At 70.4% G+C, this 53,640-nt stretch carries 46 protein-coding genes; 18 read left to right on the top strand and 28 right to left on the bottom strand.

Going from position 1 to position 53,640, the window contains the following annotated elements; genetic code table 11:
• The 10 genes from FHP29_RS01360 to FHP29_RS01405 all read right to left on the bottom strand — a co-directional run.
• The coding region (locus FHP29_RS01360; protein WP_205013778.1) for an electron transfer flavoprotein subunit beta/FixA family protein at positions 1-569 on the bottom strand (569 nt) is incomplete at its 3' end.
• Complete coding sequence (locus FHP29_RS01365) at positions 566-3,076, bottom strand: GcvT family protein (protein WP_139621084.1); 2,511 nt, start codon at positions 3,074-3,076, stop codon at positions 566-568. The genes FHP29_RS01365 and FHP29_RS01360, both read right to left, overlap by 4 nt.
• A 133-nt stretch (positions 3,077-3,209) precedes the next feature.
• Positions 3,210-4,196, bottom strand: a complete 987-nt coding sequence (locus FHP29_RS01370; RefSeq protein ID WP_139621085.1) for an ABC transporter substrate-binding protein — start codon at positions 4,194-4,196, stop codon at positions 3,210-3,212.
• 47 nt (positions 4,197-4,243) lie between these two features.
• Positions 4,244-6,241 carry an ABC transporter permease gene (locus tag FHP29_RS01375; protein WP_240044233.1) on the bottom strand — a complete coding sequence of 666 codons (1,998 nt, stop codon included), beginning with the start codon at positions 6,239-6,241 and terminating at the stop codon, positions 4,244-4,246.
• Positions 6,238-7,317, bottom strand: a complete 1,080-nt coding sequence (locus tag FHP29_RS01380) for a quaternary amine ABC transporter ATP-binding protein (protein WP_139621086.1) — start codon at positions 7,315-7,317, stop codon at positions 6,238-6,240. Before FHP29_RS01380 ends, FHP29_RS01375 begins: the two co-directional genes overlap by 4 nt.
• Positions 7,314-9,038, bottom strand: coding sequence for a choline dehydrogenase (betA, locus tag FHP29_RS01385; protein ID WP_139621087.1), 1,725 nt, complete (start codon positions 9,036-9,038; stop codon positions 7,314-7,316). The genes FHP29_RS01380 and betA overlap by 4 nt, the downstream gene beginning before the upstream one ends.
• Positions 9,039-9,061: 23 nt before the next feature.
• Positions 9,062-10,540: an aldehyde dehydrogenase family protein gene (locus tag FHP29_RS01390; protein WP_139621088.1), complete on the bottom strand. Its 1,479-nt coding sequence runs from the start codon at positions 10,538-10,540 to the stop codon at positions 9,062-9,064.
• 116 nt (positions 10,541-10,656) lie between these two features.
• A complete protein-coding gene (locus FHP29_RS01395; RefSeq protein WP_139621089.1) occupies positions 10,657-11,427 on the bottom strand; it encodes an IclR family transcriptional regulator in 771 nt (256 codons plus the stop codon).
• Positions 11,428-11,487: 60 nt separating this feature from the next.
• Positions 11,488-12,450 carry a formyltetrahydrofolate deformylase gene (gene purU, locus FHP29_RS01400; protein WP_476703655.1) on the bottom strand — a complete coding sequence of 321 codons (963 nt, stop codon included), beginning with the start codon at positions 12,448-12,450 and terminating at the stop codon, positions 11,488-11,490.
• Positions 12,410-13,849 (bottom strand): trimethylamine methyltransferase family protein, encoded by a 1,440-nt coding sequence (locus tag FHP29_RS01405; RefSeq protein WP_139621090.1) that lies wholly within the window; start codon positions 13,847-13,849, stop codon positions 12,410-12,412. The genes purU and FHP29_RS01405 overlap by 41 nt, the downstream gene beginning before the upstream one ends.
• 156 nt (positions 13,850-14,005) lie before the next feature.
• Between FHP29_RS01405 and FHP29_RS01410 the strand changes: the two genes are divergently transcribed.
• Genes FHP29_RS01410 through FHP29_RS01435 form a run of 6 tightly spaced genes read left to right on the top strand, consistent with a single transcriptional unit; the run spans position 14,006 to position 19,323 of the window.
• A complete protein-coding gene (locus FHP29_RS01410) occupies positions 14,006-14,776 on the top strand; it encodes an IclR family transcriptional regulator (RefSeq protein WP_139621091.1) in 771 nt (256 codons plus the stop codon).
• Positions 14,773-15,438, top strand: coding sequence for a corrinoid protein (locus FHP29_RS01415; protein WP_139621092.1), 666 nt, complete (start codon positions 14,773-14,775; stop codon positions 15,436-15,438). Before FHP29_RS01410 ends, FHP29_RS01415 begins: the two co-directional genes overlap by 4 nt.
• Entirely contained in the window at positions 15,438-16,319 is an 882-nt protein-coding gene (locus FHP29_RS01420) for a dihydropteroate synthase (RefSeq protein WP_139621093.1), read from the top strand. Before FHP29_RS01415 ends, FHP29_RS01420 begins: the two co-directional genes overlap by 1 nt.
• Positions 16,316-18,325, top strand: a complete 2,010-nt coding sequence (locus tag FHP29_RS01425; RefSeq protein ID WP_205013779.1) for an ASKHA domain-containing protein — start codon at positions 16,316-16,318, stop codon at positions 18,323-18,325. Before FHP29_RS01420 ends, FHP29_RS01425 begins: the two co-directional genes overlap by 4 nt.
• Complete coding sequence (locus FHP29_RS01430) at positions 18,264-18,938, top strand: DUF1638 domain-containing protein (RefSeq protein ID WP_139621094.1); 675 nt, start codon at positions 18,264-18,266, stop codon at positions 18,936-18,938. Before FHP29_RS01425 ends, FHP29_RS01430 begins: the two co-directional genes overlap by 62 nt.
• Complete coding sequence (locus tag FHP29_RS01435) at positions 18,925-19,323, top strand: GFA family protein (protein WP_139621095.1); 399 nt, start codon at positions 18,925-18,927, stop codon at positions 19,321-19,323. Before FHP29_RS01430 ends, FHP29_RS01435 begins: the two co-directional genes overlap by 14 nt.
• 152 nt (positions 19,324-19,475) lie before the next feature.
• Here the strand turns inward: FHP29_RS01435 and FHP29_RS01440 are convergent, their stop codons facing one another.
• The 4 genes from FHP29_RS01440 to FHP29_RS01455 form a co-directional block, all read right to left on the bottom strand.
• On the bottom strand, positions 19,476-20,321 hold the full coding sequence (locus FHP29_RS01440) for a methylenetetrahydrofolate reductase (RefSeq protein ID WP_139621096.1): 846 nt from the start codon (positions 20,319-20,321) through the stop codon (positions 19,476-19,478).
• Positions 20,322-20,443: 122 nt separating this feature from the next.
• Positions 20,444-20,839: a hypothetical protein gene (locus FHP29_RS01445; RefSeq protein ID WP_139621097.1), complete on the bottom strand. Its 396-nt coding sequence runs from the start codon at positions 20,837-20,839 to the stop codon at positions 20,444-20,446.
• A 187-nt stretch (positions 20,840-21,026) separates the two neighbouring features.
• The gene (locus tag FHP29_RS01450; RefSeq protein ID WP_139621098.1) at positions 21,027-21,692 is read right to left on the bottom strand and encodes a GntR family transcriptional regulator; all 666 of its coding nucleotides are present in this window, start codon (positions 21,690-21,692) and stop codon (positions 21,027-21,029) included.
• Between the two features lie 44 nt (positions 21,693-21,736).
• On the bottom strand, positions 21,737-22,684 hold the full coding sequence (locus FHP29_RS01455) for a carbamate kinase (RefSeq protein ID WP_139621099.1): 948 nt from the start codon (positions 22,682-22,684) through the stop codon (positions 21,737-21,739).
• Between the two features lie 111 nt (positions 22,685-22,795).
• On the opposite strand from FHP29_RS01455, the gene FHP29_RS01460 reads away from it, so the two are divergent.
• From FHP29_RS01460 to FHP29_RS01480, 5 genes are read left to right on the top strand one after another with little or no spacing between them, the layout of a single operon-like run.
• Positions 22,796-23,728 (top strand): oxamate carbamoyltransferase subunit AllH family protein, encoded by a 933-nt coding sequence (locus tag FHP29_RS01460; RefSeq protein ID WP_139621100.1) that lies wholly within the window; start codon positions 22,796-22,798, stop codon positions 23,726-23,728.
• Positions 23,725-24,324 (top strand): ankyrin repeat domain-containing protein, encoded by a 600-nt coding sequence (locus FHP29_RS01465; RefSeq protein WP_139621101.1) that lies wholly within the window; start codon positions 23,725-23,727, stop codon positions 24,322-24,324. The genes FHP29_RS01460 and FHP29_RS01465 overlap by 4 nt, the downstream gene beginning before the upstream one ends.
• 12 nt (positions 24,325-24,336) lie before the next feature.
• Positions 24,337-25,887: an acyl-CoA synthetase FdrA gene (gene fdrA / locus FHP29_RS01470; protein WP_139621102.1), complete on the top strand. Its 1,551-nt coding sequence runs from the start codon at positions 24,337-24,339 to the stop codon at positions 25,885-25,887.
• Complete coding sequence (locus tag FHP29_RS01475; protein WP_139621103.1) at positions 25,884-27,308, top strand: YlbE family protein; 1,425 nt, start codon at positions 25,884-25,886, stop codon at positions 27,306-27,308. Before fdrA ends, FHP29_RS01475 begins: the two co-directional genes overlap by 4 nt.
• Positions 27,305-28,936, top strand: a complete 1,632-nt coding sequence (locus FHP29_RS01480; RefSeq protein WP_205013781.1) for a hypothetical protein — start codon at positions 27,305-27,307, stop codon at positions 28,934-28,936. Before FHP29_RS01475 ends, FHP29_RS01480 begins: the two co-directional genes overlap by 4 nt.
• A 67-nt stretch (positions 28,937-29,003) precedes the next feature.
• Here FHP29_RS01480 and FHP29_RS01485 read toward each other — a convergent pair whose 3' ends face one another.
• From FHP29_RS01485 to FHP29_RS01510, 6 genes are read right to left on the bottom strand one after another with little or no spacing between them, the layout of a single operon-like run.
• Positions 29,004-30,788 carry a DUF429 domain-containing protein gene (locus FHP29_RS01485; protein WP_139621104.1) on the bottom strand — a complete coding sequence of 595 codons (1,785 nt, stop codon included), beginning with the start codon at positions 30,786-30,788 and terminating at the stop codon, positions 29,004-29,006.
• Between the two features lie 10 nt (positions 30,789-30,798).
• A complete protein-coding gene (locus FHP29_RS01490; protein WP_139621105.1) occupies positions 30,799-31,140 on the bottom strand; it encodes a DUF1801 domain-containing protein in 342 nt (113 codons plus the stop codon).
• Entirely contained in the window at positions 31,130-32,065 is a 936-nt protein-coding gene (locus tag FHP29_RS01495; protein WP_139621106.1) for a LysR family transcriptional regulator, read from the bottom strand. Before FHP29_RS01495 ends, FHP29_RS01490 begins: the two co-directional genes overlap by 11 nt.
• 33 nt (positions 32,066-32,098) lie before the next feature.
• Positions 32,099-33,238, bottom strand: a complete 1,140-nt coding sequence (locus FHP29_RS01500) for a M20 family metallopeptidase (RefSeq protein ID WP_139621107.1) — start codon at positions 33,236-33,238, stop codon at positions 32,099-32,101.
• Position 33,239: 1 nt separating this feature from the next.
• Positions 33,240-33,908, bottom strand: a complete 669-nt coding sequence (locus FHP29_RS01505) for a DUF1028 domain-containing protein (RefSeq protein ID WP_139621108.1) — start codon at positions 33,906-33,908, stop codon at positions 33,240-33,242.
• Positions 33,905-34,351 (bottom strand): RidA family protein, encoded by a 447-nt coding sequence (locus FHP29_RS01510; protein WP_139621109.1) that lies wholly within the window; start codon positions 34,349-34,351, stop codon positions 33,905-33,907. The genes FHP29_RS01505 and FHP29_RS01510 overlap by 4 nt, the downstream gene beginning before the upstream one ends.
• Positions 34,352-34,520: 169 nt before the next feature.
• On the opposite strand from FHP29_RS01510, the gene FHP29_RS01515 reads away from it, so the two are divergent.
• Both FHP29_RS01515 and FHP29_RS01520 read left to right on the top strand, forming a co-directional pair.
• Positions 34,521-35,798 (top strand): flavin-containing monooxygenase, encoded by a 1,278-nt coding sequence (locus FHP29_RS01515; RefSeq protein ID WP_139621110.1) that lies wholly within the window; start codon positions 34,521-34,523, stop codon positions 35,796-35,798.
• Positions 35,795-36,916: a class II histone deacetylase gene (locus FHP29_RS01520; protein WP_139621111.1), complete on the top strand. Its 1,122-nt coding sequence runs from the start codon at positions 35,795-35,797 to the stop codon at positions 36,914-36,916. The genes FHP29_RS01515 and FHP29_RS01520 overlap by 4 nt, the downstream gene beginning before the upstream one ends.
• Here the strand turns inward: FHP29_RS01520 and FHP29_RS01525 are convergent.
• From FHP29_RS01525 to FHP29_RS01545, 5 genes are all read right to left on the bottom strand, one after another.
• Positions 36,903-38,432 carry a GMC family oxidoreductase gene (locus FHP29_RS01525; RefSeq protein ID WP_139621112.1) on the bottom strand — a complete coding sequence of 510 codons (1,530 nt, stop codon included), beginning with the start codon at positions 38,430-38,432 and terminating at the stop codon, positions 36,903-36,905. The two genes, FHP29_RS01520 and FHP29_RS01525, sit on opposite strands and share 14 nt — an antisense overlap.
• Positions 38,429-39,847 (bottom strand): purine-cytosine permease family protein, encoded by a 1,419-nt coding sequence (locus FHP29_RS01530; RefSeq protein WP_205013787.1) that lies wholly within the window; start codon positions 39,845-39,847, stop codon positions 38,429-38,431. The genes FHP29_RS01525 and FHP29_RS01530 overlap by 4 nt, the downstream gene beginning before the upstream one ends.
• 226 nt (positions 39,848-40,073) lie before the next feature.
• Positions 40,074-42,146 (bottom strand): oxidoreductase, encoded by a 2,073-nt coding sequence (locus FHP29_RS01535; RefSeq protein WP_139621113.1) that lies wholly within the window; start codon positions 42,144-42,146, stop codon positions 40,074-40,076.
• Positions 42,143-43,666, bottom strand: coding sequence for an APC family permease (locus tag FHP29_RS01540; RefSeq protein ID WP_139621114.1), 1,524 nt, complete (start codon positions 43,664-43,666; stop codon positions 42,143-42,145). The genes FHP29_RS01535 and FHP29_RS01540 overlap by 4 nt, the downstream gene beginning before the upstream one ends.
• Before the next feature lie 35 nt (positions 43,667-43,701).
• Complete coding sequence (locus FHP29_RS01545) at positions 43,702-45,186, bottom strand: aldehyde dehydrogenase (protein ID WP_240044234.1); 1,485 nt, start codon at positions 45,184-45,186, stop codon at positions 43,702-43,704.
• Positions 45,187-45,263: 77 nt separating this feature from the next.
• On the opposite strand from FHP29_RS01545, the gene FHP29_RS01550 reads away from it, so the two are divergent.
• Entirely contained in the window at positions 45,264-45,920 is a 657-nt protein-coding gene (locus FHP29_RS01550; protein ID WP_139621116.1) for a TetR/AcrR family transcriptional regulator, read from the top strand.
• A gap of 7 nt (positions 45,921-45,927) precedes the next feature.
• Here FHP29_RS01550 and FHP29_RS01555 read toward each other — a convergent pair whose 3' ends face one another.
• Positions 45,928-47,673 (bottom strand): BCCT family transporter, encoded by a 1,746-nt coding sequence (locus FHP29_RS01555; RefSeq protein WP_139621117.1) that lies wholly within the window; start codon positions 47,671-47,673, stop codon positions 45,928-45,930.
• A 100-nt stretch (positions 47,674-47,773) separates the two neighbouring features.
• Positions 47,774-48,238 carry an Lrp/AsnC family transcriptional regulator gene (locus tag FHP29_RS01560; protein WP_240044235.1) on the bottom strand — a complete coding sequence of 155 codons (465 nt, stop codon included), beginning with the start codon at positions 48,236-48,238 and terminating at the stop codon, positions 47,774-47,776.
• Between the two features lie 118 nt (positions 48,239-48,356).
• On the opposite strand from FHP29_RS01560, the gene FHP29_RS01565 reads away from it, so the two are divergent.
• From FHP29_RS01565 to FHP29_RS01580, 4 genes are read left to right on the top strand one after another with little or no spacing between them, the layout of a single operon-like run.
• On the top strand, positions 48,357-49,523 hold the full coding sequence (locus FHP29_RS01565; protein ID WP_139621118.1) for a polyamine ABC transporter substrate-binding protein: 1,167 nt from the start codon (positions 48,357-48,359) through the stop codon (positions 49,521-49,523).
• Positions 49,507-50,643: an ABC transporter ATP-binding protein gene (locus tag FHP29_RS01570; protein WP_139621119.1), complete on the top strand. Its 1,137-nt coding sequence runs from the start codon at positions 49,507-49,509 to the stop codon at positions 50,641-50,643. The genes FHP29_RS01565 and FHP29_RS01570 overlap by 17 nt, the downstream gene beginning before the upstream one ends.
• A complete protein-coding gene (locus FHP29_RS01575) occupies positions 50,643-51,491 on the top strand; it encodes an ABC transporter permease (RefSeq protein ID WP_139621120.1) in 849 nt (282 codons plus the stop codon). Before FHP29_RS01570 ends, FHP29_RS01575 begins: the two co-directional genes overlap by 1 nt.
• A complete protein-coding gene (locus FHP29_RS01580; protein ID WP_139621121.1) occupies positions 51,488-52,303 on the top strand; it encodes an ABC transporter permease in 816 nt (271 codons plus the stop codon). Before FHP29_RS01575 ends, FHP29_RS01580 begins: the two co-directional genes overlap by 4 nt.
• A 229-nt stretch (positions 52,304-52,532) precedes the next feature.
• On the opposite strand, the gene FHP29_RS01585 is transcribed toward FHP29_RS01580, so the two are convergent.
• On the bottom strand, positions 52,533-53,640 hold a 1,108-nt coding region (locus tag FHP29_RS01585), incomplete at its 5' end, for an aspartate aminotransferase family protein (RefSeq protein WP_240044236.1).

The following is a 53,640-nucleotide window of genomic DNA, read 5'->3' on the forward strand; positions in this document are numbered from 1 at the left end:
GGCTCGACGCCGCCCTCGAGCACCGTGACGACCGCGGGCAGGGGCACGCGGTAGGTCTCGCGACCCTCGGGTCCCTTCACGCTGGCCACGACCTCGCCGTCCTCGATGCTGATCGTGGCGGCGCCGTTGACGACGGGCCGCCCCAGCTCGTAGGCGAGCCGGATGCCGACCTGGAAGTCGCCGGTGTCGGCGGCGTCGTTGCCGAGCAGGATCAGGTCGTGCGGGCGGCCCGCGGCCTCGTGGTCGCGCACGACGGCTGCGATCTCCCGGGCGACGTCGGCCGGACCGAAGCCGCCGGGGTCGGTCTCGACGTGGGTGGCCGCCGTGCACCCGACGGCGAGCGCCGAGCGCAGCTGGTCGACCGCCTCCGCGTCGCCGAGCGTGAACACCGACGCGCTGCCGCCCGTGGCGGCGGCGGTCTGCACCGCCAGCTCGATCGCGCACTCCTCGTGGTTGCTCAGCGTGAAGCCGGCGTAGCGCCCGTCGACCGACTGCCCGTCCTCGGTCAGCACGACCTCGCCGGTGGAGTCGACGACCCGCTTCACACAGACCAGGACGTCGAGGCTCATCGCAGACGCCCGTTCTCGGGGTCGAGCAGCGGGGTGGCGTCGATCGAGGCGACCGTCACCGGGTAGAGCTCCTCCATGTAGGACACCGCGAGCTCGTTGCCGAGCACCGCCTGGTCGGGCGGAAGGTAGGCCATCAGGATGTGCTTGCCGAGGGAGGGCGCCGAGCCCGCGCTGGTGACATACGGGTGGTGGCCGTGGCCGTCGGTCAGGGTGCCGCCGTCGCGGGTCAGGATCGGCTCGCCGCCGAGCATGTAGCGCTTGATCCCCGACGCCGAGGTGTGGTCGTCGACGGTCATCGTGCACAGCACCGCCGCCGGAGCCTGCTCGCGCTGGGCGAGATAGGCCTCCTTGCCGACGAAGTCGGCGGCCTTCACCTTGGGCCGCTGCATCCCGGCCTCGACGATGGTGCGCTCCGAGTCGAGCTCGTAGCCGTAGGCGCGGTAGCCCTTCTCGAGCCGGCCGGTGGTGCCGTAGACACCGATGCCGACGGGTACGGCGCCGTGCGGCTCCCCCGCCTGCAGCAACGCGTCCCACAGCTGGGCCGCGTCGTCCATGGCGACGTAGAGCTCCCAGCCGAGCTCGCCGACGTAGGAGATCCGCGAGGCGAGCACGGAGACGCCGCCGACGGTGATCTCGCGGCAGGTCAGGAAGCCGAAGCCGCCGTCGGACACGTCGTCACCGGTCAGCGAAGAGAGGATGTCGCGCGCCCGCGGACCCCACAGGCCGATGGTGGAGACCTGGTCGGTGACGTCGGTGAGCGTCGTCGCGCCGTCCTCGGGCAGCTGGTCGCCGAAGGTCTTGCGGTCGGCCATGCCGTGCGCGCCACCGGTGACGACCCGGAAGTGGTCCTCGCCCAGGCGCATGACCGTGAGGTCGGAGAGGAAGCCGCCGTTGGCGTTGAGGACCGGGGTGTAGATGACCTTGCCGACCGCGACGTCGCACTGGGCCACGCAGGTGCGCTGCACGGTGTCGAGGGCGCCCGGTCCGGTGATGTCGAAGATCGCGAACGCGGAGAGGTCGATGACGCCGGCGGCCTCGCGCATCCGCAGGTGCTCGGCGTTGATGATCGGGCTCCACCAGCGGGCGTCCCACTCGTGCTCGCGCGGCATCACGGCGTCGCCGTACACCTCCAGCAGCGGGGCGTTGGACTCGTACCAGTGCGGCCGCTCCCAGCCGGCGGTCTCGAAGAAGAAGGCGCCGAGCTTCTTCTGCGACTCGTGCATCGGGGCGAGGCGCTGGTCGCGGTCGGACTCGTACTGCTCGGCCGGGTGGACGATGCCGTAGGTCTTGATGAACGACTCGGTGGTGCGCAGCCGGGTGTGCTCGCGGCGCATCTGGTGGGGGTGGAAGCGGGCGATGTCGCTGTGGTGGATGTCGATCTCGGAGTAGCCCTGGGTCATCCACTCGGCGACCGCGCGACCGACGCCCGGTCCCTCCTTGATCCACACCGCGGAGGCGGTCCACAGGCCCTTGACGTGGCTCTCGCCCAGGATGGGCGCGCCGTCGCAGGTCAGCGACAGCAGGCCGTTGATGGCGTAGCGCATCTCCGCGCCCTCGGCGCCGAGCAGCTCCGGCATCAGCTCGTAGGCCTGCTCGAGCTGCGGGTCGAAGTCCTCGGAGGTGAAGGGCAGCTCGGTCGGCGACAGCTTGGACTGCTCGATCGAGGGGATGTCCTCCGGCTCGTGCAGGATCGCGCGGTGGGCGTAGGAGCCGACCTCCATGTCGGCGCCGTGCTGGCGCTCGTAGCAGAAGGTGTCCATGTCGCGGACGATCGGGAAGGAGATCTCGCCCTCGCGCTCGGCCAGCTGCGGGCAGGGGCCGACGCTGATCATCTGGTGCACGGCGGGGGTCAGCGGGATGCTCACACCGGCCATGTCGCCGAGCTTGGGGCTCCACACGCCGGCCGCGATCACGACGTACTCCGTCTCGATGTCGCCGCCGTCGGTGCGCACCCGGCGGATCCGCCCGTCCTCGACATCCATGCCGATCACCTCGACCGTCGGGACGACGGTCAGCTCACCGGTCGCGAGCGCCTTCTCGCGCATGATCGTGCCGGCCCGCAGCGAGTCGACGACGCCGACGCTGGGCGTCCAGAACGCGCCGATGAACTGGTCGGTCTCGATGAAGGGCACCTTCTCCTTCACGAACTCCGGCGAGACCAGCTCGGCCTCGATCCCCCACGCCTTGGCGCTCGACATGCGCCGGCGCAGCTCCTCCATCCGCTCCTCGGTGCGCGCGATCTCGAAGCCGCCGGACTGCGTGAAGACGCCCATCTCCTGGTACTGCCGCACCGAGTCGAGCGTCAGATCGGTGATCTCGCGGGAGTGGTCGACGGGGAAGATGAAGTTCGACGCGTGGCCGGTCGAGCCGCCCGGATTGGGCAGCGCACCCTTGTCGATCTGCACGATGTCGCGCCAGCCCAGCCGCGTGAGGTGGTGCACGAGGCTGTTGCCGACGATGCCCGCGCCGATCACGACGACGCCGGCGGAGGTGGGGACGGTGGCCATGGGATTCCTTAGAGGTTGAGCGGGGGGCCGATGTTGCGTATTAAGCAACAGAATGCGTGATGCGAGACAAGTCTAGAATCACCCGCGCCCGGCCGGGTGTCAATGCCCGGCCGGGCGCGGCGTGGTCAGCGGGTCACTGGAGCCAGGCGTCGACCTTGTCCTCGTTGTCCGCGATCCACTTGGCGGCGGCCTCCTCGGGCTTCATCTTGTCCTCGGAGATGTACTTGGCGACCTGGTTCTGGTCGTCGTTGGTCCACTGGAAGTTCTGGACCAGGGTGACGCCGGGGCCGCCCTCCTCGACCCACGAGGTCGACAGGATCTTCTTGAGCTCGGTCTCGGGGTAGTCGCAGGCGACCTTCGCCGGGTCGTCCTGGCAGCCGTCGGTGTAGGGCGGCAGGGCGACCTTCTCCAGCGGGACGTCGGCGAAGAGCCACTGCGGCTCGTAGAAGTAGCCGATCAGGAACTCCTTGTTCTTCTCGGCCTGCTGGAAGGCGGTGATGCTCGCCGCCTCGCTGCCGGAGAAGACGACCTTGAAGTCGAGTCCGAGGTTGCTGATGATCGCCTCGTCGAACTGGACGTACGACGGGTCCGCCCCGAGGAACTGTCCCTTGCCGCCCGACTCGGAGGTGGCGAACTGCTTGGCGTACTTGTTGAGGTTCTTGTGGTCGAGGATGTCCGGGTGCGCCTCCGCGAGCCACGGCGGGACGTACCAGCCGATGATTCCGACGTTGCCGTTCGGCCCGCCGTCCATCGCGCTCCCGTCACCCTCGCCCTCGAAGAACTTCTTCTCCAGGTCCGGGTGGCCCCAGTCCTCGATGACGACGTCGACATCACCGGTGCCGAAGCCCTGCCAGGAGACGTCCTCCTTGAGGTTCTTGTAGTTGACCTTGCAGCCGAGCTTCTCGGTGGCGACCTGGCCGACCACGTAGGCGCTGGCCTCGTAGCCCACCCACGGGTTCACCGCCATGTTGATCTCACCGCACTCGCCGGCGCTCCCGGCATTGGCCTCGTTCTTCTTGGTCTCGTCGCTGATCGTCCCGCCGCCGCAGGCGGCGAGCAGGAGCGTCATGGACGCCGCAACCGAGGCGAGTCCTGCCGCCTTCTTCCTTGGGTGGTGCATGGTGTCTCCTTGGTTGTTGGTGTCCGTGAGGCTGGCTGGGGGAAGCGCTACCGCGCCGTGTCGCGCGCCGCCGCGCGGGCGATGCGGTCGATCATGATCCCGAGCAGGACGATGCTGATGCCGGCCGCGGCTCCCTTGCCCCATTCCTCCGAGCGGGCGAAGCCGAGCACGACGTCGTAGCCGAGCGCACCGGCGCCGACCAGGCCACCGATGACCGCCATCGCCAGGACGTAGAGCAGACCCTGATTCGCCGCGAGGACCAGCGACGCGCGAGCCATCGGGAGCTGGACCTTGGTGATCTCCTGCCACCGGGTCGAGCCCGTGGAGCGGCCCGCCTCGATCGTCGACGGGGAGACCGCCTTGACCCCGTCGGCGACGAGCTTGATCGCGACCGGCGCGGCGTACACGACACCCGCGACGATCGCGGTGAACCGGGTCGGGCCGAAGAGGGCCAGGACCGGGATCAGGTAGACGAACGGCGGGATGGTCTGCCCGGCGTCGAGGATCGGGCGGAGGACGAGGTCGATCCCGCGGCGGCGCGCCATCGCCACGCCGAAGACCACGGCCAGCAGCATCACCAGGACGGTGCCGACCAGGGTCATGTTGAGGGTGACCATGGCGTCGTGCCACAGGCCGAAGTAGAGCAGGCCGGCGATGCAGATCACCGTGGGCACGAGGGCGCGGACGCCGCCGAAGACCACCGTGAGCGCGAGCAGCGCGCCGGCGGCCAGCCACCACGGCGACTCGGCCAGGAGGGACTGCAGGGGGTTCAGCAGCAGCGAGCTGATCAGGTCCTTGAAGCCCTGCGTGGCGCCGCGGAAGGAGTCGGTGAACCACACGAAGAAGCTGTCCACCGCGTCGGCGACCTTCGGCGTCCAGCCCAGGTCCGAGAGCTCGGCGGCCCAGGGGTAGGTGCGCGAGAGGTAGATGGCGACGAGGACGGGTACGGCGGTCGCGGCGAGCACGATCCGGCGCAGCCGCAGGTCGAGGCCGCCTCGTGCGGCGATCTCGGAGTACTCGCTGGCCGCGGTCGTCGAGCGGTCGAGCATCACCGCCATCACCACGATCAGCATGCCGGGCACGAACGCGCCGCCGACGTCGTTCTTCACCAGCGCGTCCAGCACCGGACGGCCCAGTCCCGGGCCGTCGACGTACGACGCGATGGTGGCCATCGACAGCGCCGCCATGATCGTCTGGTTGAGCCCGACCACGATCGTCTTGCGCGCCATCGGCAGCTGCACCTTGGTGAGTCGCTGCCACCAGGTCTGCCCGGCGGAGTCGGTCGCCTCGATGGTCGTCTCGGAGACGTTGCGGATGCCGTGGCCGGCGATGCGGATGATCGGCGGCAGGGCATAGACCAACGTGCAGACCACCGCTCCTGCGGCGCCGATGCCGAAGAAGAGGACGATCGGCAGCAGGTAGACGAAGGTCGGCATGGTCTGGAAGATGTCGAGCACCGTGTTGGTGACCGCGTTGACCGCGCGGTTGCCCGTGCCGACCATGACCGCGAGCGGCATCCCGATGAGCACCGAGACGCCGACGGCCACGAAGGTGACGATGAGCAGGTCGATCGCGTCGCTCCAGTAGCCGAAGAGGCCGAAGGAGAGGAACGAGACGGCGACCAGGACCGCGATCCGCCAGCCGGCGATCGCCAGTCCCACCCACGTGGCGACGGCGGTGACGCCCAGCCAGCCGATCTGGGGCACCGGGCGGGGGAAGTCGGGGATCGAGAGCAGCCGCTGGAACCAGTCGACGACCGAGGTGAACCCCGAGCCGAGGTCGTAGGTGAACTGGATGAGCGGATTGTCGGTGCGGCTGGCCAGGATGTCGTCGCGGAAGCCGCCGAGCGACTTCTGCACATCGGTGAGCTCGCGCCCCGCGGGGACGAGGGTGTCGTTGCCCTTGGTGAGCGCCCAGACGGCCAGCCAGAGCACGATCACGCCCAGCGCCCACATCCAGCGCGGGATGCTCGCGAGGGAGCGTCCCCTCTCCTCGGGCTCGGGCGCCGACGAGGCGGGGGCGGCTGGGGCGAGGGTGGCGCTCACTGGTGCGCCTCCTCCTCCGCGACCACGACCCGCAGGATGGCGTCGTCGTCGACGATCCCGATGAGTCGCTCGTTCTCGTCGACGACCCGGACCGGGTGCTCGGAGGCGAGCGCGGCCTTCGCGGCCTGGCGCACGATGGTGTCGCAGGACATCACCGGGCCGTCCATGGAGTCGTCGGGACGCGGATCCCGCATGACCCACCTCAGGGTCAGCACGTGGGAGCGGGGCACCTCGGAGACGAAGTCGCGGACGTAGTCGTCGACCGGTGCGCCCACGACCTCGTCCGGCGCGCCGATCTGGACGATCTCGCCGTCGCGCATGATCAGGATCCGGTCGCCCAGCTTGAGCGCCTCCTGCAGGTCGTGGGTGATGAAGACCATCGTCTTGCCGAGGTCGCGGTGGAGCCGGATCACCTCGTTCTGCATGTCGCGGCGGATCAGCGGGTCCAGCGCGGAGAACGGCTCGTCGAACAGCAGGATGCTCGGATCCCCGGCGAGGGCGCGCGCCAGGCCGACGCGCTGCTGCATGCCGCCGGAGAGCTGGTCGGGGTAGGAGCGCGAGAAGCCGTCGAGTCCGACCAGGGACACCACCTCCTCGGCCTTGGCCCGCCGCTCCTTCTTCTTCATGCCGCGGATCTCCAGGCCGTAGGCGATGTTGTCGATCACCTGGCGGTGCGGCAGCAGCCCGAAGTGCTGGAAGACCATGGACACCCGGTTGCGGCGCAGGTCGCGCAACTGGGCCTCGTTGGCCGTGGTGACGTCGATCCCGTCGATCTCGACGGTCCCGGCGGTCGGCTCGATCAGCCGGGTCAGGCAGCGGACCAGGGTCGACTTCCCCGAGCCCGACAGGCCCATGACCACGAACACCTCGCCGGGCGCGACCTCGAACGACACGTCCTTGACGCCCGCGACGCAGCCGGTCTTCGCCTTCAGCTCGGCGCGGGAGAGCTCCGCGTCGGGCGTGCCGACGATCTTGTCCGCACGCGGACCGAAGATCTTCCACAGGTTGCGCACCGACAGCGCGCTCTGTTCCGAGGACGTCGGTGTCCCGGCGCCCGTCTCGATCGCCACGCTCATGTGGCCTCCTCACGGTTGCGGCTGTCGCCGGGGGGATGCAGGGGCATGCCGTCCCGGTAGCGGTAGTAGGGCACGTCGAGCGCGGGAAGCGGTGTGTTGCCCGCGATCAGGTCGGCGGCCTTCTCGGCCACCATCATCACCGGCGCGTAGATGTTGCCGTTGGTGACATAGGGGAAGACCGACGCGTCGACCACGCGCAGGCCCTCGGTGCCGTGGACCCTCATCGAGGTGGGGTCGACGACCGCCATGTCGTCGATGCCCATCTTCGCGGTGCACGAGGGGTGCAGGGCGGTCTCGGCGTCCTTGCGGACCCACTCGAGGATCTCGTCGTCGGTCTCGACCGACGGGCCCGGCGAGAGCTCGCCGGCGTTGTACGGCGCGAACGCGGGCTGGTTGAGGATGTCGCGGGCCACGCGCACGGCCTCGACCCACTCCTTGCGGTCGGTCGGCGTCGAGAGGTAGTTGAACTGCATGCTCGGGTGCACCCGCGGGTCGGCGCTCCTGATCCGCACCCAGCCCCGGGTGTCGGCGTACATCGGGCCGATGTGGACCTGGTAGCCGTGGGCACCCTTCTCGAGGTTCTCCGGCGCGGAGCCGTCGTACCGGATGGCGATCGGCAGGAAGTGGAACATCAGGTTCGGGTAGTCGACCTCGTCGTTGCTGCGGCAGAAGCCGCCGCCCTCGAAGTGGTTGGTCGCGCCGAGGCCGCTGCGGTGGAAGAGCCACTGGTAGCCGATCTTCGGGCGCTCGCGGTAGCGCAGGCCCGGCGCGATCGAGACCGGCTGCTTGGAGGCGTACTGGATGTAGACCTCGAGGTGGTCCTGGAGGTTCTCCCCCACGCCCGGCAGGTGGTGCACGACCGGGATGCCGTGCTGACGCAGCAGCGCCTCGTCGCCGACGCCGGAGAGCTGCAGCAGCTGCGGGGTGTTGATCGCTCCCCCGCTGAGGATGACCTCGCCGGCCCGCACGGTGTGGTTGCGCCGCGCCTGCGAGTAGTCGACGCCCACGGCGCGCTTGCCCTCGAAGTTGACCTTGGTGACGAACGCGTAGGTCTTCACGGTGAGGTTCTTGCGGCTCTTCACCGGGTGGAGGTAGGCGCGGGCGGCCGACCAGCGCCGTCCGCGGTAGACGTTGCGGTCGAAGCGGGCGAAGCCCTCCTGGCGGTAGCCGTTGACGTCGTCGGTCAACGGGTAGCCCGCCTCCTGGGCGGCCGCGAAGAAGGCCGCGAACAGCGGGTTCGTCGCCGGCCCCTGCTCGAGCCGCAGCGGACCGTCGCCGCCGCGCCAGTCGTCGGCGCCGACGCCGCCGTCGGCGAGGTAGCGGGTCTCCATCCGCTTGAAGTAGGGCAGGCAGTGCAGGTAGTCCCAGCTCTCCATGCCCGGGTCGCGCGCCCAGCGCTCGTAGTCCATCGGGTTGCCCCGCTGGAAGATCATCCCGTTGATGCTGCTCGAGCCGCCGAGCACCTTGCCGCGGGCGTGGAACACCCGGCGACCGCCCATGTGGGGCTCGGGATCGGTCTCGTACTTCCAGTCGTAGAGCCGGTTGCCGATCGGGATCGGCAGCGCCGCCGGCATGTGGATGAACGGGTCGATCTTGTAGTCGGAGCGGCCCGCCTCCAGCAGGAGGACGCTCGTCCCGGGATCGGCCGAGAGGCGGTTGGCCAGGGCGCACCCGGCCGAGCCACCGCCCACGATGACGTAGTCGTATCGGTCTGCGCCCATGGCGACGTCGTACCTCTCTCCGGCTATCCCGCGAACCAGCGCTGCTCGGCCGGTCGGATGTTGTGCCACACGTGCTTGGTCTCGCGGTACTCCTCGAGTCCGGCCAGCCCGAGCTCGCGCCCGGTGCCGGACTGCTTGAACCCGCCCCACTCGGCCTGCGGCACATAGGGGTGGTAGTCGTTGATCCACACCGTGCCCATCCGCAGCCGAGCAGCGACGCGCTGGCCCCTGCCGGCGTCCTGGGTCCACACCGCGCCGGCCAGGCCGTAGATGCTGTCGTTGGCGATGCGGACCGCCTCGTCCTCGTCGGAGAACGTCTCGACGGTCAGGACCGGCCCGAAGGACTCGTCCTGGGTCACCGACATGTCGCTGCGACACCCGTCGAGCACGGTCGGCAGGTAGTAGAACCCGTCGGCCAGCTCGGGCTGCTCCGCGGTGTCGGGACGTCGGCCGCCGCAGCGCAGTACGGCGCCCTCGGCCAGCCCTGCGGCGACGTACGCCTCGACCTTGTCGCGATGGGCGGCGCTGGTCAGCGGACCGGTCTCGGCCTTCTCGTCGAACGGCCCGCCCAGCCGGATCCGGCCGGCGCGCTCGACGAGGGCGTCGACGAACGAGTCGTGGATCGACTCCTCGACCAGCAGGCGGGCACCGGCCGAGCAGACCTGCCCGGAGTGCAGGAAGACGGCGGTGAGCGCGAAGTCCAGGGCCACGTCGAGGTCGGCGTCGGCGAAGACGATGTTGGGGTTCTTGCCGCCCAGCTCGAGGGCGACCTTCTTGACCGTGCCCGCAGCCGCAGCCATCAGGCGCTTGCCGGTGACCAGACCGCCGGTGAACGAGACCAGGTCGACGCGGGGGTCCTCCGAGAGCGGGGCGCCGGCGTCGGGGCCGGCGCCGAGGACGAGGTTGCCGACACCCGCCGGCAGTCCCGCCTCCTCGAGCAGTCGCATCAGGTGGATCGAGGTGTGCGGCGTGAGCTCGCTCGGCTTGAGCACGAAGGTGTTGCCGGCGGCCAGGCACGGTGCGACCTTCCAGGAGACCTGGAGCAGCGGGTAGTTCCACGGAGCGATCAGGCCGCAGACACCGATCGGCTCGTGCACGATCCGGCTGACGACATCGGGGTTCCCGGTGTCGACGACACGGCCGGCGTCCTCGGCGGCGATGCGACCGTAGTGGCGGAAGACGCCGACGATGTCGTCGATGTCGTACTCCGACTCGACGAGGCGCTTGCCGGTGTCGAGCGACTCCATCCGGGCCAGCGCGTCCTTGTCGCGCACGAGCAGGTCGGCCACGCGCAGCAGCAGGTCACCGCGCTCGCGGGCGGGGGTGTGCGGCCAGGGTCCGTCGTGGAAGGCACGGTGGGCGGCGGCGATCGCCGCCAGGGTGTCCTCCGACGACGCCTCGTCGACCTCGGCGACCAGGGTGCCGTCGGCGGGACAGCGGATCTCCCTCCGCCCGCCCGCGGCGGCGGCGCGCCACTCCCCGTCGACGTACAGATTCGGCACGGAGGCCCCCCGCTCACTGGACGATGTTGCGTATGACGCAAATCACTTCTTGTTGCGCAACGGTCTGAGAATGCTGTGCTCGGCTGCTCCCGTCAAGGACCCCGTCCGCCCCGGGTTCACTGGCGCAGCCCCCAGCCCAGTCGGTGGGAGATCTCCTCGGCGGCGGCCAGGCACTGCTCGATCACGGTGTCCAGCCGCTCATCCGAGAGCCGGAAGGTCGGTCCCGACACGCTGATCGAAGCGATGATGTCGCCGTGGGCGTTGCGGATCGGCGCGGCCACGGCGGTCAGGCCGACCTCGAGCTCGTCGACGGCGAGCGCATAGCCCTGCTCGCGGATCCGCTCCAGCTCCTCGCGCAGTTGCGCCTTGCGGGTGATGGTGGCCGGCGTGAACCGCGCGAGCGAGCCGATGACGTCGGCAAGCTCCTCGGGCGTCAACTCGCTGAGCAGCACCTTGCCGTTGCTGGTCGCGTGGAGCGGGATGTGCTGGCCCACCCAGTTGTGGGACTGCAGGGCCGAGGAGCCGGCGACCTGGTCGAGGTAGAGCGCGGCGTGCTCGGCGCGCACGGTGATGTTGACGGTCTCGCCGGTGTCCGCCGCGAGCTGGCGCGTGATGGGCCGCGCCTCCTGGACCAGGTCCAGGCGGGCGGTCGTGGCGCCCGCGAGGCGCAGCAGCCCGACGCCGAGCGAGTAGCGGCCGCGGTCGCCGGCCTGCTCGACGAGCCGGTGCGTCTCGAGGGTGGAGACCAGCCGGAACGCCGTCGACTTGTGGACGTCGAGCTCGGCGGCGATCTCGGTGACCCCCGCCGTGCCGAGCCGGGCGAGGACCTCCAAGATGGTCAGCGCGCGGTCGACCGACTGGACCGTCGCCGCCTCACTGTTGCCCATGGCGCAACACTAGGCCCTCTACGGAACACGTCAAGGGGCCTCGCTGTTGCGGGGCAGCGGTCAGCGGAAGACGACGGTGCGGTGGCCGTTGAGCAGGACCCGCGACTCGGCGTGCCAGCGCACCGCCCGGGAGAGCACCTGGGCCTCGACATCGCGGCCCGCGGTGACCAGCTGGTCCTGGTTGAACCCGTGGTCGACGCGGACGACGTCCTGCTCGATGATCGGGCCCTCGTCGAGGTCCGCGGTCACGTAGTGCGCCGTCGCGCCCACCAGCTTCACCCCGCGGTCGAACGCCTGGTGGTAGGGCTTGGCGCCCTTGAAGCTCGGCAGGAACGAGTGGTGGATGTTGATGGCGCGGCCGGCGAGGTCGGAGCACAGGCTGTCGGAGAGCACCTGCATGTAGCGCGCCAGCACGACCAGGTCGACCTCGTGCTTGGCGACCAGCTCGCGCAGCCGGTCCTCGGCCTCCTGCTTGGTGTCCGCGGTGACCGGGATGTGCACGAAGTCGAGCCCGTGGGCGCGCACCAGCGGCTCGGCGTCGAGGTGGTTGGACACCACCACCGGGATCTCGATCTGCAGCGACCCGGTGCTGTGGCGGAAGAGCAGGTCGTTGAGGCAGTGCAGGTGCTTGGACACCATGATCAGGGTGCGGTACGGCGCCCGCGCGTCCCACAGCTCGAAGGTCATCTCGAAGCCGGAGGCGACCTCGGCGAAGTCGCGGCGCAGCTCCTCGAGGCCGACCTGCTCCTCCCCCGTGCCCGGGACCTCGAAGTCCAGGCGCATGAAGAAGCGGCCCGTCAGCTGGTCGCCGAACTGCTGGCTCTCGATGATGTTGCCGCCGTGGCGGACCAGGAAGCCGGAGACGGCGTGGACCACCCCGGGACGGTCAGGACAGGTCAGGACCAGGACGTAGTCGCCCGAGGGGGCGCTCGCGCGGGGGGCGTCCTGGGTGGTGGCGAAGGCCATGGCGCCGCCTCCCCCGTCAGTCGCCGAGCTCGGCACGGCGGCGGACGACGTACTCACGCAACTCCTCCTCGATCGCGGCGTCCAGCGGCGGCGCCTCGTACTCCTCGAGCTTCTTGCGGTAGATCTCCTCCGCACGCGCGTTGGCGTCCTTGCCGCCGTTGCGCATCCAGCGCTCGTAGTTCTCCGAGGACGAGAGCAGCGGACGGTAGAAGCAGTCGCGGAAGCGCTCCATGGTGTGCATCGCGCCGAGGAAGTGGCCGCCGTGCCCGACCTCCTCGTGGGCGCCGAAGGCCATCGACTCCTCGTCGATCTCGAGCGGGGTGAACTCCGCGCGCATCATCTGCAGCAGCTCGATGTCGACGATGAACTTCTCGTAGCCCGCGACGAGACCGCCCTCGAGCCAGCCCGCCGAGTGCATGACCCAGTTCGCGCCCGCGAGGAAGGTCGGCATCATCGTCATCAGCGCCTCGTAGCCGGCCTGCGCGTCGGCGACCTGCGAGGAGGTCAGCCCGCCGCCGGTGCGGAAGGGCAGCCCGAAGTGGCGGGCGATCTGGCCGGTGCACAGCAGGCCGAGTCCGGACTCCGGGGTGCCGAAGGTCGGCGAGCCCGACTGCATGTCGATGTTGGAGAGGAAGGACCCGAAGATCACCGGGGTGCCGGGCCGGATCAGCTGGGACAGCGTGATGCCGGACAGCGCCTCGACGATCTGCTGCACCAGGGCGGCCGGGATGGTCACCGGCGACATCGCGCCCATCAGGATGAACGGCGTGAGCACGACCGGCTGTCCGGCGCCGGAGTACTCGAACTGGGCCTCGAGCATCCGGTCGTCCCAGCGCAGCGGCGAGTTGCAGTTGATCAGCGAGATGGTCGCCGGGGTCTGCTCGATCGCCTCGCGGGAGCCGAAGAGGATCGAGGTCATCGCCAGCGTGTCGGCGGCGTTGACGCCGGAGACGACGTTGCCCATGTAGACCTTGTCGGTCAGCGTCTGGAGGGCGTAGGTCATGTCGAGGTGACGGCTGTCGAGCGGGGTGTCGTTGGGCTCGCAGATCACGCCGCCGGCGGAGTCGAGCACCGGGAACGACTGGGCGAGCTTCGTGAAGTTGGTGAAGTCGTCCATCGTGGCGTCGCGTCGCACCTCGCCCTGGCGCACGAACGGCGGACCGTAGACCGCCCCGAACGCCATCGAGTCGCCGCCGATGTGGATGTTGTTGGCGGGGTTGCGCGCCTGGACGTCGAACTCTGAAGGCGCCTTGGCGACCTGCTCCAGGACGAAGTCGGGGTCGAGGAAGACGGTGTTGTCCTCCACCCGCTGGCCCGCCTTGCGGAACAGCTCGAGGGCGCGCTCGTCCATGAACTCGACGCCGATCTCGGTCATCAGCTTGCGCCACCCCTTGTCGAGGGTGGCCATCGCTTCGGCGGAGAGCACCTCGTAGCGCGGCATCCGGTTCTGGAACATCGAGCCTCCTGGGGGCGAGCGGGCCGGTCGTGGTGGAACGTCTTCGGAAACGATCCTTGACCGGGATCGCTCCGCATCCTAGCCTCATCATATGGGAACGTAGTCCCACATCATGGAACTCTTTGTCGCGCGATTGGAACCTCCGGTGAGCACCCGATGAGCCCTCAGCCGAGCACCGGCACGCAGGCGGTCGACCGCGCCGCGCTGCTGGTGGCGACCGTGGTGCGCGCCGACGAGCCGCTGACCTTCGCCGACCTCCAGGAGGCGTGCGGGCTGCCCAAGTCGACGACCTCGCGGATGCTGACCGCCCTCGAGCGCGTCGAGCTGCTCGAGCGCAACGACTCCGGCTCCTATGTCGCCGGCCCGCTGTTCTGGCTGTACGCCGCTCGCCACGACCCGTGGGAGGAGCTGGTGCGCCTGGCCGGCCCCACGATGGAGCGGGTCGGCGCCGACACCGGCGAGACGGTCAACCTCTCGGTGTGCCGCGGGGATCGCGTCGTCCAGGTCGCCCAGGTCGACTCGACGTACCTGCTCGGCACCCGCGACTGGACCGCCGAGGACGTGCCCGCGCACTGCTCGGCGCTGGGCAAGGTCCTGCTCGCCCACGGCGTGGTGGACCTGCCGGAGGGCCGGCTCGAGGAGCTGACGCCCCACACGATCACCGACCGCGAGGCACTGCAGCGCGAGCTCGCGCAGGTGGTGCGCCGCGGCTGGGCCGGGACCGTCGACGAGCTGGAGATCGGGCTGTCGGGCATCGCCGTACCCGTGCGCGGCAGCGGCGGCGAGGTCGTCGCGGCCCTCGGCATCTCGGGGCCGAGCCCGCGACTGACCGATCGGCGCGACGAGATCGGACGAAAGATGAGCGACCGAGCGCAGCAGCTATCCGGGCTGCTGCGTCGGCACACGCGCAAGGAGGGCGTGGCATGACCCCAGAAGAGATCCTTCAAGCCTTGTACGACGAGACCCTGGTCGGCAACGCTCCCCGCGTGCTCGAGCTCACCGAGGAGGGGTTGACGCTCGACATGGAGCCGCAGACGCTGCTCTTCGACGCGCTCATCCCCTCGCTGGAGGAGGTCGGCGCCCGCTTCGAGCGCGGCGACTTCTTCGTGCCCGAGATGCTCATCGCCGGTCGGGCGATGGCGGGGGCGATGGAGCGGCTGCGCCCGCTGCTCGCCGAGACCGGTGTCGAGACCGTCGGCAAGTTCCTGATGGGCACCGTCAAGGGCGACGTCCACGACATCGGCAAGAACCTGGTCAACATCATGCTCGAGGGCGCCGGCTTCGAGGTGATCGACCTCGGCGTCCAGGTCGCACCGGAGAAGTTCGTCTCCGCGATCGAGGAGCACCAGCCCGACATCGTCGGCTTCTCCGCCTTCCTCACCACCACGATGCCGATGTTCAAGGCCAACATGAACGCCCTCGAGAAGGCCGGGCTGCGCAACGACGTCATCGTCATGGTCGGCGGCGCACCGGTCACCCAGGAGTACGCCGACGCGGTCGGGGCCGACGGCTACGCCGCCGACGCCTCCCAGACCGTGAAGCGCGCCAAGGCGCTGCTGCACGAGAAGCGCTCGAAGGTGCCGGCCTGATGACGAACCCCGCTCCCCGGCTCGAGACCCGCCTCCGCTCGGCGACCCAGGAGGTCGTGATCGGTCACGACACCCGCTTCTGCCTGATCGGCGAGCGGATCAACCCGACCGGCCGCCGCATCTTCCAGGAGCAGCTGCGCGCCGGTGACCTGTCCGCGATCGAGCGCGACGTCAAGGCCCAGGTCGAGGGCGGCGCCGACGTCCTCGACATCAACATGGGCGTCCCGCTCACCGACGAGGCGGACCTGCTGGCCAAGGCGATCACCATGGTCCAGGGCCTGACCGACAAGCCGATCTGCATCGACTCCTCCGTCGTGGAGGCGCTCGAAGCCGGGCTGTCGGTCTACCAGGGCCGCGCGCTGGTCAACTCGATCACCGCCGAGGACGACCGGATGGCGCAGATCCTGCCGCTGGTCAAGAAGTACGACGCCGCGATCATCGCCCTCCCCAACGACGAGGACGAGATCCCGATGGAGGTGGAGAAGCGGATCACGCTGACCCGCAAGATCATCGAGGTCGCGACCAAGGAGTACGGCATCGCCGCCGCGGACATCGTCATCGACCCGCTCGCCATGCCGATCGGCGCCGACGGGTCGGTCGCGCTGACCTTCTTCGAGACGGTCCGGCGCATCCGTGACGAGTTCGGCGTCAACATGACCTGCGGAGCCTCCAACGTCTCCTTCGGCATGCCCTCGCGGCACGCCCTCGGCTCGGCCTTCCTGCCGATGGCCATGCAGGCGGGCCTGACCTCCGCGATCATGGACACCCGGACCCCCGAGATCGTCGAGGCGGTCAAGGCCGCCGACCTGCTGCTGGGTCACGACGAGTGGGGCGGCTCGTGGATCGCGGCCCACCGGGCCCGGCAGGCCGCGACGGCGTGAGCACCGACCCCGGGGACACCACCGAGGACCCCGCCGAGGACCCCGCCGAGGTCGTCGAGGAGGACGGGTACTCGGTCGAGCACCTGCGCCGCGAGGGGCTGATGACGAGTCCCGGCGCGGAGATCGTCCCCCACGACGGCACCGGGCGCGTGGAGCTCTCGTTCACCGTCGAGGACTCCGGCGGCGCGCCGCCGAACCAGCGCAGCGTCCGGGTGCCTCCGGGGGTGACGGTGTTCGACTCCGCGTCGTGGAACGGCATCGCCATCGACTCCACCTGCGGAGGCCACGGCACCTGCCACAAGTGCAAGGTGCGCGTCGACACGTCGACGCCGATCTCGCGCCACGACGTGCGCACCTTCACGCGCGACCAGATCGACGCGGGCTGGCGCCTGGCCTGCCTGGTGCAGGCCACGCGCGATCTCAAGGTCACCGTGCCTCCGCTGACCACGCGACCCAAGGCCGCGACCGTCGGCGTCGGGCGCCAGGTGATCCTGCGCCCGGCCGTGCAGAAGAGGTACGTCGAGCTGGAGGAGCCGAATCTGGCCGACCAGCGCACCGACATCGACCGTCTGCTGGGGGCGATCGACGACCTCGCGCCCCGGCCCGACCTGCACGCCCTGCGCCGCCTCCCGCACGTGGTGCGGGCGGCGGACTGGAAGGTGACCGCGGTGATCGTCGACGAGGTCCTCGTCGACGTCGAGCCCGGTGACACCACCGAGCAGCGCTACGCGATCGCCTTCGACCTCGGGACCACCACGGTCGTCGCGACGCTCCTCGACGTGGCCCTCGGCACTCCGGTGGGCGTCGCGTCGATGCTCAACAAGCAGCAGCCCTACGGCGGCGACGTCATCACCCGGATCAGCGCCACGATGATGGACCCCGCGACCCTGCCCCGCCTGCAGCAGGCGGCGGCGGCGACTCTCAGCGAGCTCGCCCAGCAGGTCTGCCGCGAAGGCGGGGTCGACCCCGCGCACGTCTACGAGGTCGCGATCGCCGGCAACGCCACCATGACGGCGCTGGTCCTCGGCATCGACCCCGAGCCGCTCGGCGTCGCGCCGTTCGTCATGTCCACCGCCCAGCCGCCGACGGTGCTCGCCACGGACCTCGGCCTCGACCTCCACCCGCGGGCACGCGCCGTCTTCTTCCCCGCCCTCGGCGCGTACGTCGGCGGCGACATCGTCGCCGGCATGCTGGCCACGGGCATGGACCGCGACAAGCGCACGCGCCTCTTCATCGACGTCGGCACCAACTGCGAGCTCGTCGTCAGCGACGGCGACCGGATCCTGTCGACCGCCGCGCCCGCGGGTCCGGCGTTCGAGGGCGGCGCCATCAAGTGCGGCATGCGGGCCGCGGACGGCGCCATCGAGGTGATCAAGCTCGACACCACGCCCGACGCCCCCGACCGGGCCGTCCAGCTCGGCGTGATCGGCGACGTGGAGCCGAAGGGCCTGTGCGGCTCGGGGCTGGTCGACGCCGTCGCCGAGCTCGTGCGGGTCGGCCTGCTCGACTCCTCGGGCCGGTTCATCCCCGACGAGCAGGCACCCGAGGTCGCGCCCGCGCTGGCCGACCGGCTCACCCGGATCGGCGAGGAACGCGTCTTCGTCCTGCACCGGCCGCACCCCGACGCACCGGCGGACGAGTGCGTCGTGCTCTCGCAGCGCGACGTGCGCGAGCTGCAGTTCGCGAAGGCAGCGATCTCCACCGGCTGGACGCTGCTGCTGGAGGAGCTCGAGCTCGAGCACCGTGACGTGCAGCAGGTGCTGATGGCCGGGTCGTTCGGCAGCTACATCTCCCCCGCCTCCGCGGTCCGCATCGGCCTGGTGCCGAAGCTGCCGGTGCTGCGCATCGTCTCGGCCGGCAACGTGGCCGGTGAGGGCGCGAAGATGGCGCTGCTGTCGGTGCGCGAACGGGCCGGAGCCGCCGCGCTGCTCCAGGAGGTGACCTATGTCGAGCTCTCCGACCGCCCCGACTTCAACGACCGGTTCGTCGACCAGCTCAGCTTCTGACCCCGAGCCCGGCGTCCCGAGCGGGCTGGACCTCATCGCCTGTGGCGCGCTGGCCCAGCCCGCCGCCGAGATCGCGGACCGGCGGCGCTGGCCGGTCGCCGTACATCCCCTGCCGCCGCTGCTGCACAACCAGCCGCACCTCATCGCCGGGCAGGTCCGCACCCTCGCCGAGCGACTGCTCGCCGAGGGCCACCGGGTCGCGATCGGGTACGCCGACTGCGGCACCTACGGCGCCCTCGACTCCGTGTGCGCCGAGCTCGGCGTCGAGCGACTGCCCGGGCTGCACTGCTACGACGTCTTCGCCGGCCCCGAGCGGCTGGCGCGCTTCTTCGAGGACCAGCCGGGCACCTACGTGCTGACCGACTTCCTGGTCCGCTCGTTCGCGCGCACCGTCGTCCGCGAGCTCGGTCTGGATCGCTATCCCGAGCTGCGTGACGACTACTTCGGCTCCTACACCCGCGTCGTGTGGCTCGCCCAGGAGCCCGACGACGAGCTGCGGAGGCTCGCCGAGCAGGCGGCCGCCACGATCGGGCTGCCGCTGACCGTGGTCGACACCGGCCACGCCGGACTGGAGTCCGCGCTCGAGGGCCTCCTCGCCGATGCCGGATCCTGAGCCGCGGGGGCGGTGCCTGTGCGGCTCGGTGGCCTACACCGTCCGCGGCGCGCTGCGCGACGTCCTCGACTGCCACTGCGCCCGCTGCCGCAGGTTCACCGGCCATCACATGGCCGCGACCTCGGCCGCCCGCGCGGACGTCGACATCGACGACGCCGAGAGCCTGCTGCGGTGGTACGCCCCGGTCCCGGAGGCGAGCTACGGATTCTGTGCCCGCTGCGGATCGTCCCTGTTCTGGACGTGCACATCGGCCCCCGACCGACTCTCCATCTGCGCCGGCACGCTCGACCCGCCGACCGGCCTGCGCACCACCGCGGCGTGGTGGGTGAGCGAGGCGAGCGACTACCACGTCCGGCCGGACCTGCCCGAGTTCGACACCGAGTAGGCCGGCGGCGTCGGTCCCTGCAGCGGGTACCAGGTGGCTTGACCGTCGGGAGTCAGGGTCGCCATGAGGTCGATGAAGCCGCGGGCCTGGTTGGCTTCGGCCGGGTCGAGGTGGCGGACGCTTCGCATGCTCAGGAAGCGCCGCAGGCCGAGCTACTCCTTCGCGATCCGCGAGAGCCAGTCCTGACGCCAGGCCTCGGTCTCCGCGACCTGGTTGAACGTGTAGATGTGCAGGCCGGTGACCTTGACCTCGGGCTCGCCGATCGTCGGGGCGCACTTGGTCAGGAAGGACTCGCCGGTGAAGCCGCCGGGGGCGACCAGGCGGGCCATCAGGCCCTTCTGCTTGGACAGGAACTTCGTCGAGTCGCCGACGCCGATCTTGGTGGCCATGCTGAGCAGCTTGGTGCGCTCGACGGGTCCGGGAACCCCCAGCAGGACGGGGAGGTCGATGCCGCGCAGGCGCATGCGGTGCAGCCAGTCCTTGACGACGTCGGGGTCGAAGGTGAGGTTGCTGACGATGTGGGTCGCGTGCTTGCGCTTGTCCCACATCGACTGCACGGTGAGGTCGTCGTGGATGCTCGGGTGGCTCTCGGGATAGCCCGCGACGCCGACCTCGGCGAACGGTCGGCCGAGGTCGGTGTGGTCCTCCAGCAGGGAGAGGGCGTCCTTGTAGTCGCCGGCCGGCTCGGCGTCCCCGCCCGGCACGAAGATCGTCGTCACGCCGGCCGCCGTCAGGCGCTCGGCCAGCTCGGCGAGCTGACTGCGACCGGTGACCATCTTGGCCGCCAGGTGCGGCACCACGCTGTAGCCCTGCGCGGCCAGGCGCTCGGCGGTCTCGACCGTCCGCTCCAGACCCATCGAGGGCGAGGCGGTGACCGTGACCGGCACCGAGGTGGGCACCGACTCCAGCACCTTCTCCTCGATCGTCTTCGTCGGGAGGATCTCGTACCGAGCGTGGGTCAGGAGGTGGCGGAGTGTGGCCGCGTCCTTGTTGCGCATGATGGAACTCTTTTCGTAATACGCACCGACCACCCCAGCCTAGACCTGGGCGAGCGGCCACGTACAGAGTCCCGACCGACTTCGTCGTGTGTCCCCGGCGCGGACCCCGCGCCGGGCGGAAATCAGCCGTCCATGCAGGTGAAGTAGGCCTGGATGTTCACCACTCCGTTGCACGGAGCACCACTGTGCTGCGCCTTGGGCGGGATCTCTCCGTCGGGGCCGACGATGAACGACGAGACGTCGACCACCGAGTCGCCATCGAAGTCGATGCCGATCAGACCTCGGAAGCCGTCCCCGGTGTCGAGGTCGACGAGGCCGGCGTCGATGCGCTTCTGCAGTCCGCTCGAGATCCAGATCGGGGAGAAGTCGTCACCGCTGAAGACGATCTGGACTCCGGCGGCCTGGTTCTGCTTGGAGATGTTGATGCACTCGTGGGCGGAGGCGGCGCCCGCGCCGACCAGGACGATGGCGGCGGCGCCGAGGACGGCGGCCGCGGGACGGATGAGAGGGACAGACACGGAGGGCTCCTTGGGTTCGAGGGTTCGAGCCGCCCGAGCGACCTGTCGACAGTACGACCGGTCCGACGCCGCCACATCCCCCATCATGACCATCTACGGTGAGCCCAAGGAGGCATCACCGGTGCCGCTCGACTCGACGCGGTCTCGCGTGTCCACCACGGGTGCCGAGAGCACCGCCACGGCGACTTCACCCGCGGATCCCCTGCTGGGCCTGCGCCCGCTCGTGCTCGAGGCGCTGCCGGTGGCTGCTCTCGATGTGGGCCAGCACCAGTGCCTCGATCCGCTCGATCTCCCCGGCCGCGATGGCGTCGTAGAGCACCTGGTGCTCCTCGGTCACGTGCAGGAGGTCGTCGTGCTGGCCGAGCAGCCATCGCAGCCGGCTGCGCATGGTCTGGCTCAGCTCGCTGAGCAGCCGGTTGCCGGCGATGTCGGTGACGATCTCGTGGAAGTCGGCCGCGGCCCGGCGCGACGCGACCCGGTCGCCGGCGCGGGCGCCGGCCAGCTCGGCCTCCAGCGCCGCGCGCAGCCGCGCCAGGCCCGCCGGCGTACGCCGCTGGCAGGCCAGGCGGAAGGTGAGCACCTCGAGCGCCGAGCGGACCTCGTCGAGCTCGGCGAGGTCCTCCGCCGAGAACTCCCGGACGACCGCCCAGGTGTGGGGGCGCAGGGTGACCAGGCCCTCGGCGTCGAGGGCCTTGAGCGCCTCGCGCACCGGGACCCGGCTCACGCCGAACTCGGCGGCGAGGTCGCGCTCGACCAGCTTGCTGCCCGGCGCGCGCTCTCCGTCGATGATCTGGTTGCGCAGCCACTCGGCCACGCGTGAGGACTCCTTGGTCCCGTCGGTCGTGCTGGTCACCGTCACCTCCCTCCCCCCGCGACGAGGGTACCGAGAGGGTCGCGTCAGACGGCGGGCTGAGGCTCCCGGAACACGATCCCGTCCTCGAGGGAGGGCAGGATCTCGGTGCCGACCTTGCGGGCCAGCAGGTCGTCGAGCCGGTCGAGCGGACCGATCAGAGCACGGCCGCCGGCCCGCGCGACGCGGATCGCGGCGTCGACCTTCGGCTTCATCGAGCCCTCGGCGAAGGACAGCTCCCCGATCGCGTCGGCCGAGGCGGTGACGATGTCGCGCTGCTCCGGCGTGCCCCAGTTCTCGCTGACGTAGTCGCCGTCGGTCAGCATGATCAGCACGTCGGCCTCGATCTGCTCGGCGAGCGCGGCACTCGCCAGGTCCTTGTCGACGACCGCCTGCACGCCGACGTGGCGGCCCCGGCTGTCGATGCGCACCGGGACGCCGCCGCCTCCGACGCACACGGCGAGCGTGCCGTCGTCGAGCAGCCGCCGGATCAGCGGCGCCTGGACGATCGAGATCGGGTCCGGCGACGGCACGACGCGGCGGAACGCGCTGCCGTCCTTGGCGATCGTCCACCGGTACTCCGCGGCCGCCTCGGCGGCGTCGTGGGCCGAGTACTGCGGGCCGATCAGCTTGGTGGGACGGTCGAAGGCGGGGTCGTCCTCGGAGACGACGGTCGTCGTGATGATGCCCGCGACCTCCCGCTCGCCCTTGACGGCGTTGGCCAGCTCCTGCTGGACGACGTACCCGATCATGCCCTGGGTCTCGGCGCCCAGGATGTCGAGCGGGTACGCCGCGACGTCCTGGTAGGCGAGGTTCTGCAACGCGAGCAGGCCGACCTGGGGTCCGTTGCCGTGCGTGATCACCAGCTCGGTGGTCCGCGCCAGCTCGGCGAGCGCCTGGCACGTGGAGCGGACGTTCGCCCGCAGATACTCCGCCGTCATCGGCTCGCCCCGGCGCGCGAGGGCGTTCCCGCCCAGTGCCACTACGACTCGCATTGAAGATCCTTCCGCTGATCGACCACGTTGGTATACCGTTTCGCGGAATGGTATACCATCCGGCAGCGGGATGAGACCTCGCTCACATCGCCTCGGACGAAGGGACCCGGGATGCGCGCGCAGACAGCGACGGCAGTGCGGCTCCGTGCCGTCTCCGTCGACACCCGGCTCGCCGATCGCCTGGGTCCCGGACTCGTGTCCGTCGGCTCGGTGCACTCGATCCACGACCGCGCGGTCAACGTGCGCACGGCCGACGGGCTGCTCTGCTGCCTGGCGACCGGCGACCTCGAGGACGCGCCCCGCACCGTCCGGATCGACGCCGACAGCTGGGCCACCGCCCGGTGGGACGTCGGCGCCCCGGTCGACGTGGACCTGACCGGCGCCACCGGCTGGCTGCCCTCCCCCGCGGACCTGTCCGGTCTCACTCCGAGCGGGCTCCTCCGGGCCGCCGCCGCGATCGACCGCCAGCTCCCCCGGCCGGCCGGCCGCACCGACTTCGAGCGGGCCAGCGCCGACCTGCTCGGGCGCCGTACGACGCAGCTCGCGGCGGCGCTGCAGGCCCAGGACGCCGCGGCGACGACCCGCACGGCGGAGGCCCTGGTGGGTCTCGGGGCCGGTCTGACGCCGAGCGGTGACGACGTCCTGACCGGACTCCTGGTCCTCGCCGCCGCCGAGGGCATGCGCCTGGCCTCCGCTCGACCGGCCCTCCGCGCGGCGGTGGCGGACCGGCTGGAGGCGCGCACCACGGCCGTCAGCGCCGCCATGCTCACCGAGGCCGCCGACGGCCGTGCCCGGCAGCGCCTGCACGACCTCGTCGCGGCGATCGCCGCCGACTCCGCCGACGGGGACCTCGCCACCGCGATCCGCCGGGTCCGCGAGATCGGCCACAGCTCCGGCGCAGACGTCCTCGCCGGCATGCGACTCGGGCTCACCGTCGAGTCGCTGCTGCGCTCATCCACGACCGGGCACCGTCCACGTCGGACGCCTTCGCCGGACTGGTCGCCGACTTCCACTGACCCCCACCCACAGGAGAGAGAGACATGAGCACCAACGCCGACGAACGCTATCTCGCGGCTGCCGCCGCCGGAGACCTGGACGGCGTACGCGCCGCCCTGGCTGACGGCGCGGACAAGGACGCGCAGGACCGGGAGGAGGCCAGCGCGATCCTGGCGGCCGCGCGCGGAGGGCACTACGACGTGGTGCGCTTCCTCATCGCCGAGGGCGTGGACATCGACGCGCAGGACCAGACCTGCTTCAACCCCTTCATCCACGGCTGCATCCACGACGACCTCGAGCTCGTCAAGATCATGGTCGAGGCCGGCACCGACCTGAAGCGGCTCACCCGCTTCGGCGGCAACGGGCTCACCCCCGCCGCCGAGAAGGGCCACCTCGACATCGTCCGCTACCTGCTCGAGAACACCGACATCAACGTCAACCTCACCAACACCCTCGGCTGGACCGCGCTCATCGAGACGATCATCCTCGGCGACGGCGGTCCGGTGCGGCAGGAGACCGCGGAGCTGCTTCTCCAGCACGGCGCCAAGCCCGGCATGACCGACGAGTGGGGCGTCCCCCCGATCGACCTCGCGCGCAAGCGGGGGTTCGACGACCTCGCCGCCGTGATCGAGCGCTACCTCTGAAAGGACCCTGCGATGACCAGGCACATCGACATCCGCAAGAACACCTATCTCGACTCCGTCTCGCTCATGTCCATGAGCACCAAGGCGAACGCCGTCGAGGGCGTCACCCAGGCCCTGCTCGGCATGGCCACGCCGATGAACAAGGAGGTGCTCCTCAACGTCGGCGTCCAGGACCCGGCGATCGACGCGGCCAAGCCGAGCGACCTGATGATCGTGATCGACGCGGCCGACGACGTCATCGAGGACGCGATCCGGGCCGTCAACGACATCCTCGCCCGCAAGACCCGCTCCGCCGACGGCGCGGCGGAGGGCCGCTACCGGACCCTCGACGGCGCCTTCGCCGAGGTGCCGGACACCAACCTCGTGCTGATCTCGGTCAACGGCGCCTACGCCGCCCGTGAGGCCCGCAAGGCGCTCGCCGCCGGCAAGCACGTGATGATCTTCTCCGCCAACGTCTCCGTCGAGGACGAGATCGAGCTCAAGAACCTCGCTCACGCCAAGGGCCTGCTGCTCATGGGACCGGACTGCGGCACGGCCATCCTCAACGGCACCGGCCTCGCGTTCGCCAACGCGGTCCGACGCGGCTCGATCGGCATCGTCGGCGCCTCGGGCACCGGCAGCCAGGAGATCTCGGTGCGGGTGCACGACTTCGGCGGCGGTGTCTCGCAGCTCATCGGCACCGGTGGGCGCGACCTGTCCGCCGAGGTCGGCGGCCTGATGATGATCGACGGCATCGAGGCCCTCGCGGCCGACCCGGAGACCGAGGTCATCGTGGTCGTCTCGAAGCCGCCGGCCGAGGAGGTCGCCGACAAGGTGCTCGGCGTCCTCGGCGGGACCGGCAAGCCCGCCGTGGTCTGCTTCCTCGGATCGCCCCGCACGGAGTCGGGCTATCCGAACGTGCAGCTGGTGTCGGGCACCAAGCCCGCCGCGCTGGCCGCCGTCCTGGCCACCGGCGTCGACGAGTCGACGCTCGACCTGCACGCGCTCAACATCCCGCTGATCGAGGAGGTCCGCGCCAAGCTGGCCCCCGAGCAGAAGTACGTCCGCGGCCTGTTCTGCGGCGGGACCCTGTGCGACGAGGCGATGTTCGCGGCCCTCGCGAAGTTCGACAACGTCCACTCCAACATCCAGAAGGACCCGGCGTACGTCCTCGGTGCGACCGACGCCTCGCGCGAGCACACCTTCCTCGACATGGGCGACGACGACTTCACCGACGGCCGTCCGCACCCGATGATCGACCCGTCGCTGCGCCTGCAGCGGCTCGTCCAGGAGGCCGACGACCCCGAGGTGGGCGTCATCGCGATGGACTTCATCCTGGGCTTCGGCGCCCACGAGGACCCCGTCGGCGTGACCGTCCCGGCCATCGAGGAGGCGAAGGCGAAGGCCGCCGCGCGCGGCCAGCACCTCGAGATCCTCGGCTACGTCCTGGGCACCGACCTCGACACGCCCGCCCTCGCCGGACAGGTGGCCCAGCTCGAGGCCGCCGGCGTGACGATTGCCTCCTCCTCCACCAATCTCGGCCTGCTGGCCCGCGAGTTCGTAGCGAAGGGTGACAACCGATGAGCATCACCAGCCTGTTCTCGACCGAGCTGAAGCCGGTCAACCTCGGCCTCGACATGTTCGCCGAGGACCTGCGCGCCCAGGGCGTCGCACCGGTCCTGATGGACTGGACGCCGCCCGGCGGCGGCGACCCGGAGGTCATCGCGGCCCTGGGCCGCCTTGAGCGTCCCGACGTCGCCGAGCGGATCGCCGCGGCGAACGAGGAGGCCGTCGGCCGGATCCTCGCCGCGCAGCCCTTCCTCGAGGGCTTCGGCCAGGCCATCGACACCGTGCCCGGCATGACCCGGACGACGATCCTGCACGCGGGTCCCCCGATCAGCTGGGAGCGGATGTGCGGTCCGATGAAGGGTGCGGTCACCGGCGCGCTCGTCTTCGAGGGGCTCGCCAAGGACCTCGACGAGGCAGCCGAGCTGGCGGGCTCGGGCGAGATCACCTTCTCCCCCTGCCACGAGCACCAGTCGGTCGGCTCGATGGCCGGTGTCACCAGCGCCAGCATGTGGGTGCACAAGGTCACCAACCGGACGCACGGCAACACCGCGTTCACGAACCTGTCCGAGCAGCTGTCGAAGATCCTGCGCTTCGGCGCCAACGACCAGTCCGTCATCGACCGCCTCAACTGGATGCGCGACGTGTTCGGCCCGGTCCTGGCGGCGGCGATGGAGCTCAACGAGGGCGGCCTGGACCTGCGCCTGCTCCTCTCGCAGGCCCTGCACATGGGCGACGAGGCGCACAACCGCAACGTCGCCGGCACGACGCTGCTGATCCAGGCGCTCACGCCGTACATCGTGGAGACCGACTTCTCCACCAAGGAGAAGCGGGAGGTCTTCGACTTCGTCGCCTCCTCGGACTACTTCTCGGGGCCGACCTGGATGGTCACCGCCAAGGCGGCCATGGACGCCGCCGCCGGGATCGAGGACTCCACCGTGGTCACCGCGATGTGCCGCAACGGCGTCGACTTCGGCATCCGGGTCTCCGGCACCGGCGACCGGTGGTTCACCGGTCCCGCTCAGCAGGTCGTCGGCCCGATGTTCGCCGGCTACACCCCCGAGGACTCCGGTCTCGACATGGGCGACTCGGCGATCACCGAGACGTACGGCGTCGGCGGGTTCGCGATGGCCGCGGCTCCCGCGATCGTCGCCCTCGTCGGCGGCACGGTGCAGGAGGCGATGGGCTACTCCCGGACCATGAACGCGATCACGACGGCCAACAACCCGAACGTGACGATCCCGGCGCTCGACTTCATGGGCGTGCCCAGCGGCATCGACGTCCGCAAGGTCGCCGAGACCGGCATCCTGCCGCTCATCAACACCGCGATCGCGCACAAGGATCCTGGCATCGGCATGATCGGGGCGGGCATCGTGCACCCGCCGGTCGAGGCCTTCCAGCAGGCGCTTCGCGCTCTCGCGGACGGAGTGGCCCGATGACCGCCGTCGCGCCCGCCACCACGGGCACCGAGCTGAAGTGGTGGAAGAAGGGTGACATCGCGGCGTTCTTCGCGCTGTTCACCAACAACCTCACGAACATCATCACGTTCACGGCCCTGCTCACCCTGGGCGGCATCCCCGCCGACCTGGTGGTGGGCAGGATCGCCCCGGCCTTCGGTCTGGCGATCTTGATCACCTCGTCGATGTACGTGTGGTTCGCGCGGCGTCTGGCGGCGAAGGAGGGGCGCGGCGACGTCGTGGCCCTCCCCTCCGGCCCCAGCGCGCCGTCGATCTTCACCGTCACCTTCCTGGTGATCCTGCCGGTCTACTCGACCACGCAGGACGCCGAGCTGGCCGTCGGCATCGGCCTGGTGTGGGGCTTCCTCGAGGGTCTGATCCTGTTCGTCGGATCGTTCTTCGGCGACCTGCTCCGTCGCGCCGTCCCCCGCTCCGTGCTGCTCGCCTGCCTCGCGGGCCTCGGCCTGCTGCTGCTCGCGATGAACCCGATGCTGCAGGCGTTCCAGTTCCCCGTGGTCGCCTTCGTCGTGCTGGTGATCGTGTTCATGAACTGGTTCGGTCGCGCGCCGTTCCTGGGCAGGATCCCGACCGGTCTGCTGCTGCTGATCGTCGGAACGGTCGCCGCATGGTCGTTCGGTCTGCAGACGCCCGACGCCGTCGAGGCCGCGCTCGCCCACGCCGGCTGGCACCCGCCCCACGTGTCCATCGACAACTTCTTCGAGGGGCTGCAGCACGCCGGGCCGTTCCTCGCCTCCGCCGTTCCGCTGGCGCTGGCGAACTACGTGTTCGACCTCGAGAACATCGAGGCGGCCGAGGCCGCGGGCGACCACTACAGCGCCCGCCCCGTGATGCTCGTCAACGGCGGTGCGACGATGGTCGGCTCCCTGATGGGCAACCCGTACCCGGTCACCGTCTACATCGGTCACACCGCGTACAAGGAGATGGGCGCGGGCATCGGCTACACGATGCTCAACGGCGTCACGATGTTCGCGATGGGCATGCTCGGCATGAGCGCACTGCTGCTGTCGGTGGTCCCGATGGCGGCGATCGCCCCGATCCTGATCTACATCGGCGTCGTCACCGCGGCACAGTCGGTGCGCGAGACGCCGAGGGTCGAGCTGCCGGTCATCTTCATCGCGCTGTTCCCCTGGGTCGCGAACTGGGCGAACAGCCTGGTGAACAACACGCTGAAGGCCGCGGGCACGAACGTCGCCGAGGTCGGGGCGGATGCTCTCAACGGCGCCGGGACCTACTTCGCCGGCATCAGCACGCTCGGCAACGGTGCACCGCTGTCGTCCCTGCTGTGGGGCATGATCGCGATCTTCGCGATCCGGAACAAGCCGCTGTTCGGCCTGATCGTCAGCGTGCTCGCCGCCGCCCTGGCGTTCTTCGGCGTCATCCACGACCACGTGCCCGGCCTGCCGGACGAGTACACGCTGTCCGACACGCACGTGATGTTCCTGGTGGCCTACCTGATGGTGGCGGCCCTGTTCCTGGCCAAGTGGATCCAGGATCGCGTCACCCAGACGTCGGTGACCTTCACCGCCGCCGACGAGGTCACGCTCGGCACGGCGGTGCCGCCGACGCTGATCCAGTCCTCCGAGGGCTGAGCCCGCCGACGGGTCCGGGTGCGCATCGTCCCCGGGCCCGTCGCACCACTCGCAGGGCGGCGCGGGATCAGTCCTCGCCGCGCATCTTCGCCCACCGGGCCCGCAGCGCGCCGGCCCGGTGGGCGTTGCCGCGCAGGTCGACGTAGCGGTCGCCGTACACCCACAGCAGGGCGTCGTCGAGACGGCGTACGGCGCCGGGCGGGTAGCGGTAGCCCATCCGCTCGCGCAGAGCCTCGTCGTCGACCGAGCGCAGCGCCTCGCCGAGCGCGGCGAGCGAGGTGATGCCCAGCTCGAGGACGAGCGCCGAGATCCAGGCGTAGTGGTCGGTGCGCGACCAGCCCGCGTCGGCGTACTGACCGGCGAGGAAGGCTGCGAGCTCGCGCGGGCTGATCCGCGGGTCGTGGTCGTCGTAGTCGTCGCGCTCGTCGTCGCCCTCGTCGTCGGCCTCGGTCGGCCCCTCCCGCAGCAGGTCGCGGATCGTGGAGAACTCACGGTCGGCGAGCTCGAGGAGGCCGGCGGCCAAGGTGAACCTGCGGTCGAGCTCGAGGACGTGCTCGGCGGGGACGGTCCCCTTGTAGCGGATGTCGTGCTCGAACTCCGCCCACGCGTGCTGGAGCACCGTCCGGATCTGGATCGCGGCCTGGTGGCCCTGCAGCACGTCGTCCGCGGGGTCGCCGTCGCCGGCGGGATCGACGCCGACGAGCAGGTGGCGGCTGGAGTACCCGAACCGGCCCTCGCTGGCGGTCTCCTGACCGAGGTCGCGATCGTCGTGGACGACGGCCTGGTCGTCGAGGAGGTCGACCACCGCCTGCACGTCGCTGTCGACGTAGGTGATCACCCGGACGCCGATCTGGTCGGTGATCTCGCGCAGCGGGTCGGCATAGAGCGGGCGGCCACCACTGGTGCGTGCGGCCTTGGCGGCGAACGACGACACGCTCTTCGCGCGTCCCGTGACGGTCAGGTAGTTGATGCCCGCCTCGTCGAGGATCGTGGTCACCAGCCGGACGAAGCCGTCGGTGACCTGCCGCAGCGCGGGCTGCAGCTCGGCGTAGCGGCGCACCGCGGCGCCGATGTCCAGCGCCTCCGTGGCGTCCCGGGTCGGCCGGGGGGCCGGCTCGAGATCGGGCGGCAGCGTCGGGGTGACGATGTAGCCGGTCTCGAGGTCGCCGTACGTCGTGGTGTCCTGCGGCCGGCGCTCGGCGAAGAGCGCGACGTAGGCGCACACCACGGCGTCGACCTGGTCCTCCACCGCGCGCAGCTCGCTCTTGCGGGTCGCCGTCTCCGCCACCGAGCGCAGGGCGGTCCACGCGGGGAGGGCGCCCACCTGCAGCGGCGGGTCGGCGGCGACCAGCCCCTCGACCAGGCCGAGCAGCACGAGCAGCTCGGCCCGCATGTGCTCGAGGTCGCGGCCCGGCTTGTTCTTGTACTTCAGGGTCCGGCCGAGCCGGAACAGCGCGACGGTCGCCGGATGCGGGTACACCTCGATCGCCCGCCGCGGGCGCCGCGAGCGCGGGTTGACGTCGAGTCCGAGCAGCGCGGCGATCCGGGCGGCGCGGGGCTGATCGCGGAACTCCGGCCGACCGGTGTTCGTGGGGTGGGCCCCCGCGTCGAACCGCGCGAAGTCCTTGTTGAGCGCCGCCTCGGCGGGACGGTTGCCGGTGGGATTGGTGACGACGATCGGCGCGTCGATGGCCACCAGGCACTCCCCCTCGACGTACGACGCCAGGGCGGCCACGACCTCCTGATCGCTCTGGGCCGCGGAGACCGCCAGCAGCCGGCCGTCACCGTCGAGGACCGCGACGCCCGTGGGCCTGCGCTCCCCCCACGCGAGATCGATGCCGACGAAGTGCATGCTCCGGCGCTCAGGCGCGGTTGAGCGCGACGGCTTCGCGCACCAGGGCGACGAACGCGTCGTCGTCGAGCACGTCGCCCTCGCGGAGGTCGACCGCGCGGCGGGTGCCGGCGTCGAGGCTGGCGTTGAAGACGCCCGTGGGGTCCTCGAGCGAGGCGCCCTTGGCGAAGGTCGCCTTGACCTTGTCCTTGTAGGTCTCGACGGTGCAGATCAGCCCGTCGGCGGAGAAGGTCGGCACCCCGGCGGGGTTCGACGCCTTCTTCCACTTGGCCTCCTCGACCGCGGCGGGCTCGGCCGCGACGATCAGGGACCGGATCTTCTCGACGGTGTCCGCCCGCCAGTCAGCGCTCATGCGCCGACCCTACCGATGACCGGCGTCGGGCCGAGGGCAGCGCCGAGCGGAGGAACGCCTGGGCCCGCGCGGTCAGCCGGACGCCCTTCATCGAGGCCAGCACGATCTCGAGAGGAGCGATCGGGTCGGAGATCTCGAGATGCACGACCTCCGCGCCGTCGTAGGTCATGGTGCTGGCCGGGCGCTGGTTGAGCACGGACCAGCCCTGGCCATGGGCGACCATGGAGCGGACGGTCTCGAATCCGGCGGTGCGGTGCCGGATCCGGGGCCGGATGCCGGTCGATCGGACCAGTCCCTCGAGATAGGGCCCGCTGTGGGGCAGGTCGAGCAGCACCATCGGCTCCTCGGCCAGCTCCGCCAGCCGGACCCGCTTGCGCCGGGCCAGCCGGTGGCCCTTCGCGACGAGCACGTACGGCGCGGCGAGGCCGACGCGGACGTGGTCGATGTCGTCGTCGAGGTCGTAGCCGTACATCAGCGCCAGCTCGCAGCGACCCGAGCGCAGCGCCTGCTTGAGCGCCGCGTGCTCCTCCTCCACGACCGAGATCCGGATGCCCGGGTGCTCGGCCTCGCAGGCCGCCAGCATCCGCGGCAGCTCGAAGGGGCCGAGCGTGGTGAAGCAGCCGACCACGAGATCGCCGAGGAGCGCCTGGCCGGCCGAGCGCGCGACCTCGGCCAGCTCGGTGGTGTGGACCAGATAGCTGCGCAACTCGCGGTGGAACGCCTCGCCCGCCGCGGTCAGCGTGAGGCCGCGGGCGTGGTGACGCAGGAGCAGCTGGACGCCCAGCTCCTTCTCCAACTGCGCGACGGCCGTCGAGACCGCCGACTGGGACACCATCAGCTCCCTCGAAGCGGCGGTCATGCTGCCGAGCTCCGCCGCCGCGGCGAAGTAGCGCAGCTGTGTGAGCGTGAAGCCGACCTCAGCCATGACGGCCATCCTGCCCCAGGTCCCGCTCGCCGCTCAGCCGCTCACCGCCGCGTGGTCCGCGGCGACGTCGAGGGCGGTCCAGGCCAGTGCGGTCGCGGCGTCGAGCAGCGCCCGCTCGGCGTCCCCACCGACGCAGTGGGCGGCGAACTCGGGCTGGTGGTTGAGCGCCGTGCCGGAGTTGATGCCGATGTAGGGGTGGATCGCGTTCACCACCTGGGAGACGTTGCCCATGTCGGTCGAGGCGCGGTTCATCCGCCGCGCGGGCGTGCCCGGATCGAACACCCGGCCCAGCTCGCCGGCGTTGCGGCGGTAGGCCTCCAGCGCGGGCCAGAAGGTGCGGAACTCGGCGTACGGCTTGCTCTCGGGGGTGATCTCGAGGGTCGCCCCGGTCGCCAGCGCGCCGGCCTGGAAGCAGCGCCAGACGCGCTCCTCGGTCGCGGCGAGCTCGGCGAGCGACTCGGCACGGACGTACCAGCGGCCCTCGGTGCGCGCCGGGATCGCGTTGGGCGCCTCTCCCCCGTTGGTCATCACGCCGTGCACGCGCACGGACGGCGGGAGCTGCTGGCGCATCATCCCGATCGCCACCTGCGCGATCGTGAAGGCGTCGGCGGCGTTCACGCCCTGCTCGGGGTACGCCGCCGCGTGGGCCGCCTTGCCGCGGTACTCCACGTGCGAGTGGGAGACGGCGAAGGGCTCGGCCTCCGCGACGTCGACGGGCGCCGGGTGGGCCATCATCGCCAGGTCGAGGCCGGTGAAGGCGCCGCGCTCGAGGAGCTCGATCTTGCCGCCGCCGCCCTCCTCGGCAGGCGTGCCGTAGACCTCGATCGTGAGCCCGACGGCGTCGGCGAGCGGGGCGAGGGCGCGCGCGGCGCCGACCGTGATCGCGGAGATGAGGTTGTGCCCGCAGGCGTGGCCGAGACCGGGCAGCGCGTCGTATTCGGCGCACAGGCCGAGACGGAAGGGCCCGCTGCCGATCGTCGCGTGGAAGGCGGTCTCCAGTCCGAGATAGGCCGGCGTGACGTCGAAGCCGGCCTCGGCGAGCGCCTCGGCGACCCACCGGGACGAGTCGTGCTCCTCCCACCCGAGCTCGGGGTTCGCGTGGAGCTGCTCGGAGAGCCCGATCAGGCGCTCGGCGTCGGCGGTGACGGTGGCGGCGGCGGCCTGCTTGGTCATCTCACTCGTCCCCGGGCACGCCGTACGACGGCGCGGTGGTCGGGTCGAGACCGCGGGTCACGTAGTCGTCGCGCTGCGGCAGCCACACCTCGAGGAGCTCGCGGAGCTGCTCGATGGGCGCGTCGCTCCAGTCCACGCGCAGGTCGGTGACCCGCCAGGCCACGTCGCGGACGACGGACAGCCCGGCGGAGCGGACCGGGCCCGCCTCGCCACCGGCGGCGAGGCCCGCCTCGAGGGCGGCCAGCAGGTGCTCCTCGAGCTCACCGGTCGCCTCGGCGAAGCCCGCCGCGACCGCGTCGACGACGGCGGTGTCCGCGAGCAGGTTGCCGGCCGCCACGACGCCGTCGCCGACCACGTGGTGGTGCACGCCGAGCGATCCCTCTCCGGAGAACGCGGCGCCCGCGCCGTCGAGGCCGAGCACCGTCAGCTGGCGGTGCTCGATGTGCTCCCGGCCCTGGGTGACCGCGGCGAGGGCGGCCCGGGGGTCGAGCCCGGAGGCGAGGGCGTCGAGGAGCTCGGTGCCGAGGCGCGGGTCGGTGATGTTCTGCGACGACGCTCCGCCGACACCGGCACGCAGGTGGATGCACCGCGCCGCGACGGCCGGACTGGAGGAGGTGACGGCGATGCCGACAGCACCGCTGCCGTCGGTGGCGAGGACGGAGAAGGTCACAGCGCGTCGCCGGCGCTCTCGGAGATGACCGCGATCGCGTCGACCTCGACCAGCCACTCCGGGCGGGCCAGGGCGGAGACGACGATGCCGGTCGAGATCGGGTGCACGCCCTTCGTCCAGCGGCCGATGGTGCGGTAGACGGTCTCGCGGTAGCGGGGGTCGACGATGTAGATGGTCAGCTTGACCAGGTGCTCCATCCGGGCCCCGGCCTCCTCGAGGAGCATCTTGATGTTGGCCATCGCCCGCTCGGTCTGCGCCTCGACATCTCCGATGCCGACCGACTCGCTCGTGTCGAGGTCCTGGCCGATCTGGCCCCGGACATAGACGGTGTTGCCGGCGACGACGGCCTGGCACAGGTCGTTGTCGAGGTTCTGCTCGGGATAGGTGACGCTGGTGTTGAACGGGCGGATGCGGGTGTGGCCGCCGACGACGATGCTGCTCATGGCACCAGTCCACTGGACCGAGGGGACATGTGTCCAACAGATCTTTCCGACGCCGACCATCTGTCGAGCCGATGCAGCGGATCAGATCGCCGGAGCATCGCCTCATCAGATGACCTGGGCCAAGAAGATCTGTTGGACAGGAACAACTCGTCCGCCCCACGATCGTCCCATGTCCCCGCAGCAAGACCAGCAGGCCGAGGTCGTCGAGGTTCTCGTGGTCGGCGCCGGCCAGGCCGGTGTCGCGACGAGCGAGCACCTCAGCGACAACGGCGTCCCCCATCTCGTGCTCGAGCGCGAGCGGATCGCCGAGCGCTGGCGGACCGGGCGGTGGGACTCGCTGGTCGCCAACGGACCCGCGTGGCACGACCGCTTCCCCGGGCTGGAGTTCCCCGACGTCGACCCCGACGGCTTCGCGACCAAGGACCAGGTCGCCGCCTACTTCGAGGCGTACGCCGAGAAGATCGCCGCCCCGATCAGGACCGGCGTCGAGGTCACCTCGGTGACCCGGCACGAGGGCCGGCCCGGCTTCCGCGTCGAGACCTCCGACGGCGTGCTCGACGCCCGCTTCGTCGTCGCCGCCACCGGCCCGTTCCAGCGGCCGGTCTTCCCGCCCATCGTGCCGGCGGGCCCCGCGAGCCCGCTGCAGATCCACTCCAGCGACTACCGCAACCCCGACCAGCTGCCCGAGGGAGCGGTGCTCGTCGTCGGCGCCGGCTCGTCCGGCGTACAGATCGCCGACGAGCTGCAACGCTCCGGACGCCAGGTCTTCTTGTCGGTCGGCCCGCACGATCGCCCGCCGCGCAGCTACCGCGGGCGCGACTTCTGCTGGTGGCTCGGCGTCCTCGGGCTCTGGGACCTCGAGACGCCGGCCGCCGGCGCCGAGCACGTCACCATCGCCGTCAGCGGCGCCCGCGGCGGCCACACGGTCGACTTCCGTGCGCTCGCCGAGCAGGGTGTCCGGCTCGTCGGCATGACGGAGCGGTACGACGACGGGGTGCTGCACTTCCGCACCGACCTCGCCGACAACATCGCCGCCGGCGACGCCAACCTGCTCGCCCTGCTCGACCAGGCCGACGAGTGGGTTCAGCGCAACGGCGCGGACCTGCCCGAGGAGCCGGAGGCGCGCGTGCTCGGCCCGGACCCGGCGAGCGTCACCGACCCGCTGCTCGAGCTCGACCTCGCCGCGGCGGGCGTGACCTCGATCGTCTGGGCGACCGGCTTCGCCACCGACTACTCGTGGCTCCCGGCCGGCGCCCTCGACGAGAGCGGGAGGCCCCGGCACCGCCGCGGCGTCTCGGCCGAGCCCGGCATCTACTTCGTCGGTCTGCCGTGGCTCTCGCGCCGCGGGTCCAGCTTCATCTGGGGGGTGTGGCACGACGCGAAGCACATCGCCGGGCACATCGCGACCCAGCGCAGCTACCTGACCTACCAGGCACCGACCGCATGAGCGAGCCACCGCGGACGGCGTTCTACCACGACGAGCGGTGCCTGTGGCACAGCACCGGCGAGGCCGTCCTCTTCCTCCCGGTCGGCGGCTGGCTGCAGCCGATGGCGACCGGAGGCCACGCCGAGTCGCCGGAGTCGAAGCGCCGGTTCAAGGCGCTCCTGGACGTCTCCGGCCTGAGCGAGCGGATCGACGTCCGCAGCGCCGAGCCGGTCACTCGCGAGGACCTGCTGCGCGTCCACCCGGCGTCGTACGTCGACCACTTCCGCGAGCTCAGCGACGGACGCGGCGGCGAGATCGGGCCCGAGGCGCTCTTCTCGCACGGCGGCTTCGAGATCGCCGCGCTCTCCGCGGGACTCGCGAAGCGCGCGGTGTCCGACGTGGTGACCGGGCGCTACCGCAACGCCTACGCCCTCTCGCGCCCGCCGGGCCACCACTGCCTGCCCGACCAGGGCATGGGCTTCTGCCTGCTGGCGAACATCGCGATCGCGATCGAGTCGGCGAAGGCCGAGCACGGCCTGGGCCGGGTCGCCGTCCTCGACTGGGACGTGCACCACGGCAACGGCACCCAGGCGGTCTACTACGAGCGCGACGACGTGCTGACCGTCTCGATCCACCAGGAGAACTGCTTCCCCGTCGACTCCGGCAGCACCGACGAGCGCGGCACCGGGGCCGGCGAGGGCTACAACCTCAACATCCCGCTGCCGCCGGGCTCGGGCCACGAGACCTATCTCGCCGCGATGCGGGACATCGTGATCCCGGCCCTGCGCGACTACGCGCCCGAGCTGATCGTCATCGCCAGTGGGCTCGACGCCAACATGGTCGACCCGCTCGCCCGCCAACTCCTCTACGCCGACAGCTTCCGCCGGATGACCGCGATGGTCATGGAGCTCGCCGACGAGATCTGCGAGGGCCGGGTCGTCGCCGTCCACGAGGGCGGCTACGCCGAGTCCGAGGTCCCCTTCTGCGGTCTGGCCATCGTGGAGACCCTGTCGGGCATCCGGACCGAGGTCGTCGACCCCTTCGAGGAGACCTTCGCCGCCCAACAGCCGTCGGCGCGGACGTTGGCCTACCAGCTCGCGATCGTCGCGGAGCTGGCCGAGGAGCTCAGCTCCCGCTGATCAGGTCTGCGGCGCGCTCGGCCACCATCATCACCGTCACGACCGGGTTGGTGGCGACGAGCTGGGGGAAGACGGACGCGTCGACGACCCGCAGCCCGTCGACGCCGCGCACCCTCAGCGACGGGTCGAGCACCGCGGTCGGGTCGCCGTCGGCGCCGATCCTGCAGGTGCCGCTGACGTGGTAGACGGTCTGGTGGGTCGCGCGGGCGACCTCGCTGATCTCCTCGTCGCTCTGCACGTCGGGTCCGGGGAAGACCTCGCGCACCAGCCGCGACGCGAACGGCTCGGCCTCGCCGATCCGGCGGGCCAGGCGGACCCCGGCGACCAGGGTCGCCTCGTCGCGGCCCTCGGGATCGGTGAAGTAGCGGTAGTCGATGGCGGGCGCCGCCGCGGGGTCGGCGGAGGGGATCCAGACCCGGCCGCGCGAGGCGGGGCGGGCGACGTTGGGCGCGATCGAGACGATCCGCTCGGGCAGCTCGGCGCCGTACGCCTCGGCGTGGACGGCCCACGGCTCGACCGGGAAGTGCATGAGGACGTCGGGACGGTCGTGGGGCTCGGCGAGGCTCACGAGCGCTCCGGCGTCCCAGCCGCTGGCGCAGGTCGGCGGCGGCAGCTCGCGCAGCTCCCAGACGACCAGGCCCTCGGCGTGATCCATGAGGTTCTCCCCCACGCCGGGCAGGTCCACGACGACCTCGACACCGGCCGCGTCGAGCACCGCGCGCGGGCCGATGCCCGAGAGCTGCAGGAGTCGTGGCGAGTCGATGGCACCGCAGCACACGATGACCTCGCGGCGCGCGCCGTAGCGGACCAGCTCGCCGTCCACCCGTGCCAGAACGCCGGTGGCGCGGCCGTCGGAGACCTCGATCCGCTCGACCCGCGCGTCCAGGACGACCCGGAGGTTGTCCCGCGTCGCGCGGGCGGGGTGGAGATAGTGCGCCGAGGTCGACGCGCGCTGGTTGGTCTCGGGCGTGTAGCCGACCTCGAAGAAGCCCGCGCCCTCGGCGCGCTCGTCGAGCCGGCCGTCGTTCCACGCGTCCTGCAGGGGTACGCCGAGCGCGGTCGCCGCGGCGGTCACCATGTCGGCCACCATCGGGTTGCGGTCCTCGGGAGCCACCGGCTGGATCGGCGTACGGAGCCGGTCGAAGTAGGGCTGGACGACCTCCGGGCCCCAGCCGGTCGCGCCGCGCTCGACCCACTCGTCGAGGTCGGCGGCGAGGGTCCGCCACGAGATCATCGTGTTGCCGTTCGAGCACCCGCCGAGGATGCGCAGCCGGGCCTGCCGGATGGCGGAGTTGCCGCGCTCCTGCGCGACGCTGCGGTAGTCGAGGTCGAACTCGCCCTCGAGCATCTCCGCCCACCGGCGCAGGCCCCGGGCCCGGGGCTCGTGCTCGTCGTCCGGGCCCCACTCGACGAGGGTGACCGAGACGTCCGGGTCCTCGCTGAGCCGAGCGGCGAGCAGGGATCCCGCCGTGCCGCCGCCGACGACGAGGTAGTCCGAGGTCGCGGCCCGGGTCACGCGATCCCGGCCCGCGACGCGCCCTCCAGCACCGGACGGTGGCCGGAGAACCTGCTGAACCGCTTCATCAGGAACAGGTAGAGCGGGCAGATGACCGCGAGACCGACGATCCAGGAGATGTCGACGTACTCCAGCCTCTCGCCGATCGGACCGGTGTACTTCGTGGTCACGAGGAACGGGATCTGCACCAGGATGCCGAGGAAGTAGCAGCCCACGGCGATCGGGTTGAACCGGCCGTAGCGGCCGCCGTCGCGCTCGAAGAGCGAGTCGATGTCGTACTCGCCGTGCTTGAGCAGGTAGTAGTCGACCAGGTTGACCGCGGTCCACGGCACCAGCACGCACAGCAGCAGGAGCATGAAGTTGGTGAAGTTGACGAGGAAGTCGTCCTTGCCCGCCAGCGCCATGACCACGGCGCCGAGGAACAGGAACACCGAGACGACGGCGCGGGCCACCGCTCCGGGCACCCAGCTCGGGAAGAGCGTCTGGCCGACGGTGATGGTGGACAGCGCGCCGCAATACAGGTTCATCGCGTTGGTGCAGGCGATGCCGATCCCGAAGACGGCGATGACCAGCCCGCCCACGCCGTGGGTGAGCTCCTGCAGGCCGGAGACGGTGTCGGACTCGGGCAGGGCGGCGCCGACGAGCGCGCCGAGGATCATCGGGAAGAGCGAGCCGAGCACCGCTCCGGCGTACGTCGCCCAGAACGCGGGCCGGACGCCGGTGTCGCGGGGCATGTAGCGGGTGTAGTCGGAGACGTACGGCGCGTACGCGATCTGCCACAGGGCTGCCAGGGAGACGGTGCCCATGAACCCGGCGAGCGTGGCGCCGTCGGAGTGGAGGACGCCGCTGGGAAGGTCGTTGACGAGCAGGATCCAGACGAACGCGAGCGCCATGACGAGGCCGGAGACCAGGCTCATCAGCCCCGTCAGCGCGTGGATCATCCGGTAGCCGACGATCGCCCCGACGACGCTGACCAGGCCGATCAGGATGATCGAGGTGGTCTCGTCCAGCCCGAAGAGGCTGGAGACGGCCTGGCCGCCGAGGACCATGTTGGAGGCGAAGAAGCCGACGTACATGAGGATGACGAGGACGACGACCAGCAGGCTGCCGTAGGAGCCGAACTGGGCGCGCGTCTGCAGCATCTGTGGGACGCCCATCTGGGGGCCCTGGGCGGCGTGCAGCGCCATGACCACGCCGCCGAGCCCGTGACCGACGACCAGCGCGATCACCGCGGCCCACACCGGCAGGCCGTAGACCGCTGTGGCGACGACCCCGGTCGCCACGGTCAGCAGCATGATGTTGGACCCGAACCAGATCGTGAACAGGTCGCGGGCCTTGCCGTGCCGCTCGGTGACGGGGATGTGGTCGATGGTGCGCTTCTCGACGGTGAGGGTCGTCTCGGCGTCCTGCATCATGGCCTCCTGCTCGTGCGGCCTCGGCGCGTCTGCAGCCGGGTCCGTGATCCCGCTCACCGTAGGCCGCGTACAACACCGCCCACCAACACCGGTTTCCGTTGCTCAGCATCGGCAAATGCGATGACTCGGCGCATTGACATCACCTGGGCCACGGCCGGAACGCCTTGGTGTGTGATCTGCGCACACCACGTGCGAGCAGATCACACACCAAGCGCACCTCTCGCCTTCAGGCGAGCTGGGTGACCTCGCGCCGGAACGGCACCTCGTCGTTGGACGGCAGGACGGCGTCGAACTCCTCCGCCGCACGGCGGCCCGACCAGACCGCCGCGGCGATGGTGCCAGGCGCCCAGGCGTCGCCGATGCCGCGCACGGAGGCGATCTCGCCGGCGTCGCGGCGGGCCACGAGGTCGAGGTAGAGCTCCTCCTTCGGCAGGCGGGCGGTCACCATGACGACGGCGTCACAGTCGAGCTCGCGCTCGAGGCCGGCGTACACGTCCTTGACCGTGACCCCGCCGGCTCCGACGGCCGTCACCGCGTGGTCGGTCACCCGGGTGATGCCGTTCTCGATGAGCCGCCGCTGGATCCGGTTGACCTCGAAGGTGTTGTTGGTCCACGACGAGACCTGCGAGCCGGGCGTGACGATCGAGACGTCGTACCCCTTCTGCACGAGGAGCTCGGCGACGACGCCACCCAGGTAGTAGTGGTCGTCGTCGTAGACGACGACCTTCCTGCCGTCGGGCAGCCGTCCGGCGAAGAGGTCGTCGGGGCCGAGCACCTGCGCACCCTCGCCGATGGGCATCGCGGTGGTGTGGAAGCGGGCGACGCCGTCGGTGCGCCAGGTCGCCCCGGTCGCGGTGATCACGTGCTCGAAGCCGAACTCGACGATGTCCGCCGCCGTCATCGGGCTCTCGCGGTAGATCTCGACGTTGGGGAGCTCGGCGAGGACCGCCTCGCGATACTCCTTGACCCGGGCCCAGGCCGACAGGCCGGGCAGTCGCGACTCCAGGGTGACCCGTCCGCCGAGGTCGCGTCCCGCCTCGGCGAGCACGACCTCGTAACCGCGCACGCCGAGGGCGCGGGCGGCCTCCAGCCCGGAGGGACCGGCGCCGACGACCAGGACGCGCGCGTCGCTCTCCTTGGCGCGGATCCGCTCCGGGTGCCAGCCGCGGCGCCACTCCTCCCCCATGCTGGGGTTCTGGGTGCAGCGGATCGGCGACATGGTGAGGTCGCCGGACACGCAGATGTTGCAGCCGATGCACTCGCGGATCAGGTTCAGCCGACCGTCGCGGATCTTGTTGGGCAGGAAGGGGTCCGCGATCGAGGGGCGTGCGGCGCCGATCAGGTCGAGGATGCCGGCCTTGACCTGGCGCACCATGGCGTCGGGCGAGGTGAACCGGCCGACGCCGACGACGGGCTTGGTCGTGAGCTTCTTGAGCCCGGCGACGAACTCCTCCTGGCGGCCCTCGGGCGCGAACCGCGAGGTGACCGAGTCGCCCTCCCAGCTGCCCATCGCGAAGTCCCACAGGTCCGGGAGCTCGCCGAGCTCGCGCAGCACGCCCTCGATGTCCTCGCGGGTGATGCCGCCGTCGATCTCCTCCTCGACCGTGATCCGGCAGGCCACGGCGGCGCGGCCGGCGACCTCCTCGATCGTGTCCTCGATCAGCTCCTTGAGCAGGCGCATCCGGTTCTCCAGCGAGCCGCCGTACTCGTCGGTGCGGTTGTTGTAGCGCCGCGAGAGGAAGTGGTGCGGAGCGCCGTACCCGTGGGCGCCGTAGACGTAGACGACGTCGTAGCCGGCCTCGAGCGAGCGGCGTACGGCGTTGCGGTGCCAGCGGCGCAGATCGTCGATGTCCTGCTTGGTCATCGCCCGCGCCTGGACGGGCGCGATGGTGTCGGGCGCGACAGGCAGGTGCTGCGGCCCGAGCGGGGTCTCGCGACTGAGCTGGTTGGGCGCGTTCATGCCGTTGTGCGCGAGCTCGATGCCGGCCAGGCCGCCGCCCTCGTGGATCGCGTCGGCGATCCGCTTGAGGGCCGGCAGGTCCTGGTCGTCCCAGATCCGCAGCTCGATGAACGGAGCGATGTCGGAGGTCGCGTGGATCTCGACCTGCTCGGTGCACACGACCGACCAGCCGCCCTCGGCCTTGATCTTGCGCATCGCGGCCTGGGCGCTGGGGTCGCGGTAGCCCATGCCGTTGCAGTGCGGCACCTGGTAGAAGCGGTTCTTCGTGGTGAACGGCCCGATCCGCACGGGCTCGAACAGGATGTCGTACGGCGCAGCCACAGGGGTCTGCTCGGTCATCGGGTCGGCTCCTCGGCAGGGGCGGGCGGGACGGGGGGAACGGGCGCGCCGACGTCACCACGGACGCGGGCACCGCGGGCGTAGCCGATCGCGCAGAGCACCAGCAGGCAGGCGAGGGTGCCGAGCGTGAAGACCTCGAAGGTCGTCTGGCTGACGCCCCAGATGTCCTTGAACGGGTAGTCCTCGCCGAAGAGCCGCTCCAGCGTTCCCGGGAACACCGCGACCCAGGAGCCGAGCAGGACCCACGCGAAGGCGGTCCAGCCGAGGGCCGCGAAGCCGGCGTCGGACACCGGCACGCGGAAGGGCCGGTGACGCTCGGGATAGCGGGTCCGGAGCCGGATCGCGGCCGGGATCACGAGCAGGTAGCTGAGCAGGAAGGTGGAGATCGAGATCGTGAGCACGACCCCGAACACCGAGGCGCCCGAGCCGGTCACCTGCATCGCGACGAGCATGAAGGTCGTCGAGACGACGCCGGAGAGCAGGTTGACCCGCACCGGAGTGCCCAGTCCGGCGTGGAAGCGGCCGAAGAAGCCACCGAAGAAGGAGCCGTCGGCAGCGGTCATCGCCTGCATGCGGTCGGAGATGATCATCCAGGCCGCGCCCTGGCTCATCAGGATGTAGACGAACACGAACGCGGTCAGCTTGAGCAGGGCGTCGGCCGCGCCGCCGTAGACGGAGTAGACGGTTCCGACGGCGTCGAGCAGGCCGCCGATCCCCGTGATGTCCTCGGTCGGCACGACCAGCAGGATCGCGAAGATCGGGAGCAGGTAGCACGCCGCGGCCGTCGCGCACGAGCGGAAGATGGAGACCGGTACGTCGCGCGCGGGGTTCTCCATCTCACCGGCCGCGCTGTTGGAGGACTCGAAGCCCAGGTAGGCGAACAGCAGGATCGGCACCGAGCCGAACAGGCCGAGCAGGGAGGGGCTGAAGTCACCGGGGCTGATGCCGACGACACCGTTCTGGACGGCGTAGATCGCGGTCGTGAGCACGAAGAAGACGAGCAGCCCGATCTTGAGCAGCGCGCCGCTCGTGGGCAGCCACTTGCCCTTCTGCAGGCTGACGATCGCCGCGAGCACCGTGACCCAGATGAAGACGATCTTGAAGACGTAGTCCCCGAACGAGCCGTGCTCCAACGGGGTGATGTAGGTGCTGATCGTCTCCGCGGCGAGGAAGGCCATCGAGCCGCCGACCCAGACGGGCTGGGTGATCCAGGTCAGGATCGCGGCGACCGCGCCCGCCGGCCTCCCGAAGGCGTCGCGCACCCAGGTGTAGGCGCCGCCCTCCTCGCTGAAGGCGGCGCCCGTCTCGGCGAAGATCAGCCCGTAGGGCACGAGGAAGAACACGGCGAGCACGAGCGCCCAGGTGAACGCCTCGGCGCCGTACAGCGAGACCTGCCCGAGGGTCTCGAGGCCGACGACGGCGGCGATCATCAAGAAGACGATGTCGAAGCGGCGCAGCGTCTTGTGCAGCAGCGCGTGCTGCTCGGCGGCGAGCTCGGTGGGTTGGTTGGTCTGCGTCATGGTGTGTCCCTAGGCGGTCGAGGTGCTGCAGGGGGTCAGTGGTTGATCCAGACGGTCTTGAGACCGACGTACTTGTCGAGGGCGTGCAGTGAGAGGTCGCGGCCGAACCCGGAGCCCTTGAACCCGCCGAACGGGGTCCACGCGCTGAAGGCGTCGACGCCGTTGACGGTGACCGTGCCGGCGTGGATCTGCTCGGCGAGGCGGTGCGCGCGGCTCAGGCTGCCGGTCGCGACGGACGCGGCCAGGCCGTAGGGCGTGTCGTTGGCCAGAGCGACGGCCTCGTCCTCGGTGTCGAACGGGGTGATCGCGAGCACCGGACCGAAGACCTCCTCGCGGGCGAGGGCCGACGCGGGGTCGACGCCGTCGAAGACGGTGGGCTGCACGTAGCAGTCGCTGCCGTCGCGGGCGATCCGCTCGCCGCCCGTCACGAGTCGGGCGCTGCCGGCCCGCGCTGCGTCGACGTACTCCATGATCCGGTCGGTCTGCTCGGGCGAGACGATGGCGCCCATGCCGGCCTCGGGGTCGAGCGGGTCGCCGGGCGCGTACGACGCCGCCTCGGCCGCGACGAGTGACACGAACTCCTCGTGCACCTCGCGCTGGACGAGCACGCGGGAGTGGGCGGAGCACACCGCACCCTGGTTGAACCAGATGCCGAACGCGGTCTGCCTCGCGGTCGCCGCGAGGTCCTCGGCGTCGGCGAACACCAGGTGCGGGCTCTTTCCGCCGCACTCGAGCCAGACCTGCTTGAGGTTGGACTGCCCGGCGTACTGCAGGAAGTAGGCGCCGACCTCCGTCGAGCCGGTGAAGGCCAGGACGTCGACGTCGGGGTGCAGGCCGAGCGCCCGGCCGGTGGTCTCGCCGAGCCCGGGGACGACGTTGAGGACGCCGTCGGGGATGCCGGCCTCGGCGGCCAGCTCGGCGATGCGCAGGGCCGAGGACGGTGACTGCTCGGCCGGCTTGAGGACGACGCTGTTGCCGGCCGCCATCGCGGGGGCGACCTTCCAGGCCAGCATGTCGACCGGGTAGTTCCAGGGGACGACGGCGCCGACGACGCCGAGCGGCACGCGGCGGATCAGGCCGAGCGTGCCGGGCGGGGTGGGCGCGACCTCGTCGTTGATCTTGTCGATCGCCTCCGCGTAGTAGCGGAACAGGCTGACCGAGAAGGGCAGGTCGAGCTCGTGGGCGTCGACGACCCGCTTGCCCATGTCGAGCGAGTCGAGCACGGCCAGCTCCGCTGCGTGGTCGGCCAGGAGGTCGGCGAAGCGCAGCATCCGCTCGCGGCGGAAGGCCACGCCGGCGCGACTCCACGTGCCGGCGGCGAAGGTCGCGCGGGCGCTGCGGACGGCGGCGTCGACGCCCTCGGCGCCGGCGTCGGCGACCTCGGCGAGCAGGGATCCGTTGGCGGGGTTGCGGTTCTCGAAGGTCTCGGCAGCGGCGTCGACGAAGCGACCGCCGACGAACGGCCGGGTCGGGATGACGACCTTGCCGGCCTCCGCGAGCCAGTCCTGGTGGGTGCGCACAGGCAACGTCCTTTCTTTGCGCTTCGGCGCAAATATGACCCGGGTCATAGGACCCTGTCAACGCTAGGGTGGTCCGTATGGGACGACCCAAGGACCAGGCGGCGCGCCGCGAGCACCTGATCGCCGCCACCCTCGAGGTGATCGCGCGCGACGGACTCGGCGGCGTGACCATGAAGAGCATCGCCGCGGAGGCGGGCATCTCACCGCGCCTGGTGGCCTACTACTACCCGGACCTCGACGGCCTGGTGGAGGCCGCCCACCAGGCCGCGACCGACCGCTACTTCTGGTCGCGCCAGCAGGTCGTCGCCGGCGACCTCTCGCCCGTCGAGAAGCTCGGTCGCCTGATGTACTCGGGCCTTCCGCGCGGGCACGACCTGCTGCTCAGCCAGGTCCTCGACGAGATCTCGGTCAGCGCCAGCCGCAGCCCGATGCACGCCACCTTGATGACCCTGCTCTTCGACCGCGAGGTCTCGCTCTACACCGCGGTGCTCGAGGTGGGGCGGGCCACCGGGGAGTTCACGCTCGTCGACAGCGCTGACGCGATCGCCCGCAACTTCGTCGCTCTCGAGGACGCGTTCGGCCTGCACCTGCTCGCCCACAACTCCTCGCTCACCCTGGAGCGGGCCGAGCAGCAGTTGGCGAGCTATGCCCTTGCAGCCACCGGGGTGCGAATCCCCCCGATCGCTCCGGCATTGCCGACCAAGGCAAAGAAGGCTTCCGGCAGGACCGGGTGACGCCCCGTCAGGACGGGAGCGGCTCGCCGTCGGCGCGGTCGAGTGCGGAGTCGGAGTCGGGGGCGGGGGCGGTGTCGGGGGCGGTGTCGGCGCCGAGGCTGGCCAGGGCGACCGTCTGGTGCTCGACGAGATCGAACTTCTGCGCGTGCAGGACGGCGCGACGCACGCGCGCGGGCAGCGTCGACTCGTAGGGCTCGGCCCGCAGCGACTTCACCAGGGACACGCACATCGCCACGATGACCAGCATGAACGGCCCGGCCACGATGATCACGAGGGTCTGCAACGCGCCCAGCCCGCCGGACCACAGCAGGATGGAGGCGACGGCCCCTTGGGCGACGCCCCAGAACACGACCAGCCACCGCATCGGCTCCTCCTTGCCGTGCTGGCTCAGCATGCCCATGACGATGGAGGCGGAGTCCGCGCCGGTGATGAAGAAGATCGCGATCAGGAACACGGCGAGGACCACGGTGACGGTGGCGAGCGGATACTCGCGCAGCATCGTGAAGAGGGCGCTCTCGCTGCCCTCCTCGGCGAGCACGGCGCCGAGGTCGTCCTCGCCGCTCAACTGCACATCGAAGGCGGCGCCGGCCATGATCGAGAACCACACGAACGAGACGAGGCTCGGCACCGCGATCACGTAGATCACGAACTCGCGGATGGTGCGGCCCTTCGAGATCCGGGCGATGAACATGCCGACGAACGGCGTCCACGACACCCACCACGCCCAGTAGAAGATCGTCCAGCCGTTGATGAACTCCTGGCCGCCGAACGCTCCTGTGCGGAACGACATGGTCGGCAGGCGGGTGAGGTAGCCGCCGAGCGACTCGGTGAAGGTGCTCATGATGAACACCGTCGGTCCCACCACGAAGAGGAAGAACACCAGCAGGACGGCCGCCACGGCGTTCGCGTTGGAGAGGATCTGGACGCCCTTGTCGATGCCGCTCACCGCCGACGCCACGAAGCACAGCGTGAGGACGGCGATCACCCCGACGGTCAGCCACTTGGAGTCGCCGGAGCCGAACACGTCGTCGAGGCCGCCCGTGATCTGCAGTGCGCCCAGCCCCAGCGAGGTGGCCGAGCCGAACAGGGTCGCGAAGATCGCGATCACGTCGATCGCCTTGCCCGGCCCCTCGGTGGCCCGACGTCCCAGCAGGGGACCGAACGCGCCCGAGACGAGGTTGCCCGCGCCCTTGCGGTAGGCGAAGTAGCCGATCGCCAGACCGATGACGGCGTACATCGACCACGGGTGCAGACCCCAGTGGAAGAAGGAGTACTCCATCGCCGTGCGGGCCGCCTCGGGCGAGCCCGCCTCGGCCCGGCCCGGCGGGGTGCTGGCCGGGTCGGTGGCCGTGAGGTAGGTCAGCGGCTCGGCGACGCCCCAGAACATCAGCCCGATGCCCATGCCGGTGGCGAACATCATCGACACCCAGGAGAAGGTCGAGAACTCGGGTCTGGAGTCGTCGGGCCCCAGCCGGATGTTGCCGTAGCGGGTCAGGGCGAGATAGGCCGACAGGATCAGGAACCCGGCGCTGACCAGCACGAACAGCCAGCCGAAGTCATTGGTGATCCAGCCCAGCACCTTGCCGGTTCCGGTGGTCATGGACGCCGAGTCCACGGCGCCCCAGATCAGGAAGGTGAGCACCAGCGCAGCGGCGACCCCGAAGGTCACCCGGTCGAGAGGCACGCGCCCGGTGGGTCGGCGGGGCGACCCGCTCTCGTGTCCCGACGATTCCTGCAGCGTCACCTCGGCCATGTTCGCGTCCTTCCCGGACCAGCAGTCGTTGCGCCGTCCGCAACAACGCGCGGATTGCGCAACTACCATGCGCCGGGATGGCCCTGAGGTCAAGCAGTGCTCAGCGCACGCCCCACGAGTACGTCTGCTTGCACAGCTTCAGATAGACCAGGGTCTCGGTCGCCGTGACGCCGGGAATGGTGCGGATCCGCTGCGAGATGATCTCGAGCAGATCGGCGTCGCTCTCGCACACGACCTCCGCCAGCAGGTCGTAGGAGCCGGCCGTGATCACGACGTAGTCCACCTCCCGCAGCTCCGCGAGGGCGTCGGCGATCGGCTCGAGCTCACCGGTGGCGCGGACGCCGATCATCGCCTGCCGCGCGAAGCCGAGCTCGATGGGATCGGTCACCGCGACGATCTGCATCACGCCGCCGTCCACCAGACGCTGCACGCGCTGCCGCACGGCGGCCTCGGACAGGCCCACGGCCTTGCCGATCGCGGCGTACGAGCGCCGGCCGTCCTCCTGGAGCTCGGTGACGATGGCCTTCGAGACCTCGTCGAGCGGGGTCGGCTTCGGCTTGGACACGCAACCGATCCTAGGGAAGTACGGATTTCGTTGCAACGACGTAACTCCGCCACGGAATCGCTTGTCTTGTGATCCAGGTCATGCCACGATCGGCACGTTCTGATCTGGGGAGGTGGCAATGGTCAATGCCCGTCTGAGTCGCCGGGCGGCGCTCCGCGGCGGCGCCGGCGTCCTGCTCGGCGGCGCCAGTCTCGGCGTCCTGCCGCTGTTCGGGAGTCCGGACCGCAAGCAGGACCCCGACTCGTGCCGGGCCCGGGACCTGTCGGCGTCCCAGAAGCGACTCGTCGTCTCCAACTGGCCGGCCTACATCGACGAGGACGACGACGGCTACGTCTCGACCCTCACGGAGTTCGAGCAGCGCACGGGCATCAAGGTCGACTACACCGCCGACGTCAACGACAACCTCGAGTTCTTCGCCAAGGTCGTCAACCAGCTCGGCTCGTGCCAGCCCTCGAAGCGCGACATGTTCATGCTCACCGACTGGATGGCCGCGCGGATGATCCAGGTCGGCTGGCTGCAGCCGCTGGACAGGACGAAGGTGCCCAACCTCCACGCCAACCTGATCGACTCCCTCAAGGGCGTCGGCTGGGACCCCGACCGCACCTACTCCGCCCCGTGGCAGAGCGGCCTGTCCGGCATCGCCTACAACAAGTCGAAGGTCAAGGAGGTGCGCTCCTTCGAGGAGCTCCTCTCGCGCCCCGACCTCAAGGGCCGGATCTCCCTGCTCACCGAGATGCGCGACACGATGGGTCTCACTCTGCTGTCCCAGGGGGCGGACCCGTCGGACTTCAGCGGCGACGAGTGGGACGACGCCATCGACCGGCTCCGCAAGGCCCGCTCCGACGGCCAGATCCGCGCCTTCACCGGCAACGAGTACATCCAGGACCTCTCGGCGGGCAACATCCTCGCCTGCGAGGCCTGGTCGGGCGACGTCGCCGCGGCCGAGGACGAGAACCTCGTGTTCGTCTCCCCCGAGGAGGGCACGATGATCTGGTCCGACAACATGCTCGTGCCCAACCTCGCGACCCACCAGGGCAACGCCGAGAAGTGGATCGACTACTACTACGAGCCCGAGGTGGCCGCGAAGCTCGCCGCCTACGTCTGGTACATCTGCCCGGTCAAGGGCGCCCAGGAGGCGATGGAGAAGGTCGATCCCACGCTCGTCGACAACGAGCTGATCTTCCCGACCGCCGAGTCACTGAAGACGATGCATTCGTTCATGGCACTCGAGGAGTTCCAGATCCGCGCCTACGAAGGAGATTTCGCCGATGTCATTGGCGGCTGACCGCGCGTCCCGGAGCCTGCGGCTCACGGCACTCACCAAGGAGTTCGCCACCTTCACGGCCGTGCGCTCCCTCGACCTCGAGGTGCCGGCAGGCAGCTTCTTCGCCCTCCTCGGTCCGTCCGGCTGCGGCAAGACCACGACGCTGCGGATGGTCGCCGGACTGGAGGTCCCCACGTCTGGCTCGATCCATCTCGGCGACGACGAGATCACCTACGAGAAGCCCTACCGGCGGCCGGTCAACACCGTCTTCCAGAACTACGCGCTCTTCCCGCACCTCGACATCCACGAGAACGTCGCCTTCGGCCTGCGCCGGCGCAAGGTCAAGGACGTCGACCGGCAGGTCAAGGAGATGCTCGCCCTGGTCGAGCTCGAGTCCCAGGCGAAGAAGAAGCCGCCGCAGATGTCGGGCGGACAGCAGCAGCGCGTCGCCCTGGCCCGGGCCCTGATCAACCGGCCCGAGGTGCTCCTGCTCGACGAGCCGCTCGGCGCCCTCGACCTGAAGCTGCGCCGAGCGATGCAGATCGAGCTCAAGCGGATCCAGACCGAGGTCGGGCTCACCTTCGTGCACGTCACGCACGACCAGGAGGAGGCGATGACCATGGCCGACACCATCGCGGTGATGAACGGCGGCGTCATCGAGCAGATGGGCTCCCCCGCCGAGCTCTACGAGAACCCGCGCACGACCTTCGTCGCCAACTTCCTCGGTCAGTCCAACCTCATCGCCGGGTCGGTCGCCAGCGCGGAGGGCGACGTCGTACGGGTCGACATGCACGGCAACCAGGTCTCCATCCCGGCCGAGCGGGCGCACGCCCGCAGCGGCGAGGGCTGGGTGGGCATCCGGCCCGAGAAGGTGCTCCTCGCTCCGGCCGGCGAGCCGATCGACGCGCCGGGCAACCACCTGACCGGCGGCATCGTCACCGACGTCAGCTTCGTCGGCGTCAGCACGCAGTACCTCGTGCAGATGCCATGGGGCCAGGAGCTGATGGCCTTCGAGCAGAACACCGGCCGCCGCGCGGTCCTGGCCAAGGGCACGAAGGTCGACGTCTCGTGGCGCCCCGAGTTCTCGTTCCTGCTGCCCGCCAGCCAGGACGTCAACGCGGGCGTCCTCGAGGAGGCGTGATGCGTCGCGGACGGTTCACCGGCTACTGGCTGATGCTGCCGGCGGCCCTGTGGCTCGCGCTGTTCTTCGTCATCCCGTTCTACTCGCTGCTCGCCACCAGCCTCTACGACCCGGAGGGCTCGGTCCTGACGGGGTACGACGTCACCTACCACTTCGCGAACTTCGTCGACGCCCTCGACGACTTCTGGGAGCCGCTCCTCCGCTCGCTGTGGTACGCCGCGGTGGCGACCGCGATCTGCCTGGTCCTCGGCTACGTGCTGGCCTACGCGATCGCCTTCAAGGCCGGGCGGTGGAGCAGCCTGCTGCTGGTGCTGGTGATCGCGCCGTTCTTCACCAGCTTCCTGATCCGCACCCTGTCGTGGAAGCTGATCCTCGCCGACGACGGCTTCGTGGTCGACACGCTGCAGTTCCTGCACGTGCTGGGCGACGACAGCCGCCTGCTCGCCACCCCGGTCGCCGTGATCGCCGGCCTCGTCTACAACTTCCTGCCCTTCATGGTGCTGCCGCTCTACGCCAGCCTGGAGAAGATCGACGGCCGGCTGATCGAGGCGGCCGGCGACCTCTACGCCTCGCCGTCGCGCGGCTTCCTCAAGGTGACCCTGCCGCTGTCCAAGCCGGGAGTGATCGCCGGGACCCTGCTCACCTTCATCCCGGCCGCGGGCGACTACATCAACGCCTCCCTGCTCGGGAGCCCCAACCAGCGCATGGTCGGCAACGTCATCCAGAACCTGTTCACCAGCACCGGCGACTACGCCGCCGCCGGGGCGCTCTCGGTGATCCTGATGGCGATCATCGTCGCCATGGTCATGGTCTACATCCGCACCGCCGGGACGGAGGAGCTCGTATGACCGGGTTGCAACGTGCGGGACGCTGGATCGGCGAGCACCTGGTCCTCGCGCTCGGACTGCTCGTCATGGTCTACATGTTCGTGCCGATCGCCGTCGTGATGCTGATGAGCTTCAACGACAACAGCAAGTCGCGCAACGTGTATGCCTTCCAGGACTTCACCTGGAGCAACTGGGCGCACCCGTGCCGGCCGAACGGCATGTGCGACGCCGTCGTCCGCAGCATCGAGATCGGCCTGCTCGCCACCCTCGTCGCCACGATCCTCGGCAGTCTCGCGGCGTTCGCGCTGGTGCGCCACGACTTCGTCGGCCGGTCGGCGGCCAACACCGTGATCTTCCTGCCGATGGCCTCGCCCGAGATCGTGATGGGCTCCTCGCTGCTGGCGCTCTTCGTCGCCAGCGGCTTCGGTGGCCGGCTGGGCTTCGTCACGATCTTCATCGCGCACGTGATGTTCTGCCTGTCGTTCGTGATCGTGACCGTCAAGGCACGTCTCACCGGCCTCGACGAGAACCTCGAACAGGCGGCGATGGACCTCTACGCGAGCGAGTGGACGACCTTCTGGCGGGTCACCTTCCCGCTCGTCTTCCCCGGCGTCGCCGCCGCCGCCCTGTTGAGCTTCTCGCTGTCCTTCGACGACTTCATCATCACCAACCTCAACGCCGGCCAGACCGTCACCTTCCCCATGTTCGTGTGGGGCGTGGCCCAGCGCGGCATCCCGATGCAGGTCAACGTCGTCGGGACCGTCATGTTCCTGATCTCGATGTTCCTCGTCCTCGGCAACATGCTCGCCACCCGCAAGAAGGTCGCCGCCTGACCGTTGAGTTGCCGGTTTCTCACCGTTGAGTTGCCGGTTTCTCACCGTTGACCTTCCGCTTTCTCACCGTCGAGTTGCCCCAGCTCCTGGAGTTGGAGCAACTCGACCATGAGGAAGTGGCAACTCAACGGTCAGGAAGGGGAAAGTCAACGACGAAGCGGCGGCCCGGGTCCCCCACGACCCAGACCGCCGCTGCGCGGTGGTGGTGCTCCCGAGAGCGTCCCCGGTCCTACAACAGCCCGGCGGCCTCGGTGAGGACCGAGCGGAGCTTCTGCTCGATCTCGTCGAAGTGCTCCTGGCCGCAGACGAGCGGCGGGGAGAGCTGGATGACCGGGTCGCCGCGGTCGTCGGCGCGGCAGTAGAGGCCGGCGTCGTACAGCGCCTTGGAGAGGAAGCCGCGCAGCAGCCGCTCGGACTCGTCCTCGTCGAAGGTCTCCTTGGTCGCCTTGTCCTTGACCAGCTCGATGCCGTAGAAGAAGCCGTCGCCGCGCACGTCGCCGACGATGGGCAGGTCGAGCAGCTTCTCGAGCGTGCTGCGGAAGGCGCCCTCGCGCTCGCGGACGCCCTCGTTGATCTTCTCGTCCTCGAAGATCTCCATGTTCTTCAGCGCGACCGCCGTGGAGACGGGGTGGCCACCGAAGGTGTAGCCGTGCAGGAAGGTCTCGGTGCCGTGGGCGAACGGCTCGTAGACCCGGTCGCTGGCGATCATGGCGCCGAGCGGCGAGTAGCCCGACGTGAGGCCCTTGGCCGAGGTGATGATGTCGGGCTGGTAGCCGTAGCGCTCCGCGCCGAACATGTGGCCGAGCCGGCCGTAGGCGCAGATCACCTCGTCGGAGACCAGCAGAACGTCGTACTGGTCGCAGATCTCGCGGACCCGCTGGAAGTATCCGGGCGGCGGCGGGAAGCAGCCGCCGGCGTTCTGCACCGGCTCGAGGAAGACGGCCGCGACGGTGTCGGCGCCCTCGTTCTCGATCGCGACCGCGATCTGGTCGGCGGCCCAGCGGCCGAAGGCCTCCGGGTCCGACCCGTCGAGGAAGCCGCCGGTGATCTCGGAGGCGCGGTAGGCGTTGGTGTTGGGCACGCGGAAGGTCGAGGGCACGAGCGGCTCGAAGGGCGCCTTGAGCCCCGGCAGGCCGGTGATCGACAGCGCGCCCTGGGTCGTGCCGTGATAGGCGATGGCGCGGCTGATGACCTTGTGCTTGCCGGGCTTGCCGGTGAGCTTGAAGTAGTTCTTCGCCAGCTTCCAGGCCGACTCCACGGCCTCGCCGCCACCGGAGGTGAAGAACACCCGGTTGAGGTCGCCCGGCGCGTAGCCCGCGATCTTCGCGGCGAGCTCG

The organism is Nocardioides albidus (genome assembly GCF_006335005.1).
Taxonomy (GTDB): domain Bacteria; phylum Actinomycetota; class Actinomycetes; order Propionibacteriales; family Nocardioidaceae; genus Nocardioides; species Nocardioides albidus.

What these genes read in the sequence shown, in the direction of transcription:
- FHP29_RS01365 (WP_139621084.1), bottom strand. Translation starts at nt 3,076, where the DNA reads ATGGCCACCGTCCCCACCTCCGCCGGCGTCGTCGTGATCGGCGCGGGC.
- FHP29_RS01370 (WP_139621085.1), bottom strand. Translation starts at nt 4,196, where the DNA reads ATGCACCACCCAAGGAAGAAGGCGGCAGGACTCGCCTCGGTTGCGGCG.
- FHP29_RS01380 (WP_139621086.1), bottom strand. Translation starts at nt 7,317, where the DNA reads ATGAGCGTGGCGATCGAGACGGGCGCCGGGACACCGACGTCCTCGGAA.
- betA (WP_139621087.1), bottom strand. Translation starts at nt 9,038, where the DNA reads ATGGGCGCAGACCGATACGACTACGTCATCGTGGGCGGTGGCTCGGCC.
- FHP29_RS01395 (WP_139621089.1), bottom strand. Translation starts at nt 11,427, where the DNA reads ATGGGCAACAGTGAGGCGGCGACGGTCCAGTCGGTCGACCGCGCGCTG.
- FHP29_RS01405 (WP_139621090.1), bottom strand. Translation starts at nt 13,849, where the DNA reads ATGTTCCAGAACCGGATGCCGCGCTACGAGGTGCTCTCCGCCGAAGCG.
- FHP29_RS01410 (WP_139621091.1), top strand. Translation starts at nt 14,006, where the DNA reads ATGAGCCCTCAGCCGAGCACCGGCACGCAGGCGGTCGACCGCGCCGCG.
- FHP29_RS01415 (WP_139621092.1), top strand. Translation starts at nt 14,773, where the DNA reads ATGACCCCAGAAGAGATCCTTCAAGCCTTGTACGACGAGACCCTGGTC.
- FHP29_RS01420 (WP_139621093.1), top strand. Translation starts at nt 15,438, where the DNA reads ATGACGAACCCCGCTCCCCGGCTCGAGACCCGCCTCCGCTCGGCGACC.
- FHP29_RS01430 (WP_139621094.1), top strand. Translation starts at nt 18,264, where the DNA reads ATGTCGAGCTCTCCGACCGCCCCGACTTCAACGACCGGTTCGTCGACC.
- FHP29_RS01435 (WP_139621095.1), top strand. Translation starts at nt 18,925, where the DNA reads ATGCCGGATCCTGAGCCGCGGGGGCGGTGCCTGTGCGGCTCGGTGGCC.
- FHP29_RS01440 (WP_139621096.1), bottom strand. Translation starts at nt 20,321, where the DNA reads ATGCGCAACAAGGACGCGGCCACACTCCGCCACCTCCTGACCCACGCT.
- FHP29_RS01455 (WP_139621099.1), bottom strand. Translation starts at nt 22,684, where the DNA reads ATGCGAGTCGTAGTGGCACTGGGCGGGAACGCCCTCGCGCGCCGGGGC.
- FHP29_RS01460 (WP_139621100.1), top strand. Translation starts at nt 22,796, where the DNA reads ATGCGCGCGCAGACAGCGACGGCAGTGCGGCTCCGTGCCGTCTCCGTC.
- FHP29_RS01465 (WP_139621101.1), top strand. Translation starts at nt 23,725, where the DNA reads ATGAGCACCAACGCCGACGAACGCTATCTCGCGGCTGCCGCCGCCGGA.
- fdrA (WP_139621102.1), top strand. Translation starts at nt 24,337, where the DNA reads ATGACCAGGCACATCGACATCCGCAAGAACACCTATCTCGACTCCGTC.
- FHP29_RS01475 (WP_139621103.1), top strand. Translation starts at nt 25,884, where the DNA reads ATGAGCATCACCAGCCTGTTCTCGACCGAGCTGAAGCCGGTCAACCTC.
- FHP29_RS01480 (WP_205013781.1), top strand. Translation starts at nt 27,305, where the DNA reads ATGACCGCCGTCGCGCCCGCCACCACGGGCACCGAGCTGAAGTGGTGG.
- FHP29_RS01485 (WP_139621104.1), bottom strand. Translation starts at nt 30,788, where the DNA reads ATGCACTTCGTCGGCATCGATCTCGCGTGGGGGGAGCGCAGGCCCACG.
- FHP29_RS01490 (WP_139621105.1), bottom strand. Translation starts at nt 31,140, where the DNA reads ATGAGCGCTGACTGGCGGGCGGACACCGTCGAGAAGATCCGGTCCCTG.
- FHP29_RS01495 (WP_139621106.1), bottom strand. Translation starts at nt 32,065, where the DNA reads ATGGCTGAGGTCGGCTTCACGCTCACACAGCTGCGCTACTTCGCCGCG.
- FHP29_RS01500 (WP_139621107.1), bottom strand. Translation starts at nt 33,238, where the DNA reads ATGACCAAGCAGGCCGCCGCCGCCACCGTCACCGCCGACGCCGAGCGC.
- FHP29_RS01510 (WP_139621109.1), bottom strand. Translation starts at nt 34,351, where the DNA reads ATGAGCAGCATCGTCGTCGGCGGCCACACCCGCATCCGCCCGTTCAAC.
- FHP29_RS01515 (WP_139621110.1), top strand. Translation starts at nt 34,521, where the DNA reads ATGTCCCCGCAGCAAGACCAGCAGGCCGAGGTCGTCGAGGTTCTCGTG.
- FHP29_RS01520 (WP_139621111.1), top strand. Translation starts at nt 35,795, where the DNA reads ATGAGCGAGCCACCGCGGACGGCGTTCTACCACGACGAGCGGTGCCTG.
- FHP29_RS01530 (WP_205013787.1), bottom strand. Translation starts at nt 39,847, where the DNA reads ATGATGCAGGACGCCGAGACGACCCTCACCGTCGAGAAGCGCACCATC.
- FHP29_RS01535 (WP_139621113.1), bottom strand. Translation starts at nt 42,146, where the DNA reads ATGACCGAGCAGACCCCTGTGGCTGCGCCGTACGACATCCTGTTCGAG.
- FHP29_RS01540 (WP_139621114.1), bottom strand. Translation starts at nt 43,666, where the DNA reads ATGACGCAGACCAACCAACCCACCGAGCTCGCCGCCGAGCAGCACGCG.
- FHP29_RS01550 (WP_139621116.1), top strand. Translation starts at nt 45,264, where the DNA reads ATGGGACGACCCAAGGACCAGGCGGCGCGCCGCGAGCACCTGATCGCC.
- FHP29_RS01555 (WP_139621117.1), bottom strand. Translation starts at nt 47,673, where the DNA reads ATGGCCGAGGTGACGCTGCAGGAATCGTCGGGACACGAGAGCGGGTCG.
- FHP29_RS01565 (WP_139621118.1), top strand. Translation starts at nt 48,357, where the DNA reads ATGGTCAATGCCCGTCTGAGTCGCCGGGCGGCGCTCCGCGGCGGCGCC.
- FHP29_RS01570 (WP_139621119.1), top strand. Translation starts at nt 49,507, where the DNA reads ATGTCATTGGCGGCTGACCGCGCGTCCCGGAGCCTGCGGCTCACGGCA.
- FHP29_RS01575 (WP_139621120.1), top strand. Translation starts at nt 50,643, where the DNA reads ATGCGTCGCGGACGGTTCACCGGCTACTGGCTGATGCTGCCGGCGGCC.
- FHP29_RS01580 (WP_139621121.1), top strand. Translation starts at nt 51,488, where the DNA reads ATGACCGGGTTGCAACGTGCGGGACGCTGGATCGGCGAGCACCTGGTC.